The organism is Pseudoalteromonas sp. NZS11 (genome assembly GCF_015864765.1).
GTDB lineage: Bacteria > Pseudomonadota > Gammaproteobacteria > Enterobacterales > Alteromonadaceae > Pseudoalteromonas > Pseudoalteromonas arctica.
The window spans coordinates 1-57,671 of the sequence record NZ_JADYWP010000010.1 but is presented as its reverse complement, the minus strand read 5'-3'; the positions used below and the strand labels follow the sequence as shown (position 1 = coordinate 57,671).

40 protein-coding genes (1 of these 40 running past the window's edge) are annotated in these 57,671 nt (G+C 40.6%); 22 read left to right on the top strand and 18 right to left on the bottom strand.

All coding sequences use genetic code 11. The features are described 5' to 3' along the window. Positions 1–370, top strand: partial view of a response regulator transcription factor gene (locus I6E82_RS16910; RefSeq protein WP_197118342.1) — the 3' portion only. The gene continues 356 nt to the left of window position 1, outside the view; 370 of the gene's 726 nt are visible here — the last part of the coding sequence; its start codon lies beyond the left edge, outside the window; it ends in the stop codon at positions 368–370. A gap of 10 nt (positions 371–380) precedes the next feature. Then, entirely contained in the window at positions 381–1,868 is a 1,488-nt protein-coding gene (locus I6E82_RS16905; RefSeq protein WP_007580487.1) for a sensor histidine kinase, read from the top strand. Positions 1,869–1,910: 42 nt separating this feature from the next. Here the strand turns inward: I6E82_RS16905 and I6E82_RS16900 are convergent, their stop codons facing one another. Both I6E82_RS16900 and I6E82_RS16895 read right to left on the bottom strand, forming a co-directional pair. Beyond that, positions 1,911–4,085: a S9 family peptidase gene (locus tag I6E82_RS16900; protein ID WP_197118341.1), complete on the bottom strand. Its 2,175-nt coding sequence runs from the start codon at positions 4,083–4,085 to the stop codon at positions 1,911–1,913. A gap of 146 nt (positions 4,086–4,231) precedes the next feature. Continuing rightward, positions 4,232–7,702: a S8 family serine peptidase gene (locus I6E82_RS16895; RefSeq protein WP_165722686.1), complete on the bottom strand. Its 3,471-nt coding sequence runs from the start codon at positions 7,700–7,702 to the stop codon at positions 4,232–4,234. Positions 7,703–7,938: 236 nt separating this feature from the next. Here I6E82_RS16895 and I6E82_RS16890 point away from each other — a divergent pair, with 236 nt between their 5' ends. Continuing rightward, a complete protein-coding gene (locus I6E82_RS16890) occupies positions 7,939–8,409 on the top strand; it encodes a DUF2721 domain-containing protein (RefSeq protein WP_007377300.1) in 471 nt (156 codons plus the stop codon). A gap of 92 nt (positions 8,410–8,501) precedes the next feature. Further along, a complete protein-coding gene (locus tag I6E82_RS16885) occupies positions 8,502–8,954 on the top strand; it encodes a c-type cytochrome (RefSeq protein ID WP_007580483.1) in 453 nt (150 codons plus the stop codon). Positions 8,955–9,043: 89 nt separating this feature from the next. On the opposite strand, the gene I6E82_RS16880 is transcribed toward I6E82_RS16885, so the two are convergent. Then, positions 9,044–12,166, bottom strand: coding sequence for an efflux RND transporter permease subunit (locus tag I6E82_RS16880; RefSeq protein ID WP_010554540.1), 3,123 nt, complete (start codon positions 12,164–12,166; stop codon positions 9,044–9,046). 12 nt (positions 12,167–12,178) lie between these two features. Further along, entirely contained in the window at positions 12,179–13,357 is a 1,179-nt protein-coding gene (locus tag I6E82_RS16875) for an efflux RND transporter periplasmic adaptor subunit (RefSeq protein WP_007580481.1), read from the bottom strand. Between the two features lie 287 nt (positions 13,358–13,644). Here I6E82_RS16875 and I6E82_RS16870 point away from each other — a divergent pair, with 287 nt between their 5' ends. Beyond that, positions 13,645–16,152, top strand: a complete 2,508-nt coding sequence (locus tag I6E82_RS16870; RefSeq protein ID WP_197118340.1) for a zinc-dependent metalloprotease — start codon at positions 13,645–13,647, stop codon at positions 16,150–16,152. A gap of 69 nt (positions 16,153–16,221) precedes the next feature. Here the strand turns inward: I6E82_RS16870 and I6E82_RS16865 are convergent, their stop codons facing one another. Next, positions 16,222–17,010, bottom strand: coding sequence for a PhzF family phenazine biosynthesis protein (locus I6E82_RS16865; RefSeq protein ID WP_007580479.1), 789 nt, complete (start codon positions 17,008–17,010; stop codon positions 16,222–16,224). Positions 17,011–17,082: 72 nt separating this feature from the next. Beyond that, on the bottom strand, positions 17,083–17,697 hold the full coding sequence (locus I6E82_RS16860; RefSeq protein ID WP_033012533.1) for a PQ-loop repeat-containing protein: 615 nt from the start codon (positions 17,695–17,697) through the stop codon (positions 17,083–17,085). A gap of 290 nt (positions 17,698–17,987) precedes the next feature. Here I6E82_RS16860 and I6E82_RS16855 point away from each other — a divergent pair, with 290 nt between their 5' ends. Beyond that, positions 17,988–19,121 carry a PepSY-associated TM helix domain-containing protein gene (locus I6E82_RS16855; protein WP_197118339.1) on the top strand — a complete coding sequence of 378 codons (1,134 nt, stop codon included), beginning with the start codon at positions 17,988–17,990 and terminating at the stop codon, positions 19,119–19,121. Positions 19,122–19,170: 49 nt separating this feature from the next. Then, entirely contained in the window at positions 19,171–20,331 is a 1,161-nt protein-coding gene (locus I6E82_RS16850; RefSeq protein ID WP_197118338.1) for a tetratricopeptide repeat protein, read from the top strand. A 29-nt stretch (positions 20,332–20,360) separates the two neighbouring features. On the opposite strand, the gene I6E82_RS16845 is transcribed toward I6E82_RS16850, so the two are convergent. The 4 genes from I6E82_RS16845 to I6E82_RS16830 all read right to left on the bottom strand — a co-directional run bounded on the left by I6E82_RS16845 (position 20,361) and on the right by I6E82_RS16830 (position 26,258). Then, positions 20,361–23,177, bottom strand: coding sequence for a TolB family protein (locus I6E82_RS16845; RefSeq protein ID WP_197118337.1), 2,817 nt, complete (start codon positions 23,175–23,177; stop codon positions 20,361–20,363). A 122-nt stretch (positions 23,178–23,299) separates the two neighbouring features. Then, a complete protein-coding gene (locus tag I6E82_RS16840; protein WP_197118336.1) occupies positions 23,300–24,847 on the bottom strand; it encodes a PH domain-containing protein in 1,548 nt (515 codons plus the stop codon). After that, a complete protein-coding gene (locus I6E82_RS16835) occupies positions 24,840–25,373 on the bottom strand; it encodes a PH domain-containing protein (protein WP_101217652.1) in 534 nt (177 codons plus the stop codon). The genes I6E82_RS16840 and I6E82_RS16835 overlap by 8 nt, the downstream gene beginning before the upstream one ends. Positions 25,374–25,409: 36 nt before the next feature. Next, on the bottom strand, positions 25,410–26,258 hold the full coding sequence (locus I6E82_RS16830) for a D-hexose-6-phosphate mutarotase (RefSeq protein ID WP_197118335.1): 849 nt from the start codon (positions 26,256–26,258) through the stop codon (positions 25,410–25,412). A 427-nt stretch (positions 26,259–26,685) separates the two neighbouring features. On the opposite strand from I6E82_RS16830, the gene I6E82_RS16825 reads away from it, so the two are divergent. From I6E82_RS16825 to I6E82_RS16780, 10 genes are all read left to right on the top strand, one after another. Further along, positions 26,686–27,168 carry a MarR family winged helix-turn-helix transcriptional regulator gene (locus I6E82_RS16825; RefSeq protein ID WP_010554531.1) on the top strand — a complete coding sequence of 161 codons (483 nt, stop codon included), beginning with the start codon at positions 26,686–26,688 and terminating at the stop codon, positions 27,166–27,168. Positions 27,169–27,267: 99 nt separating this feature from the next. Further along, entirely contained in the window at positions 27,268–28,593 is a 1,326-nt protein-coding gene (locus I6E82_RS16820) for a hypothetical protein (RefSeq protein WP_007580455.1), read from the top strand. A 128-nt stretch (positions 28,594–28,721) separates the two neighbouring features. Continuing rightward, positions 28,722–29,117, top strand: a complete 396-nt coding sequence (locus I6E82_RS16815; protein WP_007580453.1) for a YbaN family protein — start codon at positions 28,722–28,724, stop codon at positions 29,115–29,117. Positions 29,118–29,241: 124 nt separating this feature from the next. Further along, on the top strand, positions 29,242–29,874 hold the full coding sequence (locus I6E82_RS16810; protein WP_197118334.1) for a PepSY-associated TM helix domain-containing protein: 633 nt from the start codon (positions 29,242–29,244) through the stop codon (positions 29,872–29,874). Then, positions 29,874–30,383 carry a DUF2271 domain-containing protein gene (locus tag I6E82_RS16805; protein WP_197118333.1) on the top strand — a complete coding sequence of 170 codons (510 nt, stop codon included), beginning with the start codon at positions 29,874–29,876 and terminating at the stop codon, positions 30,381–30,383. The genes I6E82_RS16810 and I6E82_RS16805 overlap by 1 nt, the downstream gene beginning before the upstream one ends. A gap of 34 nt (positions 30,384–30,417) precedes the next feature. Continuing rightward, on the top strand, positions 30,418–31,263 hold the full coding sequence (locus I6E82_RS16800) for a DUF4198 domain-containing protein (protein ID WP_169045215.1): 846 nt from the start codon (positions 30,418–30,420) through the stop codon (positions 31,261–31,263). 268 nt (positions 31,264–31,531) lie between these two features. Next, positions 31,532–34,063, top strand: a complete 2,532-nt coding sequence (locus I6E82_RS16795) for a TonB-dependent receptor plug domain-containing protein (RefSeq protein WP_197118332.1) — start codon at positions 31,532–31,534, stop codon at positions 34,061–34,063. A gap of 206 nt (positions 34,064–34,269) precedes the next feature. Next, positions 34,270–35,163 carry a hypothetical protein gene (locus I6E82_RS16790; protein WP_197118331.1) on the top strand — a complete coding sequence of 298 codons (894 nt, stop codon included), beginning with the start codon at positions 34,270–34,272 and terminating at the stop codon, positions 35,161–35,163. Positions 35,164–35,383: 220 nt separating this feature from the next. After that, positions 35,384–37,780, top strand: coding sequence for a PKD domain-containing protein (locus I6E82_RS16785; protein WP_197118330.1), 2,397 nt, complete (start codon positions 35,384–35,386; stop codon positions 37,778–37,780). 164 nt (positions 37,781–37,944) lie between these two features. Beyond that, the gene (locus I6E82_RS16780; protein ID WP_197118329.1) at positions 37,945–39,834 is read left to right on the top strand and encodes a monovalent cation:proton antiporter-2 (CPA2) family protein; all 1,890 of its coding nucleotides are present in this window, start codon (positions 37,945–37,947) and stop codon (positions 39,832–39,834) included. Between the two features lie 127 nt (positions 39,835–39,961). Here I6E82_RS16780 and I6E82_RS16775 read toward each other — a convergent pair whose 3' ends face one another. The 8 genes from I6E82_RS16775 to I6E82_RS16740 form a co-directional block, all read right to left on the bottom strand. Then, a complete protein-coding gene (locus I6E82_RS16775; RefSeq protein WP_101162880.1) occupies positions 39,962–40,570 on the bottom strand; it encodes a hypothetical protein in 609 nt (202 codons plus the stop codon). Between the two features lie 331 nt (positions 40,571–40,901). After that, positions 40,902–41,615 (bottom strand): hypothetical protein, encoded by a 714-nt coding sequence (locus tag I6E82_RS16770; protein ID WP_197118328.1) that lies wholly within the window; start codon positions 41,613–41,615, stop codon positions 40,902–40,904. Between the two features lie 139 nt (positions 41,616–41,754). Next, positions 41,755–43,545, bottom strand: a complete 1,791-nt coding sequence (locus I6E82_RS16765) for an alkaline phosphatase (RefSeq protein WP_197118327.1) — start codon at positions 43,543–43,545, stop codon at positions 41,755–41,757. Positions 43,546–43,556: 11 nt separating this feature from the next. Then, positions 43,557–45,146 carry an alkaline phosphatase gene (locus I6E82_RS16760; protein ID WP_197118326.1) on the bottom strand — a complete coding sequence of 530 codons (1,590 nt, stop codon included), beginning with the start codon at positions 45,144–45,146 and terminating at the stop codon, positions 43,557–43,559. Positions 45,147–45,355: 209 nt separating this feature from the next. Beyond that, positions 45,356–47,791 (bottom strand): TonB-dependent receptor, encoded by a 2,436-nt coding sequence (locus I6E82_RS16755; RefSeq protein ID WP_197118325.1) that lies wholly within the window; start codon positions 47,789–47,791, stop codon positions 45,356–45,358. Between the two features lie 205 nt (positions 47,792–47,996). Then, on the bottom strand, positions 47,997–49,736 hold the full coding sequence (locus I6E82_RS16750; protein ID WP_180961364.1) for a solute:sodium symporter family transporter: 1,740 nt from the start codon (positions 49,734–49,736) through the stop codon (positions 47,997–47,999). A 102-nt stretch (positions 49,737–49,838) separates the two neighbouring features. Continuing rightward, complete coding sequence (locus I6E82_RS16745; protein WP_197118324.1) at positions 49,839–51,899, bottom strand: glycoside hydrolase family 31 protein; 2,061 nt, start codon at positions 51,897–51,899, stop codon at positions 49,839–49,841. A gap of 107 nt (positions 51,900–52,006) precedes the next feature. Then, positions 52,007–52,774 (bottom strand): sulfite exporter TauE/SafE family protein, encoded by a 768-nt coding sequence (locus tag I6E82_RS16740; protein WP_024589597.1) that lies wholly within the window; start codon positions 52,772–52,774, stop codon positions 52,007–52,009. 180 nt (positions 52,775–52,954) lie between these two features. Between I6E82_RS16740 and I6E82_RS16735 the strand changes: the two genes are divergently transcribed. The 5 genes from I6E82_RS16735 (at position 52,955) to I6E82_RS16715 (ending at position 57,526) form a co-directional block, all read left to right on the top strand. Further along, positions 52,955–53,704 carry a GntR family transcriptional regulator gene (locus I6E82_RS16735; protein WP_024589596.1) on the top strand — a complete coding sequence of 250 codons (750 nt, stop codon included), beginning with the start codon at positions 52,955–52,957 and terminating at the stop codon, positions 53,702–53,704. Positions 53,705–53,919: 215 nt separating this feature from the next. Continuing rightward, positions 53,920–54,882 carry an aldo/keto reductase gene (locus I6E82_RS16730; RefSeq protein WP_024589595.1) on the top strand — a complete coding sequence of 321 codons (963 nt, stop codon included), beginning with the start codon at positions 53,920–53,922 and terminating at the stop codon, positions 54,880–54,882. Positions 54,883–54,891: 9 nt separating this feature from the next. Beyond that, complete coding sequence (locus I6E82_RS16725; RefSeq protein WP_165722659.1) at positions 54,892–55,887, top strand: TauD/TfdA family dioxygenase; 996 nt, start codon at positions 54,892–54,894, stop codon at positions 55,885–55,887. Next, positions 55,887–56,891 (top strand): YeiH family protein, encoded by a 1,005-nt coding sequence (locus tag I6E82_RS16720; protein ID WP_197118323.1) that lies wholly within the window; start codon positions 55,887–55,889, stop codon positions 56,889–56,891. The genes I6E82_RS16725 and I6E82_RS16720 overlap by 1 nt, the downstream gene beginning before the upstream one ends. A 425-nt stretch (positions 56,892–57,316) precedes the next feature. Beyond that, positions 57,317–57,526, top strand: coding sequence for a cold-shock protein (locus I6E82_RS16715; protein ID WP_006792548.1), 210 nt, complete (start codon positions 57,317–57,319; stop codon positions 57,524–57,526). Positions 57,527–57,671: the final 145 nt, after the last annotated feature.

Sequence of the window (57,671 nt, the reverse complement as noted above, 5' to 3'; positions counted from 1 at the left end):
ACGCCACAGAGCACAGCTACTCGCTAGCCAAAATAACGACAACTCCCCCGTTGATAGCGAACAAACGCTAAACGTAGGGTCACTCCACATTGAGTTCAGTTCGCACCAAGTGTATTTAGGCAAGCAAGCCCTTAACCTTACCGCCACCGAATTTGATTTACTCGTTTACTTTGCACGCCATCCTAATCATGTTTTTAGCCGCCAGCAGTTACTCGATAAAGTATGGGGTTACCAACACAGTGGTTACGAGCACACGGTTAATTCACATATAAACCGCTTACGTGCCAAGCTAGAAGAACACCAACAAGCGCCTATTATAGAAACTGTTTGGGGTGTTGGTTACAAACTAAACCCTAGCCAACTCAATTAAGACACCTATTATGAAATTATCTTTGTATCAAAAATTAGCTATATCGCTAGTCGTAATTTTTTGTTTTATTTGCGCCCTAGTTTACGGCTGGAGCAAGCAATTAGAACTGACTTCAAAACACCACGCCGAACAAAATCTGCACTTAGCGTTAGCTGAGCATTTAGTACAAGATAACCCATTAATAAAAGAAGGGGTTTACGACTATAAAGCGCTTGAAAACCTCTTCCATACCTTAATGTTATTAGGTCCTGCGTTTGAATTTTATTTTGTAGACGAAACCGGAAAAATTCTTACTTACTCAGCAAAGCCGGGTAAAGTTAAACGCACGCATATTAGTTTAACGCCTTTAAAAAGGCTGATTAACGACCCAAGCGCTGCACCTATTTATGGTGATAATCCTCGTAATAAAGAGCAACAAAAAATATTTTCAGCCGCGCCAGTATTTAATCAAGATAAGCTACAAGGTTATTTATATGTAATTATTGGTGGTGAGGCTTACGATACCTCACTAAGCACTGTAAAAAATAATGATAAGTTATGGCTAGCTGCTTTATGGCTTGGCTCTGCACTCGCATTTTTATTTATTGCGATGCTAATTTTACTACGTTTTTTTACCAACCCAATTCAGCGCTTAGCACGCGATGTTAGTAATATTGAAGCCGCTAACTACAGCCTTACCGACACCAAGCTAAGTAACTATTCAACGCAAAAAAGTAACGAAGTGCATAGTTTAGGGCGAAGTATTCAAGCCATGCTAACGCGTATTAATGAGCAGTTTAAAGCGCTTGAACAAGGCGATAAACAACGCAAAGAGTTACTAACTCACTTATCGCACGACCTACGTACACCACTTGCTTCACTGCAGGGGTTTTTAGAAGTATTAAATCAGTCGGGTGAACAACTAAGTAAAAAAGAGCAGCAAGAATACTTGCAGGTATCGCTTAATAATTGTGGGCAATTAAAGCTACTCATAGAGCAAATATTTGAGCTTGCTCACTTAGAAAATGGCGAAATAAGTATAAATAAAGAAACCTTTAATTTAGGTGAACTCATTTACGATTGCATGGCAAAATTTAGTTTAGCCGTTGACAAAAAAGGCATTAGTTTGTCGGTAGAACCTGCGATTTGTGATTTTCCTGTGGTTGCCGATATAGCTAAATTAGAGCGCGTGTTAAGTAACTTAATTGATAATGCAATTAGGCATACCCCTCGCGGCGGTAGCATTGCAGTACATGTAAAACGCAGTGACGATAATCAACTATTTGTGCATGTATCAGACACGGGCGTAGGCATAAAAGAAGATGAGCTGAATGCTATTTTTGATCCGCACTACCAAGCAAGTAATTCTAATAAAGAAGGGCGCCAGCAAGGTGGTTTAGGATTGGCTATTTGCAGAGGGTTATTAAAACTGATGGATAGCGAAATTTACGTACAAAGTGAAATTGGTAAAGGCACTATGTTTAGCTTTAACTTGCCACAAAAAAAGGTGCTTTCTTAAAAAGCACCTTACATTTTTGTTTATTTTAAATATATAAATTAATTACTTTTTAATACCCGCTAAATCAAGCATAAATGCATAGTTTAGCGCGGTATCTTCTAAGCGCTTAAAGCGACCCGATGCACCACCGTGCCCTGCTTCCATATCTATTTTAAACAGTAACTTATTGTCATCAGTTTTATAGTCACGCAGCTTAGCAACCCATTTTGCAGGTTCAAAGTATTGAACTTGTGAATCGTGCAAGCCAGTCGTTACTAACATATTAGGATATGCTTGCTTAGATACTTGGTCGTATGGCGAGTAAGACAGCATGTAATCGTAATACGCTTTTTCGTTCGGATTACCCCATTCGCCGTATTCATTTGTTGTAAGCGGAATACTCGCATCAAGCATCGTTGTTACTACATCTACAAACGGTACCGCAGCAACCATGCCTTTATAAAGCTCAGGCGCTTGGTTTGCTACTGCGCCCATTAATAAGCCACCAGCACTGCCACCTAACGCAAATATTTCATCTTTTGCACCATACTTTTGAGAAACCAGTGCTTTAGTTACGTCAACAAAGTCGTTAAATGTATTCTTTTTAGTGAGTAGCTTACCGTCTTCGTACCAAGGACGACCTAGCATTTGCGAGCCACGTACATGGGCAATTGCAAATACAAAACCACGGTCTAACAAGCTCAAGCGTGAGCTTGAGAACGTTGGATCCATGGTTGCGCCATAAGAACCGTAACCATATTGCAGTAGCGGGTTAGTGCCATCTTTTTTAAACGCATCTTTACGGTAAACTAAACTTACCGGTACTTTTATGCCATCGCGTGCTGTTACAAAAATACGCTCTGAAGCGTAATTGCCAGCATCAAAATCACCTAACACAACCTGTTGCTTAAGAAGCGTTTTATCGCCAGTCGCTAAATCTACATCGTACGATGAGCTTGGAGTGGTCATGCTTGTGTAGTAAACACGTAACGTGCTGCTATCTATATCGTTATTGCCATAAGTACCAATTGTATAAGCGCTATCGTTAAAGCTCAGTGGTAACTCTTTGCCTGTTTTTAAATTACGCGCAATCAACTTTGATTGGCCCATTTCACGTTCTTGGTAAACTAAGTAGTCATTAAATAAATCAATGCCTTCGAGTTTAATATCATCGCGCGCAGGGATCACACTTTGCCAATTAGCCTTGTCGCCTGCTTTATCAATATCAACTTTCATCAGCTGAAAATTTACAGCATCTAAGTTAGTTACAATGTAGTAAGTATTCCCTAGCTTCGAAATATCATATTCAAGCCCTGCTTCGCGCTCAATTAAGCGTTTAGGCATTGCCTTAGTATCATCAGCACTTAATACAGATACGCCTGATGCAGCCGTGCTACTGTGCCAAATATAAATCTCTGACTCATCTTTGCTTTTACTCATACCCATGTAGTAACTGGTATCAGTTTCTTCGTAAATTAGCTCATCATCAGCTTGCGATGTACCTAATGTATGACGATACACTTGGTAACCTAGTAGAGTTTGTAAATCTTTTTTAATGTAGTAAACCGTTTTATTATCGTTTGCCCACACAATGCCACCGTTAGTGCCTTCAAGTGTGTCTTCGAGTAATTTACCGGTAGTTAAATCTTTTATTTTTACGCTATAAATACGACGACTAACAGTATCTTCGCCATAAGCCATTAAATTGCCATTCGGGCTTACATTTAAGCCACTTACTGCATAATAATCATGGCCTTTAGCAAGCTCATTTACATCTAAAATAACTTGCTGATCGGTACCTGCAAAATCGCTGCTACGTAAGTAAGTAGTGTACTCGTTATCGCCACGTGTTTGTGTTGAGTAAAAATAATCACCGTTTTTAACTGGGACCGAATCATCGTCTTTTTGAATACGCCCTTTTAGCTCTTCAAACAACTCACTTTGCAGCGTTTTAGTATGTGCGAGCATTGCATCAGTATACGTATTTTCAGCTTCTAAGTAGTTAATTACCTCAGGTGCTTTACGTTCATCATCACGCAGCCAATAGTAATCATCTATACGTGTGTCACCATGAATAGTCATTTCATGTGGCACTTTTTTAGCAACAGGGGCTACAGCTTGGGCTACTTGAACCGTTTTAACTTGTGTATTACTTTTTTTGGTTTCTTCAGGGGCTTGATTACAGCCACTTAAAATAGCGAGTGATAGTGCTGCGAGTGCGAATGGGTTGCGTTTCATCAGTCAAAGTCCTTGTTGTATTTTTATTTTTATTTTTTATTAAGTAGTTAAATATACCTATAAATTAGAGTTTGTAGTTGTTTAGTTTGTGAAGCAATGTAAAAAGGGAGCCGTAGCTCCCTTTGTATAACTATTAAGTTATAAAATTACTTTTGTTTACGACGACGTATAAATGCAAATGGCGCTACTAGTAATGTTAACCATGCAAGTGAACCAGATGAACTCTTTTTGCTTTCTGGTGCTACAGTCTCTACTACTGGTGGTACAACTTTAGTAATACTTACAGTAACTACAGCAGGAGCAGATACATTACCGCGTACATCAATTGCAACAACTTGAAGTTCAGCTGATGAATCACCAGTTAACAATTCAGTATTAGTTACAACCACTTGTCCATCGGCATCAATACCAAAACCTTGGTGAGTACTTGATTGAACGTAGTATTCTGACACATCTAAGTCTTGCTCAGACTCAGTGATAGTTAGTGCACCAACAACCGTTCCGTTAGCAGCATCTTCTGAAACACTAAACTCACCACCAACTAGCATTGGGGCGTCGATTGCAGGAAGCTCTAACTCAGTACTACTCATCACTTTAACAATATCCAAACCAGATGTTTGTGATAATGCAAATGGACCGCTTGCTTCAACAATTGCTTTTTCACCCGGTTTAAGTGAAGTAACTGCTTCGCCAGTTTCCATAGAAGTAAGCGTTACACTTGGAGATGCTCCAAATGTAGTTGAGCCTTCAATACTATCGGTCTGAGTGAATACACCGGTAACATATGAAGGGTAACCCACAGATGCTTTAAAGTTCATATTCTCACCAAGCAATGAACCATCAACGTTTAGTAGCTCACTACAAGTTGAGAAGGTAATAGTATCTTCACCGGCTGAGTGATAAAGCGGAGTAACCCATGCTAACGAATCGTTACCAGCGCCATCAGTTTCACCAATTACTGTACGGCTACGGCCAGGGAATGCTGTTTCACGACCGCGGTCGTTATAGTTTTGCATAACTTGATCATAAACACCGTCATTATCAGTATCAACTTCTAATCTGTAGCCTGCTTGGAATACATGCGTTAACGGGTCACGTAATTGAATTGATGACGTTACAAAAATACCAGAGTCACAAGAGCTATCTGCAAATGCAGAGAAAGTAGTCGCTAAAATATTAAACTCAGCTTCTTCTCGTGTTTTCTCTGTGCCTGTTGCAACAATGCTTTCTGCAAAAGGAGTAATATCTGTTTGGCCGCTATTTTCAACAATAAGTGCCATTTCGTTATCAATGATTTGAGACGAAACGCTTAATTCTGTCGCAGCTTTTGGCATTGCATGATATACAACGTGTAAATCGTGGTCTGTATCAGTGCTTGCGTCATTAAATACCAATGCACCATCAAACTCTACTGAAGTAAGAGCAGCGCTTCTTGCAGCAATGTCGTCTGCACTAAATGGGTTTTCTAATTCCCACGCTGGTAGTTTTGTTGGATCAACAGTTAGCGTCACATCAAAGTTAATTGACTGACCTGCAGGGATTGTTACCGACTCAGGGAAATCCCAGCTAATTGCAGCTGTATCGTCATCATTTTGGTAGCGAGCTTCAGTACGCAGCGCATACGTTTTAGCATCTGATGAGAAGTTCTTAACAGTCACTGTTTTAGTTAGAGACTCTGTTCCAGCCATTGACACAAGGCCGAATGAAAGAGCCGCTTGTTTAGTATTAAACTGTGTATTATTAACCCATGCAGCAACTGGTAAGTTGACTGCTTTAGTTACATCAACCAAGCCTGAACCAATCATACTAATTGGAGCCAGTTCTGAGTCAGGACTGCTTGCTAAAGGCTCATTTGTTACATTTAAGTCAGCTGCATTCATTATTGTAGCTTTAATCTCAAATGCATTACGTTCAGGGTGAGCTTCACGTACCATTGCAACAGCACCGGCTGTAATAGGGCCTGAAAAAGATGTTCCAGATACAGGAGCTAGCTGATCTTGCGTGCCTGCTGCTGCAACTAATATACTAGTACCAGGGGCAGTAATTTCTGGTTTTAATAAACCATCCATCGAAGGGCCACGAGAAGAGAACGTAGCTACTGCACCTGCTGTAGTTTTAATTTTTACATCAATATCAAATGTTGCCGTATCGCCTGCAGCTAATTGAGCTTTTAAAGCAGCACCTGCAGCAAAATTAATACCTACACTTTTAATAGTTACATTGTCATCACTGCCACCCATTGGTGCAGGAGTGCCATCATCTGTGTTATTTGCAATCAGTACAAATTCAGCACCTTTCTTCTGTGCACTAAGTACTTTAACTGTAAATGCACATGCACCACGGTCAATTAAAACCGCTTTACCAGTAAAATCAACATCATCAGCAAAATCAACACAACCATCTTGGTTTGTGTCAGGGTACACTAAATCAATATCTGCACCTGTAATTACAAAGTCAGTTTGCGGACCAAAGCCTGATGCTTGAATATTACCTTCGATACCAGCAATAGTACCTGTAGCAGTACCAACTTCAGTTGTAGGATGAGTCATTGCGCCTACTGATAACGCATTTGGTGTCGTGCTTGGGCCACCAATACGGAATGGATGATCACCATCATTACCAGCTGAAATAACCATATTCACACCTAAATCAACAGCACGTTGAATTAGGTATTGCGCACCACCACCTGTATATGTATCGCCAAACTCGCCACCTAATGACATGTTCATAACATCTACGCGGTCTGAAATATCACCATCGCCATTTGGATCCATTGCAGCTTCTAATGCCGCAGCTTGAGCGGCACTTGGACAGCCACCACCACAAACAGAGTAAACATATAATTCAACATCTGGTGCAATACCATTTACTGAGTTTGAAGAAGACGTACCATGATTCGTTGCATCACCTGTAGAAGGAGAATTTGCAGCATCATTTTCAATTGGATCAGCATCGTCACGAATAAAATCGTAACCGCCTTGTACAATACCTTGTGGCCAATCAACCGTTGTAGGATCAGCTTGAGCAGCCTCGTATGCTTCTACAGTACCCTCACCACCAAATGCTTTGTGGGTATAGTCAATACCAGTATCTAGAACAGCCACACGCTGACCTTTACCAGTTACAATACCATCAACAATTAAAGGCTTAGCATTAATATATTCAGACGTTGCAGCTACATGTAATTCGTAGTCAAACATCGGTAATACTTTAGCCACTCGTGAATCTTTAGCTATTTTAGCTAAGGCTTCTGGTGTCGCCTGCACAATTAATGTTGGTGCTAATATTTTTGTTTTACCAATTATTTTTGCATCAAAGTCTAAGCTACTAAGCTCGTTGGCCATCGTGTTTTGAAGCAGCTCAACGTTAGCAATCATTTCACGACTGCTTGACGCTTCATAAGTGCCAGAAGCCACAGCATCAACAGAAGTTGCTGCACGTAAAACAATCATATGTGCTGAAGGCTGTTTTTGCTCAGATGCTAATTCTTTCAGCTGCTCTGCAGCTTGAGGTGCAATCGTTGCATTAGGTAAAGTTGCCGCATTAACAAAAGTAGCAAGAAATGCACTTGAGACTGCCGTAGCTATAGCAGTTTTTTTTATTATATTTTTAGCCATGAGTTCCCCTTGGATAGGTTATGTATTATTGTATTTGTATTAATCAAAATGATTATATTGTTGTACTGAATATAAAACTTTTGGTACAACCCAAGCAACACCTTGGTTACAAACACATGACATCAAATCCAAAAAACAAGAAAACACCACCTCAGCAAATTGATTTAAAACAATAAAGTTAAAAAATCATATTTGTGAACTAATGTAAACAACTCTAACTTTTTCTTGAGAAATGAATGAATAACGAAGTAATTAACATTTTAACCATGGCTAAAGTAATTCAAACGGCCGTTGCCCCTGTATTCTTAATCACGGGTATTGCTGCTACTTTAGGTGTTTTATCTAATCGTTTAGCACGAATTACCGATAGGGCACGTCAGCTAGAACGCAGACTAAAAGTAAGTACTGACGAGGACTTTAATAAATCACTCGCTACAGAGCTGCGCGCCCTTTTAAAGCGTTCTCGATGTATACATATTGCTTTTAGTTTAAGTGTATTAAGCGCACTACTTGTATGCGCTGTGGTTATGTTGTTATTTTTATCGCATATTCAATCTATAAACTTAGGCGTTACAATTGCCTGTTGTTTTGTAGCAGCAATGGCATTACTTATATGTGCATTTATGTCGTTACTTGGTGAGGTATTCTTAGCAACTAGAAGCATGCGTCGCGGGATGATATTTGCAGATATTGATATAAACGATTAAGTTTTAGTTAAATCTATCGTATTCACTTGAATAAATACGATGTTAGATACAAGATACCGAATTAAGAATTACAATTTTCAACAGGGGCAAACATGAAATTAAAAAAAGTATTAGCAACAATAGCACTGGCAACGTGTGCATTTAGCGTATCGGCAAATTCTGCATTTAAAGAGCCAAGTGACGCGATTGAATACCGCCAAGCTGCGTTTTCAATGATCTCAGTGCAAATTGGTGACATGGGCGCAATGCTAAAAGGTAAAGTACCTTTTGACGCAGAGCAATTTAAAATGCGTGCTAACAACGCTGCTGCACTTTCAAAAATGCCATGGGAAGCGTTTTACGAAGGAACAGATAAAGGCGACACAGCTGCACTTGCTGCTGTTTGGGCCGAAAATGCAACCTTTGTTGAAAAAGCGAATGCTTTTGCAGCAAATGCAGATAAGCTAGCGTTAGCTGCTCAATCGGGCGATAAAGCCGTAATTGGTAAAGCTTTTGGCGCATGGGCTAAAGGCTGTAAAGATTGCCATAAGCAATTTAAAGATTAATTATTGTTGTAGCCAGTTTAACAACAATAAATAGATAATAAAAAGCACTGAGCGTTAATAACGGTCAGTGCTTTTTTTATGTTTTTTATCTACGAGACTTTCACAGCTCGGCTTTTAAATGGCCGTTTAAATACGGCACCAATATCACCTAAAATAATATATAAACACGGTACTAATATAAGCGTTATTAACGTTGCAAACATAACAGCAAAGCCAAGTGCTACTGCCATAGGTATTACAAACTTAGCCTGCAGGCTTGTTTCAAACATAATAGGTAATACACCAGCAAAGGTTGTTATAGACGTTAATAGTATTGCTCTAAAGCGGGCACAACCAGCTTCTATTACTGCATTTTTAACGCTAACACCTTCGCGGCGAACTTGGTTTACATAATCTGTCATTACAAGTGAATCATTTATAACAACACCTGCTGCGGCAATTAAGCCAAATCCCGACATTAAGCTCATATCTAAATCAAACCAGTAATGACCCCAAATAGCCCCGGTTAAACTAAACGGAATAACCGACATTACAATAAGCGGTTGTGAATAGCTTTTAAGCGGCACAGCTAGCAGTATGTATACTAAAATCATTCCGCCAATAAAAAACATTATTTGCTCATTAGCTTGAGCTTGCTGCTCTTCTATTGCGCCACCAAGCTCTGATTTAACACTTGGGAATTCTTCTATTAGCTGTGGCAGTAGATTTTCTTTTACTTGCTTAACCACTTCGCCTGGCTCAATTTGCTCTTCATCAATATTGCCATAAACATACACGGTACGGTAACCACCTTCGCGGCGTATATAGCTAATACCTGGCGTTTCTGTTAGCTCTACTACATCACCAAGAAGTACTTCTCGCCCTTGTGGGGTAGTAACAACGGTGTGTTTAAGCGATGAAAATGCTTCACGAGTCAGCTTAGGGTAACGTACCATTACGCGTACTTCTTCGCCGTTTCGGATTACACGCTGTGCCTCGCCACCATAAAAACTAGCACCCACTTGATTTGCAATACCGGCTAAATCTAAGCCTAAATCGTATGCAACAGGTTTAAGGCTCATTTGCACTTCTTTGCTCGCAGGATCTATGGTTGAGCTAATATCAAACAATCCTTTTTGCTGTTGAAGTAATTGAATAAAACGACGACCCGCTTGATTTAAAGTATCTATGTCTGAGCCATACAGTAAATAGCCAAACTCGCCGCCGCCATTACCACCGCCGCCACCAACATCGTCTTGAATAGTTAACGACTTAATACCAGCAATAGTCGGCATAGCCTCACGCCATCGGCGAGAAAGCTCAAATGCATTGTATGGACGTGAATCTTCGTCAACTAATGGAGCTAGTAACTGCGACTCGGTTCTGCCTTGATTAAATACCAATACATCACGAATAATCTTTTGGCCAAACTCACGTTCTGTTTCTTCATCGACTCTAAGTACCATAGCTTCTATTTCACGAATAGCAGCAATGGTTTGTAAGTCAGAAACGTTGTCGTTCATTTCTACTTGAATTTGTGGAAAGTCGTGCGGCACTTTAGGAGTTGGAACTGTACGTACTTTATTAGACGTAATAAGTGCAATACTGATTATAAACATTGCAATAAAAGCAAACAAAACAGTCCAGCGCCAATCAACACACTTAGCAATAAAACGTTTATATGGGCCATTTACGAAACCAAAAAAGCGTGTATTGAAGCGATCGCGCCAACCACCTTTTTTAATCGGCGAAAAGTGCGTATGAGCAATGTGAGCTGGCAGTATCAGCTTTGATTCAATCAAACTAAATACTAAACACAGCATTACTACAACGGCTATACCATAAAAGAAGGCACTTTCTGGCCCGCTCGACATTGTGAATGGTGCAAATACAGCAATTGTTGTTAACACACCAAAGGTTGCTGGGGTCGCGACTCGGTTAGCGCCACGCACAACATTTTCTACACCACCGCCGCTTTTTTCAACTTCGGTGTAGGCAGCTTCCCCTATCACTATGGCATCATCCACCACTATGCCGAGCACCATTATAAAAGCGAATAACGAAATAATATTAATGCTAATGCCAAATAGTGGCATCATCATCATGGCCCCTAAAAAACAAACAGGTAAGCCAATCATTACCCAAAGTGCTAGTTTAAAACGCAAGAATAACGACAACATAATTGCCACCAAAATTGCACCTTGAAACAGGTTAGCTTTCATCATATCAAGGCGAGCATTTAGGTAGTAGGTCATATCCATTAATGGCTCTAATCGAATACCTGGCGGTAGCTGCTTATTTTTTTGATCAATAAACGCTTTAACCGAATCCGCAACGGGAATCATGTTTTGCTCTTGCGTTGCTTTTACCGATAAATACACCGCGTTTTCGCCATTAAACTTAAAGTAGCGCTCACCTTCGGTAAATTGATCTTTAATAACTGCAATATCTTGCAGTAAAACTTTAGCGCCATACTCGCCAATTTTTACCGGAATTTGCCTAAACTCTTCACCCGAGTAAAACTGATTCTCGACGCGAACAGAAATAACACCTGCATCTGTTTTTAGCTGCCCAGCAGAGAAGTTAGCTGAGTAACGGCGTACCGCATTCATCACATCACTAAGGGTTAGATTATATTGGCGCAGCGTATCGGGCTCTATTTCAATTGCTATTTCATCAAGAGGAACATCGTTTACCACTAACGACACGTTAGATAACTGTAGTAACTCATCCTCTATTTGGTTTGCTATAGGCTTAAGCTCTGTAAGTGGTAAGTCAGCAACGAGCGTCATACCTATTACGTCTTGCCTAAACTCAACCTGACTTATGGTGACCGGTTCCATACCCGCCGGAAAAGTCGCAATACCATCAACACGCAACTTTACTTTATCAAGCACATCGGTAAGTTTTGCATCGGTGTTTATTTCCAGGCTGGCTGTACCGCCATTTCTAAATGCGCGATACACGCCTTTTTTAATTTCGGTTATATCTTTAAGTGACTCTTCAACTTTTATAAGAATACTTTCTTCTATTTCCTGAGGAGAGGCACCTGGGTAATTAGCCTCAATATTAATGTAGTTAATCTCTACATTAGGAAACATTTGACGCTGAATCGTAAAGTAACTTATAGCCCCCATAATAATGATAAAAAACATCATTAAATTAGCGGCTACTGAATTATTAGCAAAGTAGGCAATTAGCCCTGTTTGTTTTTGTTGTATTGACTCGCTCATAACTATTACACCCTACAGCTGTTGCGTGTTTGAAGTGCTCGTTTCTGAGCTTTCAGGTTTTGCAGCTACACCTGCAATTTTAACCTGCATTCCTTTTTGCGGGTATTCAGGTAGAGTAATAACAAGTTTGTCATCGGCATTTAAACCGCTGCTAATATAAAAATACTCACCCTCTTCACGAATAACCGTTACTTTGCGAGGCTCTAGTTCTTGATTTTCGTTTACTACCCACACAGTTTGGTTGTTAACCAAAGCTTGCGGTAAACGGTAAATATTATTAAGCATTGCACCTGCAAAATTCACCTGTACGTAGCTGCCAAACTTAATGGCTGGTTGTATGTTTTTAAGACCGTATGGGTCTTCTATACGCACGACTAGACTGCTCATACGCGTAGCGTTATCAACAATCCCTAGGTCGCGGTCAATTACACCTTCACGGGTGAAGCTGTTTAGGCCCTTTTGAATAATCGTTGCGGTAATGCCTTTAATGCGTTCTGGCAAAAAAACGCTATCGAACCCTGCTATAGGAATAATCACTTCAGCAGTTTCAATATTATTGAGCTCAGCAACTTGCGAACCCATAGTGACAAATTGACCAACACCTACATTTCGGCTAATAACCAATGCATCGTAAGGGGCTGTTACTTCACAATTATCTAAGTCACGTTGTGCACGTTTTAATGCAGCTTGCGCCGACTTTACAGATGCCTGTGCACTTAACACTTGAGGCTTACGTAAAAATAAGTCGGTACGCGCTTTACTTGGAAAACGCTTTGCTTCATCTGCGGCCACTTGAGCTTGGGCCTGCTCTTCAATCAAGCCTGCTTGTGCACGAGCAATTTCTGCCTCTGCAACAAGTACTGCTGCTTCGTAGTTGTCTTTTTCGATAGTGAATAACGTTTCACCGCGAGCAACGATGCCACCGGCTACAAAATTAGGATGCCAACTTAACACTTCACCCGACACCTGCGCCGAAAGCTGTGTACTTTCAAGAGGCTTTACTTCACCGTAGCTATTAATAATAACTTGATGATCGTTTGCAGCCACTGGCTCAACTTGCACTGTTGGACGAGTATCAATTACTTCTTTTTTTTCTGGCTCTTGTGCAATGGCATTTATTCCCATAAAGCCAACAACACCAACAATTAGCGCTACAAATGGAAAAACCCATCTAAGTGAATTTGTTTGCATATCCTATTATCCCCAAAATTCTATTAACGTCATAATACCAGAGCCATATGAAACATTAAGGTGACATTTGTAAGCAACTGTTGCAAATACATATAAACCACTGCTATTTAGGGCTATAAAAATAACTTTGCATGCAGCTCACCTCATTCGTTATATTTTGTTACAAACTTTTGTTTATTAATATCAGTTAATTAGCGTTGTACACTTAAATTTCGTCGCGAAGATGTGCGAAATTAAATTAATTTACGTACAGTCCAATTAAATTAACAAATATTAAAAGTCTCAAAATGAAATTAACGACCATCACCCTTGCGCTTAGCTTAGCGTTTGGCAGCCATGCATTTGCAGCCGATAAAAAAGACGAAAAAGAGCCAAAAACACTTAGCGAAATGATCAAAGGACAAACCGAATTTGCCGGTATATTTAGCCTTTATCAAGACGAAAAAACCGGTAAGCACCTTATGGTGATTAACGAGTCCCAACTTAATACGCCGTTTGTATATTTTGCGCACACTGTCGATGGCGTTACAGATGCAGGCCATTATCGTGGTTCGTACCGTGAAACTAAGTTAATTGAATTTAGAAAATACTTTGATCGTATCGATATCATTAGCAAAACACCTCGCTACAAATTTGACGAAAACAGTGCAATTTCAAAAGCAAGTAATGCCAATATTAGTGAAGCGGTACTCGCGAGCATTAAAATAGAAAAAGAAGAAGACGGTAAAATAGCATTTAATGTAAATAAGTTATTTTTAAGCGAAGCACTTCATAAAGTATCACCTACGCCAAATCCAGCTGATAAAAACGCTAAAAAACGCTTTAAAGTAGGTAAACTAGACGATAAAAAATCACGCATTATTAAACAGCGTCCATACCCTAATAACTTAGACGTAGTTGTTGATTACGTATTTACTAACCCAAGCCCAACGGTACGTGGCTCAAATGCAGTAAGCGACCCACGTAGCGTATCGGTAAAAGTTCAGCACTCGTTTGTTGCTTTACCTAGCAATAACTACGCACCACGTATGGATGATGCGCGCATTGGTTATTTTACAAATCAATTTGATCAAATGACATCTGCCGATTGGGCACCTTATGAAGATGTTATAAAACGTTGGGATCTACAAAAGAAAGACCCTAGTGCAGCACTTTCAGAGCCAGTAAAACCAATTACTTGGTGGATAGAAAACACCACACCTATCCAATGGCGCGATACTATTCGTGACGCTGTTTTAACGTGGAATACTTCTTTTGAAAAAGCCGGTTTTAAAAATGCCTTAGAGGTAAAAGTACAACCAGATGATGCAGACTGGGATGCGGGCGATATTAATTACAACGTACTGCGTTGGACTTCGTCACCTAAGCCTCCATTTGGCGGATACGGACCAGCACTTGCTAACCCATTAACAGGCGAAATACTGGGCTCAGACATTATGCTTGAGTTTGTATTTATGAAAAACCGTTGGATTTACGACACACTTTTCACTCAAGGAACAATGAGCCACGGTGAAGCAACAAATACCGGTGAGCTAAATTGCTCGCTAGGGCATGAGATTCAACAAAATCTAATGCTTGCCAAAGGTCTTGCTAGCGGCGACAAAATTGAAGATAAAGAAATGCTTCGCCAAGGTCTAACGCAATTGGTACTTCACGAAGTTGGCCATACTTTAGGTCTTAACCACAATATGAAATCATCTATTTTGTGGGATGAAAAAGAAGTACACGACAAAAACAAAACCCAAGGCATAGTAACCGGTTCTGTTATGGATTATGCACCCGCTAACATTGCCCCAATTGGTATGCAGCAAGGTGATATTTTCCAAACAAAACCAGGCCCTTACGATGATTGGGCTATTAACTATGGCTACAGCGTAGCACTTGCAGATGAAGCTGCTGAGCAAGCTAGACTTGAAAAAATACTTGCTCGTTCAAGTGAACATGCCCTTGCCTTTGGTAACGATGCAGACGATATGCGCGCACCAGGTCGCCATATCGATCCACGTGTCATGATTGGTGATTTGTCGTCAAATCCTGCGGCCTATGGCGCAGATCGTATGGCGTTAATTAATAAATTATTTACTGAGCTAAAAGATAAAGCAACAGTTAAAGGTGAGTCTTACCAACAGCTTGTTACCTCTGCTAATAGCTTATTTGGTCAGTACAGAGCTCAAGCAGGTGTTGTTTCTCGCCAAATTGGTGGTGTGTACGTTGAGCGTGCTGTAGTGGGTGATGCAAACGCAGATAAGCCATTTACACCGGTATCTCTTGAACGTCAAACACAAGCGATGGATATACTCGCAAAGTTTGTATTTGCACCAGACGTACTACAAAACATGCAACCTCTATATAGCTACTTGCAACTGCAACGTCGTGGCTTTAATCACTTTGGTAAAAATGAAGACCCTAAAGCACACAAAATGATTTTAGGTATGCAAAAGTCTGTACTTGCGCAGCTATTACACCCAGCCGTATTACTGCGTATTTCTGATACTGCTTTGTACGGCAATGAATATAGCCTAACTCAGTTTATGCAAGATTTAACCGCTAATATTTTTGTGAAAAGCAAAGACGCAAATTCTATTAGTCACAACTTACAAATTGAGTATGTTAATCAGCTAATCGCAATTGCAGGTCTTGGCAAAGCAAGTAAGTACGATAACTTAGCTAAAACAGCTGCGTTATATCAGCTAACTCAAATAGCCGATACCAGCACTGCTTGGGGTGCAGATACAGCAACTAAAGCGCATAAAAAATATATTGATCGCTTAATTGCAAAAGCACTAGAAGCGTAAAATATCTCTACTAATTGAGTAAACCAAGGCCACGTTCAACGTGGCCTTTTTTATCACTTAATTCACAGATCAAATATAAATAGTGCCTTTTAAATACCTTACAGCATGCCCCGTTAAGGTGACGGTTGTATCACCCACTTCACATAGTAAATACCCGCCTCTGCTTGAAGCCTGATAAGCGCTTAACGTAGTTTTACCCAATTGCTGCGCCCAGTAAGGTGCCAAGCCAGTATGAATAGAGCCTGTTACATAATCTTCGTCGCCACCGCTTGCAGGCCAAAAATAACGAGATATAAAATCATATTCAGCACTTGGAGCAGTGGCCACTACATCAAGTGGATAAAGCGTTTTTAAAAGCTCTGAGCTAGTTTTTAATTCAAGTATTTGATCGGCGTTTTCATAAATAACAAAGTAGGCTTGGCGATTTTTAAGCACTTTACTCGGTTGTATAGACAGGCCATCAAGCAGTTGCTGAGGCACATTTTGCACTTCAACCGGTGCTTGTATTGGAAAGGTCATTGCAAAGCTACCATCAGCGTTTTTATTAACGATTAGCTCGCCCACCGCATCAGCAATAAAGCGAATTTGCGATATGTTATGCTCTTCACATAAAACATAGGCAGCCGCAAGTGTGGCGTGACCACAAAAATCGATTTCCATTAACGGCGAAAACCAACGAATAACAAAACTTCCATCGTCTTGCAGGCAGGTAAAAGCAGTTTCAGATACGTTATTCTCAGCGCCAATCTTTAGCAATAAATCGTCACTTAACCACGATTCTAGTGGGATCACTGCCGCATAGTTACCTTTGAATAACTCATTCGTAAACGCATCAATTTGATGAATAGCTAATTGCATTGTTTAAACTTTGTAATGATTAATAGCTTAAAACTGCCATACCTAAACTAAATTAGCACTTTTATTTTGGCTTTAAGCCATTACAGGCCGCATTCTATAATATTGCATACAACCAAATTGCACAGCATTGGTAAGCAACAGCATAATAAACATAAGTAAGTGCGCCGTGCTTGGAGCCGCTGTTGTAAGCTCAACAACTAAGCCGCAAATACCAGCAATAAACTGCAAGCTAAAGTAGCGCGCGCTTAAATTACTTACATTACCCGTACGCAATGTTTTATAAGTTTGCGGCATAACACGTACCGAACTCATCACAAGGCCAACATACGTTAAAGCGCTTAATACCGTTGCAGTATCGAGGCTTGAATTCAAAAGCAGTGAAAAAGGCAGTAACGAAAAACCTAGCATAGTAAACAACTGTACCCGTTCTCGTTTAGCTGCGTTATAACGTGCAAAAAAATACAAAATAAGTCCGCTTAACGCACCGGTTACAATAAATGGTAACGCAATATAAAAACGCTCAAAATAAATATTGTAGGTTATAAAATAAAGGCTTTGTGCTAACCCAAACGTCATCATCAATAGTGACAAACCTGAGACACTACGATTTTTTCGAATTTTGTTTAGTAATGGTAAAAAACTAAAAACCAAAATAAATGAAGACAATATAGGCAAATAATGCGCCAAAGCAACCTCGCTCGTTACATAAATGTTAATTAATCACGGAAATAAAAACATTTAATAAACAATTGTTTTAAAAGGCTTTTACTATGAGCGCGGCATTGTAGAGCCGCGTAAATTTAACTCAACTAAATAAGAAATTCTTGTTTTAGGTACTGGCAAGCTAGGTATACAAAAACCGTAGAATTAAGTTCACGGTTTACCGGTTTAATAGAAAGCCTCACCGCCTAACTATTAAATAAAAATGATAGTTGTTATCATGCGCAAGTCATTAACTGCTGTATATAAAACTACCTATGAGAAAAACTCTTTTTAAAATTCACAGTTGGATCGCTCTAATAGCTATCATTCCATTGATTGTTATTAGTATTACAGGGAGCGTATTAGTTTTTAAAAGTGAAATAGATGGCTTACTTATGCCAAGCAGCCACTTTGTTGTAAATGCACTGCCAGAGCGCATGCCAATCGACACGTTAATTGCAAAAACAGAGCATGCTTACCCTGAATATGTAGTAGGTAGTTGGGAAATATTTAACGATGATACAGCTGATCGGGTTTACTTAGTCAAACGCGGCACAGAGCAATGGTATAAGTTTCATTTAAACCAGTATACGGGTGACATTTTGTCTGAACCTGTTGGTACCAGCCATTATTTTACCGATTGGTTTTTAGAACTACATTACACTTTTTTACTGAACGACTTTAAAAACCTGCCAGGGCAAACAGGCACTGTACTAGGCTTCTTTTTTGCTCTGTTTTTATTGGTATTAGGTATTACTGGGCTTATTATTTATCGTAAATTTTGGCAGCGTCTATTTAGTGTGCGCTGGCGTGCAACACTGCAAATTGTACTTAGCGACATTCATAAAATGACGGGGGTTATAGGATCTCCCATCATTATTATTTTAGCTATCACAGGTGGCTACTTTAACTGGGCGGTGTGGTATCACGAAGTTATTGAACACGCAGAGGAAGAGCACTTTGTACTAACCAAAAACCTACACAGTAGCGATATTTCGTTTCAACGCATACTTGATGACAGTAAAAAGCAAATACCCACTTTTAACGGCACGTTTTTAGTTATGCCACTCGAGCCTGACGAAAACATTACCTTATTCGGCGAAGTCGATACCGCCAACCCACTTGCTAGTGAGTATGCCAATACGGTTAGCTATAACAAGCTAACAGGCGAGCACATAGCCAACTGGGATATTCGCGAAGTAGGTGTTGGCTGGCAGGTAATTGATAGCTTTAGAAAGCTTCATTTTGGCTACTTTGCAGGGCTAATAAGTAAAATACTGTGGTGCGTAATTGGTTTAAGCCCAGTGTGGCTAGCAGGTACTGGTTTTTACTTATGGTTTACTCGCCGAAAACGTAAAAAACAATCACAAAAAAACCGCTTAAGTAAACGCAGCACAGCAAGTGCTTGATTAAAAAACCACCACATTGTAATGTAAAATTTAACAATGGAGTGGGTTTATGATGTTTTATAAAATAGCAGTCTGTATTACTTTTTTATATTTAGTTGGATGTAACACAACCAAGGTTCAGCAAGTAGAACAACAAATAGAGCTTGAACAACTATTAAACCATTCTTTGTTTAATAAACTCGACACTCCTTCTGAGTACAGTATTTTCGAGCTGCCAAATGCTGAAAAAGAAAAATTTTTAGCTTATGCCGAAAAACAAAAACAGTCTGAAATCCGTCATGACCGCATTATTTACAACTACCTCGAAAGCAACTTAGCTAACTTTAAATACCACGGCGATACACTTACTTCAGCCCAAGCCTTAAAACTTTCGCAAGGCAACTGTATTAGCTTAGCTGTTTTAACACAAAGCTATGCACAAGCTCTTGGGTTAGAAACAAGCTTTCAAGAAGTAACAAGTCAGCCTGTATACGCAAAAGAAAATAATGTTGTTTATGTAGCAAGTCACTTTAGAACAAGAGTATACGCCCCAAAAGTAGATAAAAAAGATGATAATATTGTTGAATTTTTCAGAGCGGGCACCTTAATCGACTACTTTCCTACCCGTCGCAGCTTTTATTCAAGCAGCGCAGACTATAACGATTTAGTTTCTAAGTTTTACAGTAACTTAGCTGCAACAGCGCTAGCAGACAAACAGCTGAATATTGCTTACTCACTTATTTTACAAGCAAACAAATACACTCCCAATGATCCTGAATTATTTAATATAGCGGGCGTTTTGCATCGTCGGGCTGGTGATTTACAAAGCGCTAAAAACATCTATCAAACAGCACTTAGTAATAATGAAATAAGTATTAATTTAATCAGCAACTATCAGCTTTTAGCTAAAAAATTAGGCGACAAAGGGCTTGTTAAAGAGCTCACCTCACAATTAATTAATAAAGAGAAAGACCCATACGAATTACTAGTGATCGCTAAAAACAACTTACAAGCTGGCCACGCTCATCAGGCTAAAGCACACCTTGAGCAAGCTATTACTAAAGCGCCTTACATTGCTGAGTTATACTTGGAACTCGCAAAAGTTCGCTATCAACAAGGTAATATTAAACAAACACAAACCTTACTTGAGAAAGCAATTGAACTAGAACGTGATAATCAAAAACTCGATGTATATCAAGCTAAGTTACTGTCGTTACAAATGGACAAATAACTTAGCCAAACCGTGGTTAACTTTAAACGCTAAAGGGAGTAATAAAAGCTCAGCCAAGCACGCATTTCATCTTCAAAACTGTCGCCTTCTACTTGCGACAGTCCCATATTAAACGTTAAATCGTTTACACCTGCTGGCCCCATTCCAAAACTAAAGTCACCTTGGTATTTTAAGCCGTAGCTTTGTGCGTATACGGTGTCGTCGAGTTGATGTTGCTTATAATAAAGCCACGGCATGCCTTCTTTAAAGCTAAAGCCGCCACCGTAGCCTTGATAGCGCTTTGCAGTTGCACTGTAAAAAGGCAGCTCAGATGAAAGTACATATTCACTATTTTGCTGCTGATTAATAAGATTTGAGCTAAAGCCACCTAATGCAAGGCTGCTGTCGTCACGTTGCTTTTGATCAAAGTTTGCATAAAGAGGAATACCAAACGCTTTACCAAAAATTTTGGCGGCTAAATCATAACCTTGCCAATTATTACTTTTGCTACTGCCATCGTACCAACTCGCATAAATACTTTGGCCTATAGCAAAGTATTGACGATCATATTGCCAATTTTGAGCAATACCTAAACGCGTCCAACTTTTATGGCTTTGCTTATAATCAGTGTAATTGTAGGCAAGCTCTGGCGTTAAACTTAACTGCCCAAATTTAACGGGGTAACTTATTGCGGCAAAACCACCACGGGCATCCATGTCTGCACTTAGACTTTGCTGAGACTGGCGCGATGTATCTAAATTGTAGTCAAACAGTGCAAGTTTCAGTTTTACATCAAGCGCATTATATTTTGCCTGCACATAACCACCGTGCAATGCCCCATCGTGTAAATCAGTGCTATAACCCGCTTGTAAGTCGAGCTGCTTTAATAAGTCGCTACTTTTAATGCTTAAATCTAACAAACTGGTAGAAGCCGAATAATACTGAGAGCCAAGCGCAAAGGTAGCGTGCTGGTCGAGCACGTTGTAATTTGTTTGCGCTGTAGTTTCGTGCTTATATATTTTAGCTTTTGGAAGTGTATGTTCGTTTACTATTAGCAGCGGTGCTTTTTTGTTAGCTGCAAACTCAGTAACTACAGTGCTTTTTATAGCTTTTGGCAGTGTTTTGATGCTTGGCCCATCTGCAGTTATCGAAAAATAGAGTAACGAGCCATCGGCCATTTCAATCGGGTGGGCAACGGCTTCCTGCCCCTGAGTTAACTTGCTGAGTGTTTTACTCTCTATGTTGTAGTTATAAATATCAGTAGCGCTATTTAAGCCTGCAACAAAGTAAAGTGACTCGCCATTATGGCTAAAGCTTGGCTGACTTATATATTGATACCCTTTTGGCATAGGTACTAATTGCTGTTGATTGTCGCCTACATCTTGTATATACAATTGCCAGTTTTCATTTAATGACGTTGATAAGTAAGCTAATTTAGTTTCATCAGGACTGAGTATTGGGTAATCGTAAGTTGTCTCAAGGCTTTTTGTAAATAATGGTGTGATGGTTTGCGTATTGAGATCAACCTTTACTAATTCAGAGTAGCCATCTCTTATTTGCTCGCCATACAAGGTTTCGCCGTTACTGGTTACGCTAAATCGTCGTATACCAGCAAGTTCGGTAAGTTGTGTAATATTTCCAGTGTCAGTGTTATAGCTAAATATGTCAGACACTTTGTTATAAATACCCGACTCTTCATTGCTGTACGCATTGAAATATAAAGTTGTGCTATTTACCCATTGAGGATTTGCAATACCGGCTCGGTTAATTTGATTAAGCACTTGTTTTTGTTCGCGCTTAAACACACTGGGCGCTGTATCGGGAATATCTTGTGCATCGTTTTCGAGTAGCTCTTTTTGCGCTTTAGTAAACTCTTCTTGCGCTTTAATGTTGTCATCCGTGCTATAAATTATAAGCTTGGTATTACTTTCTTTATCTCGCTCAACAATCGCAATTTTACTACCATCTTTTGAAAGTGCTGGGTTACTTGCATATAAGTTAAGCTCAAGCCAAAGTTCACTATTAAGTAACGGCTCCCCTTGCTCTATTTGCATTGCTTTATAGGTATATTCAGCTATAAATCGGCGATATAGCTTGGCTGCACTTTGCCCAAACACACCGCTAAATGCCTCATCAAAATTCCGCGTTTTTACGCCTTGCATTCGCGTCCAAACACTATCGAGTGTTTGTTCTGAATAGTTTTTCTCTAACCAATTTAAAAAGCGACTACCCATTAAATACGCCATTGAGCCGCCCATAAAGCCCTGCTCGCCATTTAACTGCCCATAGGTTGGCAGTGCGCCCTGTTGAGCAAATTCTCGCAGTATTGACTCTGAGTAGTTATCAAACAAACGCCCACGACCCGTCATTTTAGACTCAATCAATGTGGCATAACCTTCGGCTACCCAGCGCGGCGTATCACTGTAGGTTAAGTCGTATAAATCCCATATACCACGTACTTTCTGCTGCCAGTCATTGCGTGTAGGCTGTGCTAAGTGCACTAAGTGAATATATTCATGCAACACAAGCAACTGCTGCCAGCCAGAGTTGTTTGATATAACTGTGTCGGATTGTGGTGGGGTTGTAAAAAGTGCCATTACAGGGTTACTTGAGGTAGGTAGCGCAAAGCCGTTTGCTGCATTTAGGGGATCAAACACCACTACATCAACTGTTTTATCAAGTGCTCTGTTTTGCTGCTCAAGCACTTTGGTGCGTACTATTTCAAGCTCTGTTGCAGTTGATTTAGCAAAATCAGCATGCTCAACACTGTAGTGAATGTTGAAATGTTCAGTATGAATAGTTTGCCAATCGGCTGCAAAGCTTGGTGCTGCTAGTAATAAAGCTGATGCGATAAGTGTTTTTTTCATGAGCGTCCCTAAAAGAATTCCTTAATACCATCTAGGGTATTATTAAATGTCTTTCATGGGCAGTAAGAAAGTGTAATAAAGCATGTGCAAATGTGTATTTACACATGTTTTATTAGGGGAGTTTACATCCAGCTGCGAGTATCTGACTCAATCTGCTTAATTGTAAAATCAATAATAAAGTCAGCATCTTGCTGCTTTATGTAGGGCATAAATACAAACCCTGAAGCAAGTTGTATATACAGGCTTTTTAAGCCTGATTTTCTCATTAAGTACGTACTTATACTGCGTGCACTTTGCGCTTTATAAAGCTCAAAAACACGGTAATGAACGCCAATCATACCTTTGCGTACAACCATGTAAAATCGACCATTATCCTCATGCATGTAATAACCATAACGCTGATACGACAAAGTTACCAAGCCAGAAAACACCACCAAAACACCAAGGCTTATCAAAGTATTAATATCAGCAATAAAACAAAAGCAAAACACCAATGCACTGGGTAACAGTGAATAAAAGCCTAAATTTTTATACAAAAGCGCTCGCTCTGCGCGCTTAAAAGCGAGTTTTTTACTATTAAACCACGGGTAAATCCACTGGCATACACTATCAACTTGTTCGCTATTTAATACAGGTAATACTAACGTTTGTTTATTTTTTTTAGCCGCAACACCGGCTGCTATTCCGCCGCTACTTGCTTGCAAGCACTCAACGGTAAATCGCTTTAGTAATCGCCCCATTAGGTTTTGCTTAATAACAATAGATTGCACTTTATCCATGCTCATAGAAAGCTGATGGCGCTCTAACAAGCCAGCAATACGTTTAAATTTTTGACCTTTAAAATAAAGCTCAAAGTTATAAAAACGAATAAGCGACATAGTCACCGATAGCATTACAGCCACCAAAACTAACAAAACAATTAAGGTGATCATCGCAAAGGTAGCAGCACTTGCCAGCATACCAAGCTCTTGTTGGTAAAAGCCTTCTACTTTCGCAATAATTTGCTTCTCTAAAAAATCAACAATCAGGTTTATAAAAGGGGCCAAAGCAGCGATTGCTAAAATAGCCATATTCGACATCAAACCAAATTTGGCTATTTCTTTATTGCTAATGCTTAGGCTGTTTTCGATAGTGTCTGTTTCGCTTTGTTCAGTATTTTGTATTTCTTGCTGTTGCTGCGCTTTAAAATCAAATATTTGTTTACGCATTTGCTGTGCGTAATCTTTAGTGACGCCAGGTAAAACAACTTCTTGCGACACACTGCCAGCTGCATCAAAAATACAATTAACTAAGTTTACGGGGGTAAAATAAAATGGCTCGGCAATATTAACGTTTTGCACACGGCCAAATTTAAGCGTAAGTCGCTCTTTTTTAAATACACCTTTGTTAAGCAATATTTCGTTGTCGCTACTAATACAAAACTTAAAATTTAAATAATATAAAAATGAGTAAATAAGCAACGAAATTAGCGCAATCCCACCTGCAACCTGCGCCCAAAACAACTTATTTTCTACTTGAGTAACAAACACTACAAGCATAGGCAGTAAGTTTAAAAGACCATCTTTTACAAAGCGCACACTAAAGTGCACAACAAAGTATAAAAGTGCCCAGGGCGATACTTTCTGCCAGTAAATAGGGCTCGCTTTATCTTCGATAGTTGTATTACTCATCGGCTAAAGCTGCCTGAGTAGTTGCGTCGTCTTGGCGGTAGTTTTGTACAAATTGGCGCATATTTTTACAATCATCATGGGTTAGCCCACTAATTTGTAAATCGGCACTTACACCGCCAGCGCTAAATAATTTAATACTCGCAAGGCTAAGTTTTCGCTCTATTGGCCCTTGGTGTATTTCCATATGCTGTACACGCGCTAAAGGTAATACCGTCACTTGTTGCCAAATAACGCCTTTTTTAAAAGCAATGTCATGATTTCGCACTGCAAAACCTCGTAACCTCACACTTATCATGTTGTACGCCATAGATACGGCCACCAGAATAGGCATACCAATTAGCAAATACGTTTGTGCATTATTAGCAAAGGCTTCATTAAAATAACAAACAGCAATAAGCGCTCCAATTAGCGGTATATAAAACAGAAGCGAGCTAAGCTGTGTATGTAATAAGGCTTTATCAGCCAATGGCTTAAAGCTAATATCACTATGCTTTGGTAAATCCATTATTTGTTGATTGTTAAACACTATTTGTCCCTATTCCTGCTTTTAATTATGACTAGCTTACCAACTAATGGTGGTTATTAAGGTGTGGCTTTGTTTTGGCTCAAGCGTTACTTTATCTGTCAGTACATTAGCAGCCTCTAAGCAGAGCATTGTTTTATACTCATCGTCAGCAAAGTTAGATAAGCGTTTTGATTTTTCTATCCATGGGTTCCACAGTACACACGAACTTGAGTTTTCGCGGCTCACATTAATAACACCTTCTGGCGTATTAATGGTTTGCACTGTACTTGCTTGTGTATAAACCATATCGGTTTCGCGATTAAAGCTTACAACATCATTTTGTACAAATGGCCCTTCACTAAACTCAATATATTGCGCGCCTTGCAAACCATCTACATGGGTATTTGTAATGTCTGATGTAGGAAAATAGGTATGCAGCGCTTGGGTAAAGCTAAATGGCGCACTCCCTAAGTTAGTGGTCGTTAAGCTAACCTGTAATTTATCGCTTAATACAAACTCAACTTTTAATGCTGACTGATGTGGCCAATACGTTGTATTAACAAGCTTCATCGGTAGCTTTAAACTAACTGTAATTTGCTCATCAGATTCGTGTACTTCATCAGCTTGCCACACGCTTGTGCGCGCAAAACCATGGGCAGGCCAGCCATCATTAGCGTGTGTACCAAACCACGGCCAACAAATAGGAATACCACCTCGAATACTTGCCCCTTCTTGATAGGTTTCGTCTTGTGATACCCATATAAGTGGCTTGTTATTTTTAGGGATAAACTCGGTAATTTGCCCACCTTGCAAAAATATTTTTGCGTCGCACTTTGAGCTAGCTATTTTAATAAACTCAAGACCGGTTTCGCTTTGCTCAATGCTAACTGATGGCGATAATTTCATACCTTCCCCTATAATACTGATACTAAAGATTTTTAATATTTGTGCAGAAACAATAATGCATGCTTAAAGTATACGCTATTGATATTAAATATTGATTGCTGAATTTGTTCATTGCCGATTAATACATATACAGTAAACTCACAAACAATTACTTTGTACTAACAGCTGTAAATGAATAATACTAAAGTCTATACAATAAGACTTGCCAATTATTCACAACATACGTACTGTGCGCAACTTAATGCACACAAGATGCTAAGAAAATTTACTATAATTTAAACAATATAATTTTACATTAGTTACTGCTCTAACTATTAAAAACCAACAAAAGCGGCCTAATGTGCAATATATTGTTTGAATTCAATTTATTTGATGTGTAACATTTCGCGATTACGGCAAGCTACCGCCCCATCGATGAGATAAGCAAATGCAAAAATATGACGAGTTATTGGTTTCTTTACGTAAAGTGATCCGCGCGATTGACTTACATTCTAAGCAGCTAAATAAAACTTCGGGTTTAACTGGCCCACAATTGCTTATAATGCAAGAAGTTAAAAAAACCGATGGAATAACGGCGAGCCGTATTGCTCAAAACGTAAATTTAAGCCCAGCAACGGTCACCAATATTCTCGACAGAATAGAAAGCAGAAACTTAGTAACACGCGTACGCAGTCAAATGGATAAACGCAGAGTGAGCTTATACCTCACCGAGAAAGGAAAAGAGTTACTTGATAAAGCACCTCAGCCATTGCAAGAACACTTTATTGAAAAGTTTTCTGCGCTTGCTGAGTGGGAACAGAGCCTTTTACTCTCATCAATGCAGCGTGTAGCCGCGATGATGGATGCAGATAAATTAGATGCATCGCCCCTTCTAGAAGTTGGTGCACTTACTCAAGCTCCTAAAGAATAAACAATAAAAAAAATACATAGTTTTGTACTTACTCTAAACGTAAGGCGTTTTTTGGCGTCTTGAATTTTTTATTTTTTAATCACAAGCAGAGCGGCTATTATGACTAAACTCTCAAAATTAACACTAGCACTAGTCCTAGGTGGTGTTACAAGCACTTCTTATGCGTCTGATGATCTAGACACACTACAAAGCCAACTTAAACAGCTAAAGCAACAAATGCAATTGCTTGAAAATAAGTTAGCTGATGAAAAAACAAAACAACAGCAAATTAATAAGCAGCACGAACAACAAGTTGCAAACATCAGTAAAAAATCTGATCAAAAAGTAGTTGAAGTTGCCGCAGCTGAACCTGAGAAAAAAGATGAAGGCATTAAAGTTGGTGGAGCAATACGCTTTAATTACAGCACCAACACATACGATGAAGATACCCAAGATCGCGGTGGCGATTTTGATTTTGATATTTTCCGTATAAATGTATCTGGTGAGATTAACGATATTTCACTTAACGGCGAAATACGTTTTTACGATTACATGACCGTTGTTAAGTATGCTTACTTAGGTTACGAGTTTGCAGATGGCTGGGAAGGACAAGCAGGTATTGCCCCCGTGCCTTTTGGTAATGGCCCATACAACTCACACAGCTACTTTTTCAGTACTAATTATTACGTAGGTCTAGAAGACGATTTTGATTTAGGTGTAGTAGTAAAACGTAAACTTAAAGATAACTGGAAACTAGACCTAGGCTTTTTCAAAAATGATGAGCTAGGTGGTATAGACGGTGGCTCTTCAGATATTAACCATCGTTACTCTTACGACATTATTGGTAGTCGCTCAGCAGAGGAAGGTACATACGATGCACCTGGCTCTCGCATAGGCGAATACAATACGTTTGCCGGGCGTGCAACATATCAAATTGAACACAGCAAAAATATAACTACCGATGTGGGTGTATCACTATTAAGTGGTGGCTTACATGACGGTAACGATCGTGCAGGTAACTACGGCGCATGGGCATTTCATGTTGATAGCACAATTAACAACTGGAATATCCAATTTCAACACGGTGAATACGACTACGATCTAGACGACAGCAGCGACCGTTTTGTTGTTGGTGCGTATGCTTATTACGATACCGTATCTAGCGAAGCAACTATGACTAACTTTAACGTTGCTTATAATTACTCGCTTGATTGGGGCCCAGTTACCGACATTCAATTTTACAACGATTACGGCATTATTTATGACAAGTCTGACGACAGCGCAGATACATGGATGAACGTAACGGGTATGAGTGTTGCTGCAGGTGGTTTCTTTAGTTACTTCGACTTTATTCAAGCACGTAACCAGCCATTTATTGGCGGAACAATTATTGGTGATGGCGATACAGAACGTCGCTTCAACATAAATATTGGTTACTACTTCTAAACTGTTAACCGCATTTATTTTTTAAAAGGGCAAACTTAGTTTGCCCTTTTTTATTGATTTTAAGCTTCGAATTAATAGCTATTTAGCCTACAATTAGAGATACCATAACACGCCTAAAAAGAGCCTAAGTGAATATAAAAGCAGTGTTTATTTGTTATAAAAACTTATGGTTTAAAGCGCTTGGCTTAATACTTGTAGCCTTGGGTATTATTGGCATTGTGTTACCGGTCATGCCTACCACTATATTTTTTATTTTAGCGCTCACCTGCTTTACTCGCTCATCACCCGCGCTTGAACAATGGCTGTTAAACCACCCTCGTTACGGTGTAACTCTGCAGCAATGGCAAGCCCATAAAGTAGTGCCTGTTAAAGCCAAATGCTACGCCGCCATTGGCATGTTAATTGGATTTATATTTTTACTGTATTCAGCCGCCCCTATTTGGGTTATTTATCTCGTTGCAGTAATAGAAGTATCGGTAATGATTTACCTTATTTTAAGACCTTCCAGCCCCCCTAAGCATTAAATATTCATTTTTTACCTGCATACCACCTCTGTTTTAAAGTTTTTATGTAAAGATAAGTAAGTAAATTTGTAATAGCTAATGCAAATCATTATCATGTTGTAAATTTAATTTATTTACTGTTTTTATGTCGTTTATTAATAAGCGGGCTTTGTATAGTACAAGCCGTGCTCTACATATTTATATTTCTACAGCTTTGTTTTTTTTGCTTATTTTATTTTGCATTAGCGGCATTGTGCTCAACCATATTGATTGGCTTAAAAACGATAAAAATAACGGCCAAGTAACGGCGGTAATTCCAGCTGAGCTAGTTACCAAAGCGAATGAGCAGTTAAATACGTTGCCAACGCTTTACCCAGAAATAGAAGCTTACTTAGCCGAGCAATATGCACTTACAAAAGTAAAAAGCATTGAGTGGGAAAAAGAAGACGCGCTCGTCATGCTCGACTACCCACTGCCTGCAGGGTTTGCCTACGCAGAGCTTGATTTTACAACTGGCGAGTTAAACCTTGATTACCAAACAGGTGGCTTTTTAAGCCTTATTGGCGACTTACATAAAGGCCGCCACAGCGGTGAAGTATGGAGTTGGGTAATTGATATATCTGCCGTACTAATGATTTTATTTGCCATCACCGGCATGATTATTTTGTTTCAAAACAGAAAAAAACGCTTAGCAGGAATATGGATAACCATACTAGGAGTCGCAACTCCACTGGTTATTTATTTATGTTGGGTTCCACAAATAAAAGGAGTGTCTTAATGGTTAAATTTAAATTATTTATAAGCGCCGCATTACTGCTCGTAGCTGCGTTTTTTCAAACAACGGCGCATGCGCAAACACCACAGCTAGAGGTTGAATTAACGCTTCCCGACTTAGAAGTACAACCGTATCACCGTCCATACGTTGCAGTTTGGCTTGAAACACCAGAGCGCAAACACGTTACAACGCTTGCACTTTGGGTACAAAAAGCAGAATGGTTTAAAGACTTACGCCAATGGTGGCGTAAAGCCGGTAAAAGCGATGCCAACTTTGACGGCATTAGCGGCGCAACAAAACGCGCGGGTACTTACACTATAAATTGGCAAGGTAATGATTTAGACGGTAACCCAGTAAAACCAGGTAAATACTTACTAAATATTGAAGTTGTACGCGAAGAAGGCGGCAGAGATTACGCCCGTGTTGAGCTTGATTTAACTAAATCAGGCAAGCTGACAATTGATGGTAAAAACGAGTTTTCTAAAAGCTTCGTCACTGTAAGCACTAAGTAGCTGCTACTTAATTATTTGAATTTAAGGAAATACAATGAAAATTAATTTATTAAAAACTGCATTAATCGGCGCATTGAGCTTATCTGCTTTAGTGTCAACTTCGGCAAGTGCACACGGACGTTGGTTACTACCTTCGCACACATCTTTATCAGGCGATAAAGCGCATTACGTAATGATTGACGCAAGTATTTCAAACGAAATTTTTGCACCAGACAAAGCCTTTAAACCTAAAGAAAAAGGCGCCGAGTACGACGACACATTATTAATGGCACTTGCGCCTAATGGTGAGCCAGTATCTGAAACGATCCGTGCTTATTACTTAAAACGTAAAAGCTCAGCTGCGGTAAGCTTAACAGAGCAAGGCACTTACCACATTGCAATGACCCAAAAGCCAATGTACATGACCTTCTATAAAAACGAAGAAGGTAAGCGCAAGCGTGTATTTGGTAAGAAAACAGACGCCGAGTTACCTAGCAATGCAAAAGATGTAACTACAACGAAGGTTGTTTCAACAGTAGATACATTTGTAAGCCGAAATGGCACCTCAAAGCCTGCACAGTTAGGTTTAGGCTTAGAGCTTAGCGGTCCAACGCATCCAAACGATTTATTTGTAGGTGAGCAAGCACGTTTTCAATTACTACAAGATGGTAAATCTGCTGGTGAAGGCATTGAAGTAAGTATTTTAAAAGGCGACACGCGCTACCGTAACGAGCGTGGCGAAGTAAAAGTAACGACCGATAAAGAAGGTATGTTTACAATTACGTGGAAAGAGCCAGGCCTATACCTAATCGAAACCTCTAACAAGGTTACCGTAAATGAAGAAGGCGTAGATGCAGGACGTTATGCATTATTTACAACGCTTGAAGTTGCCCCTGAATAATTTTAATTACTAAATTTAAAAAATTGAAAGGCCAAGCATTTGCTTGGCCTTTTTACGTCTTACTAACTTTTATCTAAAATTCCCTTGAATTCGCAACCATTCGACACAAGATTGCAACTACAACGATCCAAACGCCTATATCGCGCGTAAACAGTGACCTTATATGTTAACAACTTAGAATATCTTAGATAGTTTTTATCTTTGCACTAGGGTAGTCGCTTCTATATGATGCGCTCCTTTTCGACTAGCAGCTCTTGGGGAACAATTAATGACTTTTAAGCGTTTATCTGCAAATAAACTAGCACTTAGCTTGGCCGTTACCACTGCACTTAGCACACCTTACTCTATGGCCGTTGCCGCAGAGCAAGATAATCAAGCAGAAAAGAATATCGAAGTAATTTCGGTTACCGGTACTCGCAGAAGCTTACGCAGTATTGCCGAAAGTACGGTACCCGTAGATATTATTACCAGCGGTGATATGCAAAGTACGGGTCAGCTAGAAATAAGCCAAATACTAGCAAACCAAGTACCTAGCTTTAACTACCCAAGTGCCACTATGGGTGATGGTACTGACCATGCAAAACCAGCTGTTTTACGTGGATTAGCACCCGATCACACATTAGTACTTATAAACGGTAAGCGCCGCCATGCCGGTGCGCTATTAAACTTAGCAGGTGTTGTTGGCCGAGGCTCTACAGCTGTTGATTTGAACATGATTCCAACCTCTGCAATTAAACGTGTTGAAGTACTACGTGACGGTGCAGCCGCACAGTACGGTTCTGATGCAATTGCTGGCGTAATTAACATTGTACTTAAAGATGCCTCAGAAGGCGGTAGCGTTAGCGTAACGTACGGTAAATACGACACTCAAATGGCTGGTGTATCTCAGCTAGAAAGCACCTATGCAGACGCAAACGGCGACTTAGCGTTTAATACCGGTGGCGACAGAGAAGTAAACGACGGTGCAACACGCACGGTTAGCGCAAACTCTGGTTTTGCGTTATCTGATAACGGCTTTGTAAACGTATCAATTGAATACCGTGATAACGACTCAACTCAACGCTCAGGCTTTGACCCACGCGAACAATACAGCCGCCTTGATGATGGCAGCCTAGACCCACGTGAATTTACTATCGATCGTTACAATCACCGTTTTGGTAAAGCAGACCTTGAAGATTACGCGTTGTTTTACAACATGGGTTACGATTTAGATAACGGCTTAAACCTTTATTCATTTGGTAGCTACTCAAAGCGTGAAGGTAATTCAGGTGGTTTTTACCGCCGAGCAAAAGACAGCCGTAACGTTTTAGAAGTGTACCCAGATGGCTTTTTGCCGCAAATTGAAACAGACGTACAAGACTACTCATTTGCACTGGGCTTACAAGGCGAAACTAACGACTGGACATGGGATGTAAGTACCAACTACGGCCGCAACGACTTTGGTTTCGGTGTTGTAAATAGTATTAACACATCACTAGGTGCCGACAGCCCAACCGAATTTGACAACGGTGCATTGGTTTACGATCAGTTTTTAGTAAACGCAACGGCCAATACCACACTCGATTTAGGCTTACCTGATGACGTATTTTTTACCGTAGGTACTGAATACCGCCACGAAAGCTACAAAATAGAAGAAGGCGAAGAAGCATCTTACATCACCGCACTTGATAGCGATGGTAACCCAATTGCAGCCGGTGGCGCGCAAGTACTTGCTGGTTTTGGACCAGAAAGTGCGACTGAAGAAAGCCGTCATAACATCGCTTTATTTGTTGAGTTTGATACCTACTTAACAGAAAAATGGAACGTCGTTTTAGCGGGTCGTTATGAAGATTACAGCGACTTTGGTGACACATTTACTTCTAAGCTTGCTTCGCGTTACAGCATTACTGAAAACCTATCGCTGCGTGGTGCAATTAGCACAGGTTTCCGTGCGCCATCTTTAGCGCAAAGCTCGTACCGCCAAATATCAACCGTACTTGAAAACAACCAACCATTTGAAGTGGGTTTATTCCCAACTGATTCTGCAGCCGCGCAAGCGCTAGGTGCCCAGCCATTAGATGCTGAAGAGTCAGTAAACGTTACAGCTGGCTTTATTTACACTCAAGGGAGCTTTAGCTTAACCGTTGATGCATACCGTATTGATATTGATGACCGTATTGTATTGTCTGAAAACTTAGAAGGCGATGCAGTTGTTGAAATACTACAAAATGCCGGTGAGCTAAATACCGAAAGCGTACGTTACTTTACCAACGCTATCGACTCACGCACGCAAGGTGTAGATATCGTTGCCACTTATAACCTAGATTTAGACAACTTAGGTGATTTACGCTTAAACGTAGCAGCTAACTTTAACGATACCGAAGTAACACACGTAAACGACAACCCAGCACAGCTTAACTCACTAGGTGACGACTACGTAGTGTTTGCGCGTCGTGAAGTAGGTCGCTTTGAAGAAGGCACGCCAGATAGCAAATGGAACCTATCTGCAGTGTGGAACTTTAACGAATGGCAAACTACCCTTCGTGCCACACGTTATGGTGAAGTCGCTGATATATCAACAACAGCCGATCGCGATGAATACTTAGACCCTAAGTGGATCACCGACCTAGAAGTGGCATACCGTCCAGACGAATATTGGAAATTTGCCATAGGCGCAAACAACTTATTCGATCAGTACCCACAAGCAACCGTGGATAACATTGGTTACTCTGACTTTGGCCAAATATTCCCGTACACACCGTATGCACCTTACGGATTAGACGGACGCTTTTTATACGGTAATATTACTTACAGCTTTTAATTAGTTCCCTAATAAAAGCAGAGCAATTATAAAAGGATGCATCACGCATCCTTTTATATTAATAATTAGTTATTTTAACCACTTATTAGTATTTCAACTTTCATAAAAAACCACCACTCTATATAAAACAACAGCTTACATTTCGGCCTCATTTTTGCTCTATATTGTTTATATAAATACAAACAATAAATACCAAAGGACTAAACATGAGCTCATCAACTGTATCTAACATTACAAAACCACTTTCACTTATTGGCGGCATTTTATTATTAAGTGGCTGTGTATTTCATATATCGCCAAGCGTTGCCTCAGTAAAGCAAACTCAACAGCTATCACTGCCAAGCAATAACTTAGAATACTTAAATGTATTAAGCGGCGCAGGTAGCCTTGAAATAAAAGGCTCAAAAACGGCCACCAGCATTAGTGTTGATGCCACTATTTACACAGCCGACATTGAAGACGAATACGAGCTAACGCTCGAGCAAGACGGTAAACAGGCAAAGCTTGTTGCCCAAAATAAAAGCCGTAATGGTATTAGCTTTTACAGTGGTCAATCTCCAAGTATTAATTTAGTGGTTACTGTGCCAAGTAATCTAAATTTAGATATTGATGATGGCTCTGGCGACATTTTTATAAATGCTATGCAAAGCAATATTAATGTAAAAGACGGCTCGGGGGACTTAACTATAAGCGGTGCTAAAAACCTAACTGTTGACGATGGCTCAGGTGAAGTAAACTTTGAAAACATCGCAGGTAATTTAGAATTAACCGACGGCTCTGGCAGTATTCATATAAACAACGTAAGTGGCAATGCAACTATTGACGATGGTTCTGGCGAAATGCACGTGAGCAACATAACCGGTTCGCTAAACGTTGAAGATGGATCGGGTGATATAGTAATAAGCCATATTAGCGGTGCAGTTAATGTTGATGATAACTCTGGCGACCTGCTTATTGAGCATATTGGTTCAAGCGTAACAATTGAAGACGGTTCGGGTGATATTCGCGTTAATCATGCAAAGGGGCTGACTATTACTGAGTCGGGCTCGGGCGATGTAAGTATCGATAATATTACTGGTTCAGTAAAAGTAGCTGACTAACTCTATTTAACCGTTATTCAACTGCCCTTTAATATACTTTATGCCCTATCAATCAGGGCATAAAACACTCCTCTCAATGAATAAATGATTCAAAAGTAGCACTGTTTCGCGTTAACTATTCCCCCAAATAATACAAAAGTACTTATTTGATTTATTTTTTTGCTTAATAGCTAATTTGGGTACATATTAATATTCAACTTTTTAAAAGGATATTGATATTATGAAATGGAAGTTATTAATTTTAATTACTGCTTTATTCACCCTCGTAGCATGTGGCTCTGGAGGATCAGACTCTAAAACAGTAGCTAAACCGGTCAGCACTAACACAAAACCTATTGCGGTTATTACCACCGAACAATCGGGGTTTAAAGTAAATACCACCCACGTTTTTAGCGCTGCACAAAGTAGCGACCCCGATGGCGATGCACTCACCTATCAATGGCAATTAACCAGCAAAAACGAACAAGTAGAAATACCGATTACGGTTAATAACGAAAGTACCGTTGAGTTTTCAGTATCTGAAGCACAAGAGTACCAATTAGTATTAACCGTGAGTGACGGTAAGCTTTCCAGCACACCGGCACAAAAACAACTCACCGTTACTGAAAATACCCAATTAATTGCTAACGCAGGTAGCACACAAACCGTTAAGCAAGGTGATGTTGTGCTTTTAAACGCCGCGCAAAGTAGCACAACCAGCGGCGCCATTAATCAATACAAATGGCAATTTATTACCAAGCCCGTAGCAAGTAATGCAACGCTTGAAAATGCGACTCAAGTTAAAAGCCAGTTTGTTGCCGACGAAATAGGCGATTTTAAAGTTGAGCTTACCGTTACTGATTCACAAGGTGATACAGCAAGCACTGTCGTACTCATAAAAAGTGAATCGCTTAATTCTAACTCATCGCCACAAGCGGTTATTAACGTAGAAAATAAAACAATTGCCCCAAATGAAGTTGTTACGCTTTATGGTAACCAAAGTACTGATCCCGATAAAAACGATACACTTAGTTATGTCTGGGCAATTACATCAAAACCCGAGGGCAGCACGCCGGCTCTTTCAAACATGCAAAATCATACCGCTGGGTTTTCAGCGTCAACAGCTGGAGATTACACGCTTTCACTCACTGTTACCGATCAACAAAACGAAAGTGATACCGCATCAGTTACTTTAACTGTTACCACAAGTAATAAAGCCCCCGTTGCAACACTTGAATCCGAACGTGATATTACGTTAAACGAATCTACCACTTTGCAGTGCCAACAATGTAGCGACCCAGACGGAGATACGCTGAGCTATAACTGGCAGTTAAAAGCTAAGCCTGTAAATAGTGCATCACAACTGACTAACAGCACATCAGCAATACCCTCTATTGTTGCCGATAAAGAAGGCGACTACGTTGTAGTACTTACTGTATCTGATGGGCAATTAAGCTCAAACCAAGCAACCTCAGCACTGCATGCCAGTAGCAATAAAAAGCCTATCACTTTGGTAACTTATGAAACCTCTATAACGGTTGATGAACAAGCTTTACTTGATGCCTCAACTAGTTACGATCCAGAGGGCCAGCCACTAAGCTACCAATGGGAAATCATTTCGTCGCAAGGCCAAGCAACACTTAGCAGTAATACAATATCAAAACCAACGTTTAGCGCATCAGTCGAGGGGCAAGTGGTTATTTCGTTACGCACTAACGATGGCGTGCAGTACTCCGACACAAAAACCCTAACAATTGATGTAATACAAAATGCACTGCCAGTAATTAGCTTCACAGGGGAGCAATCACGCTACGATGTAGTGGGCAATGCAGTTAAATTTGATGTAAGCCAAAGTTACGACCCTGAGGGAACCACTCTCGATTACGCTTGGACACTATTAGCGCCTTCAGGCTCGAGCACCAGTTTAAGCAATACAAATCAAAGTATTACCGAATTTATCGCCGATATGACAGGTAGTTACACGTTAACCGTTGTCGCAACTGATGCTGATGGATTTTCAAAAAGTGTGCAATTTTCAATTACAGTAACCAACTCTGCACAACTTACCGGTCGCATTAAAGGGCTACTCACTAATGTGCAAAAAGCGGCTATAAGTAATGCACAGCTAACAATTAATGGACTGCAGTACACTACCAACACAAACGGCTTTTTTGATGAAGAGGTTAATTTAGCACAAGGTGAAAAAATAACGATAACCACCGCAGACGAAAGACTCGCAACAGGGGTATATAACTCTGTAGCAATTACGCAAAGCAACTTTACTGTGGATATAGGCCAAAATAGCATGCCCGTTTTACAAGCTGTTGAGGTTTCGGTATTTGTGTGTGCTGAGTTTTCAGGCCCCGACACCGTTAACTTACGCTTTAACATGGTAGATACACTTTTAGCGTCAGATAGCTTTCAATTTAGCTTTGCTCAAACCAAACCACTTACTTTGCAAAAAAGCGGAAGTACTTACCTCGATAGCGAATTGGATATCGACCTACCTGCATCAGCAGAGTTTGAAGTAACAGTAATTGAAACAAGCGTTGAAAATACAATCAGCTCAAACATTACTATTTACTATTCTGATTCAGGCCAATCAAGCTCAGCAATTATAAGTATTTGTAATATTTAGTCCCCCAAATAAGTCCTTCAACATAAAGTGCTATTTTAAGCCCAGTAGTTATAACCATTAGTGTTATAGCTACTGATAAATAAGCAACTTTGAGCCATATAATCCATTGTATTTTATAAGCAGCTAAGCCATTCTAAAAGCCTTGATGTTATTAGGATAAACGCGTGTTAGAAATTGCTTTAATTTACTTAGCAGCAGCCATTGTAGCTGTCCCTATTGCAAAACGAGTCGGACTGGGCTCAGTGTTAGGTTATTTAATTGCCGGCATACTCATTGGCCCTTATGCGCTGGGTGTTGTGGGCGATCAAACCGATGTAATGCACTTCGCTGAATTTGGCGTAGTAATGATGCTGTTTTTAGTGGGCCTTGAACTACAACCTTCGCGTTTATGGACATTACGCCACTCTATTTTAGGGCTTGGCGGCTTACAGGTCGTGCTATCGGCAGCGGCTATTTTTGCGTTTTGTTATTGGTTTTTTGCTATGCATTGGCAAACCGCACTCGCCATTGGTTTAATGCTCGCGCTCTCCTCTACCGCTATTGTGTTGCAAAGCCTTGAAGAAAAAGGCTGGCTAAAGCAAGAAGCCGGACAAAACGCATTTTCGGTATTGCTGTTTCAAGACATCGCCATTATTCCTATTTTAGCCCTATTGCCACTGCTTGCATTTGCCCCGCAAACTAGCACAAAAGAAATCAGCGATTCGATTATTGCAAGCTGGCCTGTATGGCAACAAGTATGTGTATCGGTGGCGGTTATTGCCGCTATTATTGCCGGCGGTAAATATGTATCGGCCCCGTTATTTAGATACATTGCCCAAACACACATGCGCGAAATATTTACTATTTTTGCACTGTTTTTAGTGGTCGCTATTGCGCTAGTTATGCAAAGTATTGGTTTATCGCCAGCTTTGGGGACTTTTTTAGCAGGCGTAGTACTTGCCGAGAGTGAATTTAGACACGAATTAGAAGCCGATATAGAACCCTTTAAAGGCTTACTTTTAGGATTGTTTTTTATAACTGTTGGCGCATCAATTAACTTTGAACTGCTATTTAACGAGTTTAGTACCGTTATAGGCTTAGTGGTTTTACTTATTGTAGTTAAAGCCTGCATTTTATTTGCCCTTGCCGTTACCTTTAAAATTAACAGCAAACAGCAGTTATTATTTGCCCTAGCACTTGCCCAAGGGGGTGAGTTTGCCTTTGTACTTTTAAGCGTAACCACCACCTTAAGTATTTTAACGGCCGAACAAACCAGCCTTGTTACTTTGGTTGTGGCGGTATCAATGCTAATAGCGCCGTTATTACTTATGGTTTATGAGCAAATACAAAAACGCAGCAGCAGTGCTCTGCCTGAGTTTGATAAGCCAGAGCAAATTAGCACCGCTAAGCACGTAATTATTGCGGGCTACGGACGTTTTGGCCAAATTATGGGGCGTTTACTGCACGCGCAAGGCTACGAAATTACCGTACTTGATCACAGCCCTAGCCAAATAGAATTACTACGCCGTTTTGGCAATACCGTATTTTATGGCGATGCCGCACGCCAAGAACTCCTTGAAGCCGCAGGCGCGCACACCGCGCAAATGCTAGTAATCGCAATCGACAACCCCGATAAAACCATTGAGATAATTAAGCTCGCGCATAAAAACTACCCGCAGCTCAAAATAGTTGCTCGCGCAATCGACCGCCGCCATGCGTATCAGTTACTTAATTTAAAAGTAGATGCGTTTAACCGCGAAACAGTCGACTCAGCTATTAACCTTGCCGTAGAAGCACTCGAGCTATTAGGTAACACTAAGCAAGATGCAGAACGTGCTGGTAAACTATTTAGAGACCACGACCGCGCTGCAGTACTGCAACTTGCTGCATTATGGGGAGACGACGCCAGCTACGGCGTAGCAGTTCGCCAACGTATGGAAGATTTAAAACAAGTTCTGCAACAAGATAAACAAGCACAAAGCGATTTAAATACCTGCGACAGCGGCGATTGCGAAGACGGCTTAACAGAAGTAGCGAGTAAGCCTAAAAAGCCTGATGATGCTCACCTTGAATAGTTTAGGTAGTTGGGTTTGTAGTGTCTGCGGATAGTGCTAAAACAGCATTAAGTGAACTTAAATAGTGGGTTGCGATATATAAACTCAATCCACTGTTTTAGATTGTTTTAAAGTGCTTATTATAACTCTACTTCAACTTTTCAAGGTACTTAGCAGCAGACCTTGTCACTGTGTATATAGGTGAACTTGTACCAACTTCGCTTATGAGTAGCAGATTTAATTTGACCAATGTATTCAAATCATCGGGTAAAAATTTGGGCTCTTCAATTTTAATAACACCAGGTTCATCAACAAATCCCATTGAAATTTTAGGAACTTCATTATCGTTAGCTCCCCAAGCAACATCAAAGAAATTTATTGAATTCATTTGAATAGAAGATGAGGTGGAAGAAACAATGCTTTTTAATATATGAATAGCTTGATCTGAAACTCCCTGAGTTGGATCTATTTCTTTAGCTATTTCTTTAAAATCATCAATTTGAGAAGCTAGCTGTAATAGCATAGCATCCAGATTAGCTAAACTTTTTTCAAGTTCTGTGTGGTTTTTAGTTAAAAGTTGCTTAATTTTCAAACCCAACAAATGATTGCTTTCTAGGCTCTCGATTAACCTACAGTGCCTACTATCGCTAAGCCATTGAATAAAATCATTATAATCCTCTCCACTACGAGCTCGTCCCTCTGACTTCCATACTGAAACGAGCCCAATAATTGTCGCTAATGAACTAAAAAGCTCCATAGTTACTCCATATTGATATCTAATTTTCTCAATTATCGCATGATTCTTTCATGCAGAAACTTGGCTTGAGTTATAACCACTCTATCAGGGGCGTTTTCTTATTTTCACGTCAAAACGTCCCTATTATATGAACTTCTATTAATATCAAATAGTGTAAATTATTACCAACTATAAATATTATGTGGCTGATGGTGTAGGTTTTATAAAAATAGGAAAGTGTTTGTTATATTACTGAGGTGGGAATGGCTTAAATTAATCTATTTTTGAAAAATTGGCTTGTAGCTCACAGCCGCCTGTCATTCTTTCAGCTATGAACTACAACATTTAAAAACTAGTGGTGATGCCCGCCTTGAATAGCCTCGCCCTGCTGGTTATAAAAGCCAGTTGCGCCGTGCTCAATAAAACCAAGGTTTATCATTTTAGCTAAAAACGGGTCACCTTCGTTATCGCCAATGTCGGCGTAATCGGTGGTTTGAAAGCGGTCCCACTGTGCAAATTGAGCGGCAATTAATGGCTCATCAGTACTTACATTATTAAGGCTAAGTAAGGTAGTTGTTTGGCTTTTTTTATTACTAACACTAAATGTTTTAACTAATTTTGAATGCGTAAAAAAGGCGAGGTTAAAGTCGTTGCCATTTTCGCTCAGCGTATAGTTTTTTACTTCGCCGCAGCCTTTGCCTTGTGTGCTTACTAGGGTCATTTTTTCGATTAGGTGGTTATCCACCAGCTGACTTTTAGCACTCCAATTTTGTACGCCGCGTACTTCAGATGGTTGGTATTCTATACCGCGTTGCTGGGCATTAAAGTAACGTATTGGTCGTATTTGATTATTGGCTAAGTGCTGCCAAAGCTCGGTTATTACTTCACTTTGATGCGCTACTTGCTGGTTTTTTCGCCAAAGGGTAAGTGACTCGCTACTTTGCTGCGCTTTATGGCTGTTGGTAATTTTATAATCCGCTTTTAAATGCTTGGCATCAATATCACATTGCGAGGCAAAGCTACTTGCACTTACAAGCGTGGCAATTATTAATAACGCTTTTTTCATTTAGCTATCTCTTATTTATATTTCAAGTTTATGGCAATAACATAACGATTATAAATGTCAGTTTAATGACAAAAACCCCGCACAGTATGCGGGGTTTTTTATTTAGCTGTATTTAACTAAATTTATAACTAGCCGGTATTTATTGCGCTAGTTTTTCGTCTGCTGTTTTTACAAAGTCAGCGGCAAAGTCCATTACATGGAACAAAAAGCTTTGCTCGTTTGTGCCTGTTACCAAGTGTGCACCTGGTCCCATTGCATAAACGCCTACGTCTTCACCGGCATGTGTTTCTGAGCCCATTGGTACCAGTGCTTCTTGATGAAAACCAGGTGTTGTTGTATCAACATCTGTTAAATCAACACGCCCTGTAACCGGTGCAAACGCGTAACCTGCATCGGCATCAGTCTCGCTGCCTAGGTTTCTAAAGCCACCACCATTGGTGTAGCCAACCGTTGTATAAGGCATATCGTCGGCAGCTAAACTTGGCTCAGTAGCGCCCACTGCAACCACTTTACCTAAAATTGGGTTACCGCGTTTAGGGTAACCGGCAATGGTAAATACATGGCTGTGATCGGCAGTTACAACAATGAGTGTTTCTTCTGGGTTGGTGTTTTCCATTGCCACTTTAACGGCTTTGGCAAGCTCAATAGTGTCGTTTAACGCGTTATAAGCGTTACCCGCATGATGCGCGTGGTCAATTCGACCCGACTCAACCGTTAAGAAAAAACCTTGCTCGTTGTTATCAAGTACGTTTATTGCTTTTTCGGTCATTTGTGAAAGCGAAGGTTCGCCTGCTACGTCGTTTGCGCGGTCAGCTTCGTACTGCATGTGGGATTCGTTAAATAAGCCAAACACTTTAGTGGCGTCGTCACTTATTGCATCAAAACCGGTTTGATCCATTACGTACGTGCCATTTGGATATTGCGTTTTCCACTCTGCGGTTAAGTCGCGGTTATCTGTACGATCCCCTTCAACAGCACTTACTGCATCGGCTGAATTAAACGCGGCATCTTTTGGTAAAAAGTGACGACGACCGCCGCCCATTACTACGTCAATACCGTCTACATCAACACCACTAAAGCGTGCTTCTAGGTTGGCTTCAAAGTTAACCAGTTGCGATGCAATGTCTTCACACGTTGCCGCACTTTCTGGCATATCGGAAATATCTTCCCAGTTACGCTCTGCCGATTTAGCATACGTTGCAGCGGGTGTAGCGTGAGTAATACGCGCTGTAGAAATAATCCCTGTTGCTTTGCCTGCAATTTCAGCAAGCTCTAACGAGGTAACAAGTTCGTGCCCTTTGCCTGATGCACAATTACCACGCTCAACCGCTTCATCAATACCAATAACGCCCGCATCGGTTTTAACACCCGATGCCATTGCGGTCATAGTGCCTGCCGAATCTGGCGTTTGCGCATCTACGTTGTATGTTTTTACAAAGCCCGAAAAAGGCATAGTTTCAAAGCTTAACTGGTGTTCTTCACCCATTTCGCCCTCTAACTGACCCGCTAAAATACGTGCTGCGGTTATGGTAGAAATACCCATACCATCGCCAACAAATAAAATTACGTTTTTAGCTTTGCCTGATTCAGTAACAATATTGCTACTAGCTGTTTGTGCTGCACCCAATTTTGTTTGTGCTTCACTAAACCAAGTATTACTAGTGAGCGAGGCTAACTGCTCGCTTGTTAACGCCGTTGCAGGTGCATTACACACTAAATTAGTTGAGTTAACTTCATCGCTATCTAGCACGTCGTTATTATTGGTATCTGCGCCTACTTGCGTCTCTACACCGCCATTAATACACTGCTCAGAGCCCACTGCAATAGCGTTATCTACTGCGATAATATTGTTTTCATTTTTGTTATCGTCACTCGAGCAACCTGCTAGCGCGACCATTACTGCCAAAGAAAGTACCGTTAATTTGTTCATGTTAGCCGCCATTATTGCTGAGTTAGTTCAAGAGCTTGATTAATTAAATGAAATACAACGTTTTGTTCAATTACGCCCTGTGCTAGCTGAGCACCAGGACCTTTTGCATGTAAAGATATGTCTTCACCTGCGTGTGTTTCTGACCCCATTGGTACAGTTGCTTCTTGGTGAAAACCTGGGGTTGTTGTATCAACGCCATTTAGCTCAACACGCCCTGCAACAGCAGCACTTGCGTAACTTGCATCGGCATCAGTCTCGTCGCCTAGATTTCTAAAACCTAAGCCATTTGCGTAACCTACTGTGGTGTACGGCATATCGTCGGCGGCTAAGCTTGGAGTAGTTTCGCCTACTGCAACTACTTGACCTAAAATTGGATTACCACGCTTAGGGTAGCCTGCAATAGTAAATACATGACTGTGATCGGCGGTTACTAAAATAAGGGTTTCTTCTGGATTAGTGTTATCTACCGCTGCTTGCACGGCTTTAGCAAACTCAATGGTGTCGTTAAGCGCGTTGTACGCATTACCCGCGTGGTGCGCGTGGTCAATTCGACCCGACTCAACCGTTAAGAAAAATCCGTTATCGTTTTTACCAAGCACTTCAATTGCTTTAGTGGTCATATCGGTAAGTGAAGGCTCGCCCGCTACATCGTTTGCGCGGTCAGCTTCGTATTGCATGTGGGATTCGTTAAATAAACCAAATACTTTAGTGGCGTCGTCTGCTATTGCATCAAAGCCTGTTTGATCCATCACGTACGTAGCATCTGGGTATTGTGTTTGCCACTCAGTTACTAAGTTGCGCTCGTCAGTACGGTCGCCTTCTATAGCGCTTACTGCATCTGTTGAGTTAGCTGTTTCGTCTTTTGGTAAAAAGTGACGACGACCACCACCCATTACAAAATCAAGACCGTCTACGTCGGTACCTATAAATCGTGCTTCTAGGTTTCTTTCAAAGTTAACCAGCTGCGATGCAATGTCTTCACAGCCACCCGTTACGGCATCTTCTGGCATATCTGATACGTCTTCCCAGTTACGGTCAGCCGATTTAGCATATGTGGCAGCAGGAGTTGCATGAGTAATACGTGCTGTAGAAATAATACCGGTAGATAGCCCTTTAATTTCAGCCAATTCGGTCGCGGTAAGAAGCTCGTTACCTGCCACTGTTGAACACACGCCGCGTTCAATATCTTCGTCTACACCAATAACGCCCACATCGGTTTTTACACCGGAAATAATAGCCGTCATCGTGCCTGCTGAATCAGGAGTTTGCGCATCTACGTTATACGTTTTAACTTGTGCAGAGTATGGGAACTCTTCAAAGCTTAAATAACCTTCTTCGCCAGATTGGTTATTACGCTGCCCTTGTAAAATGCGCGCGGCGGTAAGTGTAGAAATACCCATGCCATCGCCCACAAATAAAATGACGTTTTTAGCTTTAGTGGCTTGTGTAGCCTGCGCTTGTGCTGTTTTTGTTGTTAGTTTAGTTTGCGCAGCGCTATACCAGCTGCTGTCTTTTTGGCTTTGCGGTAGTACATCAGCATGGCTAACTGCGCTAAACGCAAATGTTAGCGCGATTGCCGCAGCGACTTTTTTAATTTTCATCCGTAATTCCCATTGTTTAGTGGTTATTTTTTGAAATGTGTAAACACAAAAAAGATCAACCGCTGCACTATAGAAAACAGATGTGACTGATAAAGGTAATTTTGATGAAAGTAAGATGACTAAACTATTACAAAAATAAGTCACAAAAAAAGCGCAACGTGTTAAACGTTGCGCTTTTAAGGGAAATTATTGAGGGAATTATTTAAATATTAAAAACGTGCTTTAAACGATACTCCAAAGTAGCGCTCAGCATCACGTGGTATTTGGTAACGGAAGTTATCGCCACTGTAGGTAGTTACGTAGCTTTCATCGGTTAAGTTTTTAGCAATAAGCGACACTCTAAACGCGTCATCTTTAAACGATAAACCCACACTTGCATTTAAAATACCGTAATCTGGTAACAAAGCGGCTGGGTTAAATTCGCCTACGTTGTCTGGTAGGTCTGAGTATTGCTCGTCGGTGTAAATGTAAGAGCCATTTATATGTACGTTAAAGCCATGGTCGGTTTCAATAAAGTAGTCAGCCGTTAGTGAGTATTTTAAATCTGGCGAAAATGGTACATCTAAACCTGAGCGGTCAGTACATGAACCTGCGGCTACCTCTGCCGGACAATTAAACTCGTCAATTTCAGCTTTAATGTAAGCAACACCACCGGTAAGCGTTAGCGACTCTGTTGCAGCCCACATAAAGTCAACTTCAACACCTTGCGTACTTACATCACCCGCATTGGTTAAGCGCGTAATACAAGTGCCGTCTGAACAGTCAAAGTTGTTAGCTTGAAAACCTTCAATTTCGGTTCTGAAAAGCGCCATGTTAAATACAAATTCGCGGCTTGCGTATTTGTAGCCTATTTCATAAGCGTCAGACTCTTCAGGTGCTATTTCGCGACTATCGGTGTCTGGGTTAAAGTTATAATAAATATTAAAACCAGGGCCTTTGTAACCTTGCGAGTAAGTACCGTATACCATTTGACCATCGCCTAAATCGTATTGCATACCTAAACGACCCGATACGTTGGTTTCTTCGGCTTTGCCTTCATCATCTGTATTAAGTGTTGCTGGGCGCACGCCTACACCGGTGCGGCCATACACATCATTACTTACACGGCGATGCGTGTACGACACTTCATCGTCGGTGTAACGAATACCAAATAATACGCGTAAATCTTCAGATAAATCGTAAGTACCATCGGCAAAAGCGGCCCAGTTATTAAATTCGGTGCTCATAAAAGCAGTGGCCGATACAATATCGTTTGCATTACAGCTAACGCCTAGGCCTTGTGTGTAACCTTCTAAATCAGCAAGCGCTGTATCAAGCTCAGCGCCCGATAAGTTATTTTGCGCGTAAAAAGCCATTGCGCTATCAAGCTGGCCACCATTATTTTGACAACTAGCATCACGAGTAAAGTTACGTTGTGAATCCATGTTCCAATAAAATAAGCCAGCAACATAGTTAAATGGCCCAGCTAGGTTAGATGTAACTCTAAATTCTTGCGAAAACTGATCCCATTGCTGTGCACCTAAATCGTGTAATTGAAACGGCGCGTCAAATACCGGCTCGCTGCTGTCGCCAGCAATAGAGGTAAAGTCGCCTTCACGGTACTCTGTGTTATCCCACGAACGCTGCGCTGTAATTGAAGTATATGTATAGTCGCCAATTGTTTTATCAACTTGTACCGAAAACGCGCTATGTTCGTCAATTGTGCGTGACTCGTAGTCGTGATCAACGCTGCGTTGGTCTAAATCAATATCGGCTACGCCATCAACAATACCGTTACTGTTTGGTACTGATTTTGAATCTGGATTACGGCCACTTAGTAGTGCTTCTAAGTCGGCACAACAATCATCGTCAGCGTTATAAAATTCAGCAATAAATTTTACGCTTAAGTCATCCTCTGGCTCGTATTTAAATACAGCACGTGCACCTTCACGGTCGTAACCGTTTACTTTTTCGTTGTTGTAAACGTTATCAATGTAACCGTCAAATTTACCTTTAAATACCGTTAGGCTTGCCGCTAGGTCGTCGGTTAAACCGCCGCTTATAACGCCTTTAAAACGGTATTCGTTATCTTGATAAAACGAGGTTTCTACGCTGCCTGTTGTGTCGTACGAGGGATCTTTTGTTGTTATGTTTACCACACCTGCTGAGGCGTTTTTACCAAACAATGTACCTTGTGGCCCGCGTAATACTTCAATGCGGTCTACGTCGTATAAATCGGCAAATGCTTGACCCGAGCGCCCAAGCACCACGCCATCAACAACAGTTGCTACACTTGGCTCGGCAGCAATACTAAATGAAATAGTACCAATACCGCGCACTGTTAGCGCTGAGTTACGGGTTGTGGTGCCTTTTCTAAAGCTAACCGAAGGAACAAGTGACTGTAAGCCTTCCATGTTATTAGCAAAAGCTGAATTAATTTGATCGCTATTAAGTACCGATACCGCAACAGGTACTTCGTTTAAACTTTGCGTTCTTTTTTGTGAAGTAACGACTATTTTTTCAAACGTATCGTTTTTAGCTGTTTCTGTTTTTTGTTGTTCTTGTTCGGTTTGCTCTTGCTGCGCATGTACCTGCGCGCTAAGCGCTAAACCGGTTGTCATTGCTAACGTGACTGCCAAGCTTAAGACGGACTTTTTAGCTCTCATGTCATTCTCCATATTGTGCGTGTGCTGTGTGGTACCGCGCTAGCAATTGTGTAAGTTGCTAAAAAGCGGTGTCAGTGTGTGATGCTTTCCTTAAAGCTCTTATATCTTATATAAGAGCTTTAAATTTAAACAAACTATCTTACTAATGCAAACATTATGTGAATTAAATGTGATTTAAGTTTGGTATACAGAATATAGCCGCACGTTATGCGGCGTTTTTAGCCCCAATACGCGCCAAGCTATTTTCGTAACGAACCTGCCAACGACGTACACTCCACCAGCTAAGCACTAAAACAGTAGACCAAACAGCAACTAAACTTGGTACAAAGTACACACTGGTTCCACCCACTAATCCGAGCGGCGAAAACAATATATACAAGCTAACAATCAAGCCTACTAATACAATTGCGCAAGGTAATGCGTATTTCCAAGGATTAAGGTCTACCTCGGCTTTGCGTGTAAATTGCCATGGTGTTTTAAGTGGTTTGTAGTAACCAATACCCAGCATTATTGCCAATTCAATTATGAACAAAATGGCGTAAATATGAATAAAGTTAATGTCTACATCCCATACAAATTTAAGCAAGGTGTAGGCAATAATATGGAATATAATCGCGACTTTAGCGCCCAGTGCAGGCACTTTTCGAGTAAACAAACCTACCAATACAATTGTGATGACCGGAATGTTGTAAAAGCCTGTAAACACACGAATTATGTGCCATAAACCTTCAGGCGCAAACATCAATAATGGCGCAGTTATAAACGACAATATGGCAATAACAATACTGGTAATTTTGGCTACTTTTATAAGTTGGCTGTCTGTTACTTTATTTTTTTTCATTGGCTTATAAACGTCTAAGCAAAATAAGGTCGCCGCGCTATTGAGCAATGAATTAAATGAGCTAAATACAGCACCTAGCAATACGGCCAAAAAGAAGCCAGATAAATACTGTGGAAGTACTTCTTTTACCAAATGTGGGTAAGCTAAATCGATAGTTGGCAGGCTTTCGTGTTTATAAAGATGGTAAGCAATAACGCCTGGGATCATCATCATAAAGGGCACTAGCACTTTAAAGTACCCTGAAAACAACACCCCTTTTTGGCCTTCAACTAAGTTTTTAGCGCCCAGTGTACGCTGGATCACGTACTGATTGGTGCCCCAATAAAACAAATTAGCTAAGATCATGCCTGTAAAAATAGTGCCAAATGGCACAGGATCGTCGCTGCTGCCAATAGCGTTGAGCTTTTCTGTATCGGTATTTACAAGGGTGCTTAATCCTTCTGAAAAACTCCCGTCACCCAATGCAATTAAACCCAGTGTTGGCACTAAAATACCAATAATAAGTAGCCCAACACCGTTAATAGTATCCGACACCGCAACCGCCTTTAAACCACCAAATACAGCATAAATAGCCCCAACTGAACCCACTGTAATAATGGTCACAATTAGGCTTGCTTGGTAGCTCATATTTAATAAGGTGGGTACATCAAAAAGTCTAAGTACGGCAATTGATCCTGAGTACAAAACAGAAGGGATCGTTATAAAACAATACCCTACCATAAATAAGATCACCGTCATGCGTCGTACGGTATCGTCAAAACGATCCCGTAAAAATTCAGGTAAGGTAGAAAACGCGCCCGCTAAATAACGAGGCAAAAAGATCAACGCCATAATAATGGTTGAGATCCCTGCGGTTACTTCCCACGCCATTGAGCTTAGGTTGTAACCATAAGCTGAGCCATTAAGGCCAATTAGTTGCTCGGCCGATAAGTTAGTGAGGATCATCGACCCTGCTATAAATGTACCTGTTAACCCACGACCCGCTAAAAAGTAGCCATCTTGGGTGTTAACTTCCCCTTTGGTTTTTTGGTACGAGATATATCCCACCAGCGCCATAAACGCCAAGCACGATAGCAGTGTCATGGTAATGTTCATACCTTCCATCTTGCGCCCCTTTTAGCTTACTTTACTCGGTAAAAAGTAAGCTAATATCTTTATTATTGTGTGTTGTATATGTGTTGTGTGTGTTTTTTATTAAGCCGAGTTTTATTTAGGCCATGCTGTTAATTGGCTCATGTCTTGTTCTGTGTGTTGAACCTCTGGGCCAAGCATTAGGCTGTCGCCTTCGCGTACAAATACTGCCATTTCTTCAAGTGCGAGTGTGTGCTCGTAGTACTTACTCCCTTCGTAAACTTGTTTATCGGGGAAGCGAATCCAATTGCCTTGCGGTAAATAAAACTTAACTTTACCATTTGGTACTACACACGGCACAACCAGTAATTTTTCACCGCACATAAATTGCTGATCAAAACTATGTGCCAGTACATCATCAGGAAATGCCAATACCATGGCACGCTGAATCGGCAAGCCTGTTTGCTGCGCTTGCTCTGAACATGTTTGTAAGTACGGAATTAACTGGTAGCGTAATTTAAGTGCTGCAAATACCGCATCACTTGCTTGCTCGGTGTAAGACCACGGTTCGCGAGGACCAATACCGTGTAAGCGCATATGTGCGCTAAATACCGACGCTTGTGCCCAGCGCACGTAAAGTTCTGCGTCGCGGGTGTCTTTGTAAAAACCACCAATGTCGGTTGCAAAAAATGGCCCACCCGACATACCCCACGCTAAACTGCCACGAATGCTTGCCGCTAAACCCTGCCAATCGGCTTGCGGATCGCCGCCCCACTGTGCAGGAAAGCGTTGGCTGCCCGTCCATGCTGAACGGCTAAACAAAAATGGCCCAGTTTTACAGTATTTTTCGGCGGCCTCAAAAACGCAGCGGTTGTACAACATGCTGTAAACGTTGTGCAGCCTAATACCGCTATCACCACTGTGAGATATCATATTGTCGTCTTCTAGCTGCTCGCCAAAATCCGCTTTTATCATATCTACGCCAAGCTCAAACAAAGGCTTATGCGATTCGAGCCAATATTCGTAAGCATCAGGGTGCGTAAAATCTAAAATACCCGATTCTGGCAGTGGCGTAAGTACTTCGCCAAATGGGCTTAAATCCCACTCGTACTGATACGCTTTGCCTGTGCGTTTGTCTTTTATTAGCCAACCGTTTTCGGCCGCTTTAGCAAATAATGGGTTATTTACCGAGATCATCGGGTATTCCCACACACAAATTTTAAAATCCATCGCTTTTAATTCATCAAGCACAGGTTTTGGGTCGGCGTAGCGTGTTGGGTCCCATTCAAATGCAAAGCGGGTGTCGGTGTCTTGCCATGCACGGCCATCAAGAGTAATTACGTCGCACGGCATATTTTTAGCGCGCACTTCGCGGGCAACACTAAGTAATTCGTCAGCATCTTTGTAATACGCTTTTGATAAAATAACACCAAAGCTCCACTGCGGTGGCACCGGTGCAAAACCTGTTAGCTCGCAGTAACGGTTGATGCTTTGGGCAGGTGTTTGTTCTTGATATAAAAATACATCTAGCGCGTCATCTTCAACTAAACATACATATGCACGTTGCGACCAAAGTGCATAACCTACGCCATGAGTTACCGGTGCGGGTGTATGTACAAATAAATTCCAGCCTTCTGGGCTCCATGCATACGGGGTATTTTTATAAGACTTTTCGGCGTTAACACCTAGCGCATCGTGGTTGTATGAACGAATAAGTTGGCCGCGTTTATCAAGCTTGCCCCATTTTTCGCCAAGACCATACACGGCTTCGTCGTAGTTAAGCTCTAGGCTTAATATCCAGCCGTTATCGGTTTTAGCTAGTGGCGGTAAACGGTGCTGGCGTACAAAGTGACCATCAGTTGCTGATTGCTGTACTAGCTCATCGTTTTTATAAAGTTTGAAATGAAAAGGGTCGCTGTAAAATTCTAGGCGGTATTCGCCACCACTTACGCTGTAATCATTATTGTTTTTGCTAAGTGTGAGGGGGTATTCTGATGGGGTTGTGGTTAATATTTTAAATTGCTCGTCATGCGTGGTGCCTGCATTTAAACGTAAGCCAAACTGGCTAATCGTTACGCTAATATCACCAAACTGAGTGGGCAAAACCAGCACATTACCTTGTAACTTTGGCTGTGCGGTTAAGCGTGCTGGCTCTATTGCGTTCCAGTCTGGCTCACGTAATTCAAATGCATTCATGGGAGTTCCTTAACCAATTATTAGTCTTGTATAAGACACAAGTTAAATAATTGTAATCCCCATGTCAACGTAAATAAACTCAAGATGAATTATTTACATCGCGATTTTTAAAATATCCCCGGCGCCGATGTTGCCACCAGCGATATACCACTTAGGCCAAGCAATGCAATTGCTATAATACGTACCCATTTAGCGTCAACGTAGGGCGTTAATTTACGAGCAAAATGCGTAACTAGCAACACTAAAGGAATAGCCGCTGCAATTAAAAACATAATGTCGAGCCCAGGCAAAGTACCAAATAAAGCGATACCTACACGTACTAGTCCACCAATAGTAAATACCGCTAATAACGTACTGCGAATAGCTTCAATAGACCAACTTTGCTTATAACATTGAAACACAAGCGGCGGCCCTGAGGTTGAAAACAACCCACCAAGTAACCCACTTACTCCACCGGCTATTAAAAATGAACGAGGACGACTTTGTTTATTTGTACGCTCGCGGCCAATCAGCATTAAAGCGCAGCAAAGCAAAATGCTTACACCTAAAGCAAAGTTTAAATAGTGTGTTAAATGTGACGACATATATTCAAGTAGTACAAAACCTAACAGCATTAGCGGAATACCGGTATACAACATAAGTTTTAGCTCGGGTACTTTTACCGAACTGCGGTTTTTAACGACCACGGTTGTTGAATTAACTAACCCCAGCAAACTCACTAAAAATGTAGTTGCCGTGAGTGGCAATACATCAAGTAACGTAAAGCTTGCAACCACCAGCAACCCAAAGCCAAACCCGCTAAGAGTTTGCATTACAGTGGCAAGGCTTAGGCACAGCGCCATAAGCAAAATGAGTTCAAAAGAAATACTGAGCACTTTTAATTTCCTAAGGGTGAGCTATTGTAGTGTAACGATTTGTTTTTAGGCATAATGTATATTTTGCGCCTATTAAACATTACAGCAGTAGTTCACGTTTAATTGAGCTAGCGCAAATATGCGTAAAAGGTTTCACCTATGCTATAACTACAGGTGGATTAAATTTAATGGTAAATAATAATGAGTAACTCTATGTTTGATCACAAATTAAGTGGCCCAAGCTTGGCTTTTCAACCACTTTACTTACAAGTGGCTGATTATATTAAACAGCTCATTGTTGAAAGACGTTGGGTACCTGGCGAAGCACTACCAAGCGAATTTCGCCTTGCTGAAGAATTTAACGTAAGCCAAGGTACAGTTCGTAAAGCACTAAACTTATTAACCGACAATAAAATAGTAACTCGTCGTCAAGGCGTTGGTACGTTTGTATCGCAACATACTGCGCAAGATGCCTTATTTAGGTTTTTTCCGTTACAAGCAGACGGTAAAGGTGCCGATTTGCCAAAGGCTGAACTGCTATCGGTTGAGCTTTGTGCAGCGCCAGTTGAAGTAATAGAAGCGTTACAACTCAATAAAAAAGACAAAGTTACCAAGCTTGTTCGTAGGCGTATTCTTGATAACGAATTTTGCATGAGCGAAACTATATACCTACCACAAAGCTACTTTCCTGATATACATCAAAGTAGTGATATTCCGCATACATTGTACCATTACTATCAGACCAAATTTAACCAAACTGTACACAAAACCCAAGACAGTATTAAAGCCGTACTTGCTACAATGGATGATGCCAAAATGCTTGCTATAAAAGCTGGCGATCCACTGCTGTTGGTATCACGCATTACCGAATCAATCGAAGGTAAACGTATTGAATACCGCCAAAGTAAATGTCGTAGCGATCATTACCACTATCAAATTGAACTTGATTAATTAAAAGCGTGTTTAGTGCTAAAAACCCACTTTAGCGCATAATAATTAAATATTTTTTAAAGGCAGCAAACGCTGCCTTTTTGCTGCCTGTAGGTTTTTTAACTGAACCATTTACTGCTTTGCTGTTAACACAGTATTGACACTGTTTGATTCGTATAATAACTTATGTCTTATACAAGACCTAAGTCATTATGCATTTTTAACAGGAATTCCCAATGAGTTCATTAAATAATATCCCTCCAGTAGGGTTCGGTTTATGGAAAGTCGCGCAAGAAGATTGTGCACAAACGGTATACCAAGCCATTAAGGCAGGTTACCGCCATCTTGATTGCGCATCAGACTACGGTAACGAAGAACAAGTAGGCGATGGCATCGCCCAAGCAATAAACGATGGCTTATGTACCCGTGAAGAATTATGGGTAACATCAAAACTGTGGAATACCTTTCATGCACCAGAGCATGTTGGCCTCGCGATTGATAAAACACTGAGTGATTTAAAGCTAGATTACCTAGACTTATACCTAATTCATTTTCCGATTGCGCAAACATTTGTGCCAATAGAAACCCGCTATCCACCAGAGTGGTTTGTTGACCCTACAGCGCAAAACCCACAAATGGAGCTTGCAAAAGTACCACTGTATTTAACGTGGCAAGCAATGGAAGAACAAGTACACAACAACAAAGCAAAACGCATTGGGATATGTAATTACTCAAGCGCACTGCTTCACGACTTAATGACCTACGCAAATATCAAACCCGCTATGTTGCAAATTGAGTCGCACCCTTATTTAACGCAAGAGCGATTAGTAAGACTCGCAAAGCAGTACGATATTCCGGTTACTGCGTTTTCACCACTGGGTGCGCTTTCATACCTTGAGCTAGAAATGGCTGATAAAACTGAATCAGTTCTTGAGCAAAGCGTTGTTAAAGCGGCCGCACACAATCATGGCAAAACGCCAGCACAAGTAGTTCTTCGCTGGGGCGTGCAACGCGGCACTGCCATTATTCCTAAAACCTCAAAACTTGAACGCATGAAAGAAAATCTCACACTGTTTGATTTTGAATTAACAGAGCAAGAAATGGCGCAAATTTCTGCGCTTAACAGTAATCGCCGATTCAACGACCCTGGGCACTTTTGTGAAGCTGCCTTTAACCGCTTTCACCCAATTTACGATTAGGAACATACAATGTCAGCTACCGAAATTAACTACGCCTCAGTGCCAACTCAATTAACATTCGATGATTCGGTTTTTCCGTGCATTGTTGTTAATAACAATAACGCCAGCACCGTTGAAGAAGCGGTAGCTTTCATTCGCGCAAATAAAAGTGAATTGGCTACAAAACTTCGCAGCTCAGGTGCTGTGTTGTTTCGTGGCTTTCCTGTAAATAGCGCCGAAACATTTGATACTTTTTCAGCCGGGTTTGATTATGACAATTTTACTTATAAAGAGTCACTGTCTAACGCGGTACGTATTAATTTTACCGAACGTGTATTTACAGCTAACGAAGCGCCAAAAGATGTAGAAATATACTTACATCACGAAATGGCGCAAACGCCTATTTCGCCAAGTAAATTATTCTTCTTTTGTAAATCGGCCGCAGAAGAAGGCGGTGCAACACCTCTTTGCCGATCAGATAAATTATTTAGTGCATTAAAAGAATACGACAGCAAGCTTGCCCATGACTTTGAACACAAAGGCCTAAAATATACCACCTATATGCCAGCCGCTGACGACGCAACATCAGGCCAAGGCCGAAGCTGGAAAAGTACGCTAAGTGTAGAAACCAAAGACGAAGCACATAATAAATTAACCGAACTTGGTTACGAGTGGGAATGGCTTGAAGACGGCTCACTAAAAGCCGTTACACCAGTACTGCCTGCTGTAGTAACTCTTGAAAACAACGTACAGGTTTTTTATAACCAACTGATTGCCGCTTACATGGGCTGGAAAGGTGTACGCGATAATCCATCAATTGCCATTACCTTTGGTGATGGTAGTGCGATTCCTAAAGTTGGACTTGATAAAATTGTGGAGCTTTCTAAAGTATTTACCTTTGATCTTGCATGGCAAGACGGTGACGTTGCTTTAGTTGATAACGAAATGGCTATGCATGGTCGTCGCCCTTTTACAGGTGAACGTAAGCGCCAAGTATTAGTAGCACTTACCGCAGCTAAAGCGTAATGCAGCGCTTAAGTAGTAAATTAAGCTGTAAAATATCACCTTTATGGCAAGGTGCCAGCATTGCTGCAATGACTGGCCTTGCCGCCTTATTTTTAAGCGAACATTATGGTGCGCCAGCCATGTTGTTTGCTTTGTTACTGGGTATGGCAGTCTCATTTTTGTATCAAAGCGATAGCCCTTGCGCCAAAGGTATCGATTTTACTGGCACCACGATTTTGCGTGTAGGTATAGTACTGCTAGGCACACGCATTGCGCTGGGAGATTTAGTAACACTGGGTTGGCAAACAGCACTTATGTTAGCGGGCGCCATATTTACCACTATTATTTTAGGTGTAGTGCTAGCGCGCGCATTTGGCTTACAAAAACGCTTTGGTGCACTAACAGGTGGCTCGGTTGCTATTTGTGGAGCGTCTGCTGCGCTGGCTATCTCGTCTATTATGCCAAACAGCGAACATAAAGAGCGCGACACCTTATTAACCGTTATTGGCGTAACAGCTATGTCGACCCTTGCTATGATCCTCTACCCTATTGTGGTTAATTATCTTGAGTTTGACGCCCATAATGCAGGCGTATTCTTAGGTGGCACAATACATGATGTAGCCCAGGTAGTGGGTGCAGGTTATTCGGTATCACCAGAGACAGGCGATATAGCAACTCTAACTAAACTTGTACGTGTTGCCATGCTACTACCTGTTGTACTTATTATGATGGTCGTTATTAATCGCTCAAACAAAGAAAAACACGGAGAATTACCTAAAGTACCTGGCTTTTTAATTGGCTTTGTAATACTCATGATAATAAATAGCTGCTTTTCACTTCCTACAATAGTACTTGAAACCGCTAACGAACTTTCGCAGTTCTTTTTAATTGCGGCTATTTCAGCTATAGGAATGAAAACTAATTTAGGAAAGCTTACCGAAGTAGGTATGAAACCCATTATTTTAATTGTGGCTGAAACACTTTGGATTGCATTATTAATACTTGGATTTGTAATTTGGAGCTAATGAATCAAGTTATTTAAGGTATATATCAAAAAAATCAGTAGGTAATTAGGTCATGTTTTAACCACTTAAAACTTGCATTTTGCCTACTCTAGAACCGCGTGCTAATACAAACATAAAGCATTGATTAAATTAAAATTAACTTAAATTCAGACGCAAAAAAGATCACCTAAATCATGACTGGTTAGTTAAAAAACAAACAAACTAATAAAGCACTTACTCTAAAATAAATTTACAATAGGGCTTGGTATATAGCTCAATTTACTGTTATCCTGCTTGGCATCGGGTTGACAGAAAACCCTATTTATTTGTAAGTACCACGTTGTTTTAGTAATAATCCTTCGCGTTATCCTCAGTTAAATGTATGTTTTCTTCCTGTTAAATTGCCTAATTTAAGGCGCACTTTTATTAATTCTTAGGATACTATTATGTCTAATACTACAACTGGTACAGTTAAATTTTTCAACGAAGCAAAAGGTTTTGGTTTCATCGAGCAAGAATCTGGTCCTGATGTTTTCGCACATTTCAGCGCAATCTCTGGCGACGGTTTCAAAACTCTAGCTGAAGGCCAACGTGTACAGTTTACTGTTACTCAAGGTCAAAAAGGTCCACAAGCTGAAAACATCGTTAGCATCTAATTGCTTTCGTTAAAATGGGTTAGCAATAACCCATTTTGAATACTAGTTTGAAAGAAGTTTTGTTTTATTTGTTAGTACCCCGTTGTTTTAGTAATAATCCTACGCGATATCCTCAAGTTAACTATTTTTTCCGGCTCAATCGCCT

What these genes read in the sequence shown, in the direction of transcription:
- I6E82_RS16905 (WP_007580487.1), top strand. Translation starts at nt 381, where the DNA reads ATGAAATTATCTTTGTATCAAAAATTAGCTATATCGCTAGTCGTAATT.
- I6E82_RS16900 (WP_197118341.1), bottom strand. Translation starts at nt 4,085, where the DNA reads ATGAAACGCAACCCATTCGCACTCGCAGCACTATCACTCGCTATTTTA.
- I6E82_RS16895 (WP_165722686.1), bottom strand. Translation starts at nt 7,702, where the DNA reads ATGGCTAAAAATATAATAAAAAAAACTGCTATAGCTACGGCAGTCTCA.
- I6E82_RS16890 (WP_007377300.1), top strand. Translation starts at nt 7,939, where the DNA reads ATGAATAACGAAGTAATTAACATTTTAACCATGGCTAAAGTAATTCAA.
- I6E82_RS16885 (WP_007580483.1), top strand. Translation starts at nt 8,502, where the DNA reads ATGAAATTAAAAAAAGTATTAGCAACAATAGCACTGGCAACGTGTGCA.
- I6E82_RS16880 (WP_010554540.1), bottom strand. Translation starts at nt 12,166, where the DNA reads ATGAGCGAGTCAATACAACAAAAACAAACAGGGCTAATTGCCTACTTT.
- I6E82_RS16875 (WP_007580481.1), bottom strand. Translation starts at nt 13,357, where the DNA reads ATGCAAACAAATTCACTTAGATGGGTTTTTCCATTTGTAGCGCTAATT.
- I6E82_RS16870 (WP_197118340.1), top strand. Translation starts at nt 13,645, where the DNA reads ATGAAATTAACGACCATCACCCTTGCGCTTAGCTTAGCGTTTGGCAGC.
- I6E82_RS16865 (WP_007580479.1), bottom strand. Translation starts at nt 17,010, where the DNA reads ATGCAATTAGCTATTCATCAAATTGATGCGTTTACGAATGAGTTATTC.
- I6E82_RS16855 (WP_197118339.1), top strand. Translation starts at nt 17,988, where the DNA reads ATGAGAAAAACTCTTTTTAAAATTCACAGTTGGATCGCTCTAATAGCT.
- I6E82_RS16850 (WP_197118338.1), top strand. Translation starts at nt 19,171, where the DNA reads ATGATGTTTTATAAAATAGCAGTCTGTATTACTTTTTTATATTTAGTT.
- I6E82_RS16845 (WP_197118337.1), bottom strand. Translation starts at nt 23,177, where the DNA reads ATGAAAAAAACACTTATCGCATCAGCTTTATTACTAGCAGCACCAAGC.
- I6E82_RS16840 (WP_197118336.1), bottom strand. Translation starts at nt 24,847, where the DNA reads ATGAGTAATACAACTATCGAAGATAAAGCGAGCCCTATTTACTGGCAG.
- I6E82_RS16830 (WP_197118335.1), bottom strand. Translation starts at nt 26,258, where the DNA reads ATGAAATTATCGCCATCAGTTAGCATTGAGCAAAGCGAAACCGGTCTT.
- I6E82_RS16825 (WP_010554531.1), top strand. Translation starts at nt 26,686, where the DNA reads ATGCAAAAATATGACGAGTTATTGGTTTCTTTACGTAAAGTGATCCGC.
- I6E82_RS16820 (WP_007580455.1), top strand. Translation starts at nt 27,268, where the DNA reads ATGACTAAACTCTCAAAATTAACACTAGCACTAGTCCTAGGTGGTGTT.
- I6E82_RS16810 (WP_197118334.1), top strand. Translation starts at nt 29,242, where the DNA reads ATGTCGTTTATTAATAAGCGGGCTTTGTATAGTACAAGCCGTGCTCTA.
- I6E82_RS16805 (WP_197118333.1), top strand. Translation starts at nt 29,874, where the DNA reads ATGGTTAAATTTAAATTATTTATAAGCGCCGCATTACTGCTCGTAGCT.
- I6E82_RS16800 (WP_169045215.1), top strand. Translation starts at nt 30,418, where the DNA reads ATGAAAATTAATTTATTAAAAACTGCATTAATCGGCGCATTGAGCTTA.
- I6E82_RS16795 (WP_197118332.1), top strand. Translation starts at nt 31,532, where the DNA reads ATGACTTTTAAGCGTTTATCTGCAAATAAACTAGCACTTAGCTTGGCC.
- I6E82_RS16790 (WP_197118331.1), top strand. Translation starts at nt 34,270, where the DNA reads ATGAGCTCATCAACTGTATCTAACATTACAAAACCACTTTCACTTATT.
- I6E82_RS16785 (WP_197118330.1), top strand. Translation starts at nt 35,384, where the DNA reads ATGAAATGGAAGTTATTAATTTTAATTACTGCTTTATTCACCCTCGTA.
- I6E82_RS16775 (WP_101162880.1), bottom strand. Translation starts at nt 40,570, where the DNA reads ATGGAGCTTTTTAGTTCATTAGCGACAATTATTGGGCTCGTTTCAGTA.
- I6E82_RS16770 (WP_197118328.1), bottom strand. Translation starts at nt 41,615, where the DNA reads ATGAAAAAAGCGTTATTAATAATTGCCACGCTTGTAAGTGCAAGTAGC.
- I6E82_RS16765 (WP_197118327.1), bottom strand. Translation starts at nt 43,545, where the DNA reads ATGAACAAATTAACGGTACTTTCTTTGGCAGTAATGGTCGCGCTAGCA.
- I6E82_RS16760 (WP_197118326.1), bottom strand. Translation starts at nt 45,146, where the DNA reads ATGAAAATTAAAAAAGTCGCTGCGGCAATCGCGCTAACATTTGCGTTT.
- I6E82_RS16755 (WP_197118325.1), bottom strand. Translation starts at nt 47,791, where the DNA reads ATGAGAGCTAAAAAGTCCGTCTTAAGCTTGGCAGTCACGTTAGCAATG.
- I6E82_RS16750 (WP_180961364.1), bottom strand. Translation starts at nt 49,736, where the DNA reads ATGGAAGGTATGAACATTACCATGACACTGCTATCGTGCTTGGCGTTT.
- I6E82_RS16745 (WP_197118324.1), bottom strand. Translation starts at nt 51,899, where the DNA reads ATGAATGCATTTGAATTACGTGAGCCAGACTGGAACGCAATAGAGCCA.
- I6E82_RS16735 (WP_024589596.1), top strand. Translation starts at nt 52,955, where the DNA reads ATGAGTAACTCTATGTTTGATCACAAATTAAGTGGCCCAAGCTTGGCT.
- I6E82_RS16730 (WP_024589595.1), top strand. Translation starts at nt 53,920, where the DNA reads ATGAGTTCATTAAATAATATCCCTCCAGTAGGGTTCGGTTTATGGAAA.
- I6E82_RS16725 (WP_165722659.1), top strand. Translation starts at nt 54,892, where the DNA reads ATGTCAGCTACCGAAATTAACTACGCCTCAGTGCCAACTCAATTAACA.
- I6E82_RS16720 (WP_197118323.1), top strand. Translation starts at nt 55,887, where the DNA reads ATGCAGCGCTTAAGTAGTAAATTAAGCTGTAAAATATCACCTTTATGG.
- I6E82_RS16715 (WP_006792548.1), top strand. Translation starts at nt 57,317, where the DNA reads ATGTCTAATACTACAACTGGTACAGTTAAATTTTTCAACGAAGCAAAA.